This window comes from Haloferax sp. s1 (assembly GCF_058382125.1).
The window spans coordinates 5,435-57,968 of record NZ_JBZRPK010000732.1; the positions used below are offsets into that span (position 1 = coordinate 5,435).

55 protein-coding genes, 1 tRNA gene and 1 pseudogene are annotated in these 52,534 nt (G+C 62.1%); 28 read left to right on the top strand and 29 right to left on the bottom strand.

All coding sequences use genetic code 11. The features are described 5' to 3' along the window. Positions 1-150 precede the first annotated feature (150 nt). Positions 151-630 (top strand): DUF456 family protein, encoded by a 480-nt coding sequence (locus QT222_RS22655; RefSeq protein WP_004060218.1) that lies wholly within the window; start codon positions 151-153, stop codon positions 628-630. Here the strand turns inward: QT222_RS22655 and QT222_RS22660 are convergent. The 4 genes from QT222_RS22660 to QT222_RS22675 form a co-directional block, all read right to left on the bottom strand. Further along, positions 627-1,280, bottom strand: coding sequence for a cyclase family protein (locus QT222_RS22660; RefSeq protein WP_004060217.1), 654 nt, complete (start codon positions 1,278-1,280; stop codon positions 627-629). The two genes, QT222_RS22655 and QT222_RS22660, sit on opposite strands and share 4 nt — an antisense overlap. A gap of 76 nt (positions 1,281-1,356) precedes the next feature. Further along, the gene (locus QT222_RS22665) at positions 1,357-3,069 is read right to left on the bottom strand and encodes a glutamate--tRNA ligase (protein WP_491478456.1); all 1,713 of its coding nucleotides are present in this window, start codon (positions 3,067-3,069) and stop codon (positions 1,357-1,359) included. A 202-nt stretch (positions 3,070-3,271) separates the two neighbouring features. Further along, on the bottom strand, positions 3,272-4,318 hold the full coding sequence (gene idsA3, locus QT222_RS22670) for a geranylfarnesyl diphosphate synthase (protein WP_004060215.1): 1,047 nt from the start codon (positions 4,316-4,318) through the stop codon (positions 3,272-3,274). Beyond that, entirely contained in the window at positions 4,318-5,670 is a 1,353-nt protein-coding gene (locus tag QT222_RS22675; RefSeq protein ID WP_004060214.1) for a ribonuclease J, read from the bottom strand. The genes idsA3 and QT222_RS22675 overlap by 1 nt, the downstream gene beginning before the upstream one ends. 411 nt (positions 5,671-6,081) lie before the next feature. Here QT222_RS22675 and QT222_RS22680 point away from each other — a divergent pair, with 411 nt between their 5' ends. The 3 genes from QT222_RS22680 (at position 6,082) to purF (ending at position 8,256) form a co-directional block, all read left to right on the top strand. Next, positions 6,082-6,312 (top strand): LSM domain-containing protein, encoded by a 231-nt coding sequence (locus QT222_RS22680; RefSeq protein WP_004060213.1) that lies wholly within the window; start codon positions 6,082-6,084, stop codon positions 6,310-6,312. Continuing rightward, complete coding sequence (locus QT222_RS22685) at positions 6,309-6,485, top strand: 50S ribosomal protein L37e (protein ID WP_004042936.1); 177 nt, start codon at positions 6,309-6,311, stop codon at positions 6,483-6,485. Before QT222_RS22680 ends, QT222_RS22685 begins: the two co-directional genes overlap by 4 nt. 292 nt (positions 6,486-6,777) lie before the next feature. Beyond that, positions 6,778-8,256: an amidophosphoribosyltransferase gene (purF, locus tag QT222_RS22690; RefSeq protein WP_004060212.1), complete on the top strand. Its 1,479-nt coding sequence runs from the start codon at positions 6,778-6,780 to the stop codon at positions 8,254-8,256. A gap of 398 nt (positions 8,257-8,654) precedes the next feature. Here purF and QT222_RS22695 read toward each other — a convergent pair whose 3' ends face one another. Then, positions 8,655-9,221 carry a DUF420 domain-containing protein gene (locus QT222_RS22695; protein WP_004060211.1) on the bottom strand — a complete coding sequence of 189 codons (567 nt, stop codon included), beginning with the start codon at positions 9,219-9,221 and terminating at the stop codon, positions 8,655-8,657. 142 nt (positions 9,222-9,363) lie between these two features. Here QT222_RS22695 and QT222_RS22700 point away from each other — a divergent pair. The 4 genes from QT222_RS22700 to QT222_RS22715 all read left to right on the top strand — a co-directional run bounded on the left by QT222_RS22700 (position 9,364) and on the right by QT222_RS22715 (position 12,651). After that, a tRNA-Leu gene (locus QT222_RS22700) sits at positions 9,364-9,448 on the top strand. Between the two features lie 192 nt (positions 9,449-9,640). Beyond that, entirely contained in the window at positions 9,641-10,162 is a 522-nt protein-coding gene (locus tag QT222_RS22705; protein ID WP_491478457.1) for a helix-turn-helix domain-containing protein, read from the top strand. A gap of 35 nt (positions 10,163-10,197) precedes the next feature. After that, positions 10,198-11,391: an alanyl-tRNA editing protein gene (locus tag QT222_RS22710; protein WP_491478458.1), complete on the top strand. Its 1,194-nt coding sequence runs from the start codon at positions 10,198-10,200 to the stop codon at positions 11,389-11,391. A gap of 114 nt (positions 11,392-11,505) precedes the next feature. After that, the gene (locus tag QT222_RS22715; RefSeq protein ID WP_004060207.1) at positions 11,506-12,651 is read left to right on the top strand and encodes an acyl-CoA dehydrogenase family protein; all 1,146 of its coding nucleotides are present in this window, start codon (positions 11,506-11,508) and stop codon (positions 12,649-12,651) included. A 28-nt stretch (positions 12,652-12,679) separates the two neighbouring features. Here the strand turns inward: QT222_RS22715 and QT222_RS22720 are convergent, their stop codons facing one another. Beyond that, complete coding sequence (locus tag QT222_RS22720; RefSeq protein ID WP_491478459.1) at positions 12,680-13,087, bottom strand: hypothetical protein; 408 nt, start codon at positions 13,085-13,087, stop codon at positions 12,680-12,682. Between the two features lie 75 nt (positions 13,088-13,162). On the opposite strand from QT222_RS22720, the gene QT222_RS22725 reads away from it, so the two are divergent. Both QT222_RS22725 and QT222_RS22730 read left to right on the top strand, forming a co-directional pair. Continuing rightward, positions 13,163-13,717 (top strand): HAD family hydrolase, encoded by a 555-nt coding sequence (locus tag QT222_RS22725; RefSeq protein WP_004060205.1) that lies wholly within the window; start codon positions 13,163-13,165, stop codon positions 13,715-13,717. Between the two features lie 195 nt (positions 13,718-13,912). Then, entirely contained in the window at positions 13,913-14,317 is a 405-nt protein-coding gene (locus QT222_RS22730; RefSeq protein WP_049917513.1) for a DUF7969 family protein, read from the top strand. A gap of 21 nt (positions 14,318-14,338) precedes the next feature. On the opposite strand, the gene QT222_RS22735 is transcribed toward QT222_RS22730, so the two are convergent. Both QT222_RS22735 and QT222_RS22740 read right to left on the bottom strand, forming a co-directional pair. Beyond that, entirely contained in the window at positions 14,339-15,799 is a 1,461-nt protein-coding gene (locus QT222_RS22735) for an RtcB family protein (protein ID WP_491478460.1), read from the bottom strand. Positions 15,800-15,917: 118 nt separating this feature from the next. Beyond that, the gene (locus QT222_RS22740; RefSeq protein WP_049917506.1) at positions 15,918-16,328 is read right to left on the bottom strand and encodes an archease; all 411 of its coding nucleotides are present in this window, start codon (positions 16,326-16,328) and stop codon (positions 15,918-15,920) included. 177 nt (positions 16,329-16,505) lie between these two features. Here QT222_RS22740 and QT222_RS22745 point away from each other — a divergent pair, with 177 nt between their 5' ends. The 5 genes from QT222_RS22745 to QT222_RS22765 all read left to right on the top strand — a co-directional run bounded on the left by QT222_RS22745 (position 16,506) and on the right by QT222_RS22765 (position 19,858). Beyond that, the gene (locus tag QT222_RS22745) at positions 16,506-16,982 is read left to right on the top strand and encodes a GNAT family N-acetyltransferase (RefSeq protein ID WP_049917505.1); all 477 of its coding nucleotides are present in this window, start codon (positions 16,506-16,508) and stop codon (positions 16,980-16,982) included. A gap of 112 nt (positions 16,983-17,094) precedes the next feature. Continuing rightward, positions 17,095-18,063, top strand: coding sequence for a sugar phosphate isomerase/epimerase family protein (locus QT222_RS22750; RefSeq protein ID WP_004060200.1), 969 nt, complete (start codon positions 17,095-17,097; stop codon positions 18,061-18,063). 6 nt (positions 18,064-18,069) lie between these two features. Continuing rightward, positions 18,070-18,261: a hypothetical protein gene (locus QT222_RS22755; RefSeq protein WP_137685674.1), complete on the top strand. Its 192-nt coding sequence runs from the start codon at positions 18,070-18,072 to the stop codon at positions 18,259-18,261. Then, positions 18,258-19,427, top strand: coding sequence for a Gfo/Idh/MocA family protein (locus QT222_RS22760; RefSeq protein ID WP_004060199.1), 1,170 nt, complete (start codon positions 18,258-18,260; stop codon positions 19,425-19,427). The genes QT222_RS22755 and QT222_RS22760 overlap by 4 nt, the downstream gene beginning before the upstream one ends. 56 nt (positions 19,428-19,483) lie before the next feature. Further along, on the top strand, positions 19,484-19,858 hold the full coding sequence (locus tag QT222_RS22765) for a hypothetical protein (protein ID WP_491478461.1): 375 nt from the start codon (positions 19,484-19,486) through the stop codon (positions 19,856-19,858). 31 nt (positions 19,859-19,889) lie between these two features. Here the strand turns inward: QT222_RS22765 and QT222_RS22770 are convergent, their stop codons facing one another. Both QT222_RS22770 and QT222_RS22775 read right to left on the bottom strand, forming a co-directional pair. Beyond that, the gene (locus QT222_RS22770) at positions 19,890-20,738 is read right to left on the bottom strand and encodes an eIF2B alpha/beta/delta subunit family protein (protein WP_004060197.1); all 849 of its coding nucleotides are present in this window, start codon (positions 20,736-20,738) and stop codon (positions 19,890-19,892) included. Positions 20,739-20,893: 155 nt separating this feature from the next. Then, positions 20,894-21,175, bottom strand: coding sequence for a DUF5822 domain-containing protein (locus QT222_RS22775; RefSeq protein WP_014732551.1), 282 nt, complete (start codon positions 21,173-21,175; stop codon positions 20,894-20,896). Between the two features lie 148 nt (positions 21,176-21,323). Between QT222_RS22775 and panB the strand changes: the two genes are divergently transcribed. Continuing rightward, positions 21,324-22,133, top strand: coding sequence for a 3-methyl-2-oxobutanoate hydroxymethyltransferase (gene panB, locus QT222_RS22780; protein WP_491478462.1), 810 nt, complete (start codon positions 21,324-21,326; stop codon positions 22,131-22,133). 30 nt (positions 22,134-22,163) lie between these two features. Here the strand turns inward: panB and QT222_RS22785 are convergent, their stop codons facing one another. Next, positions 22,164-22,946, bottom strand: coding sequence for an alpha/beta fold hydrolase (locus QT222_RS22785; protein ID WP_491478463.1), 783 nt, complete (start codon positions 22,944-22,946; stop codon positions 22,164-22,166). A gap of 331 nt (positions 22,947-23,277) precedes the next feature. Here QT222_RS22785 and QT222_RS22790 point away from each other — a divergent pair, with 331 nt between their 5' ends. Both QT222_RS22790 and QT222_RS22795 read left to right on the top strand, forming a co-directional pair. Continuing rightward, positions 23,278-23,526: a DUF7127 family protein gene (locus QT222_RS22790; protein ID WP_014732550.1), complete on the top strand. Its 249-nt coding sequence runs from the start codon at positions 23,278-23,280 to the stop codon at positions 23,524-23,526. Further along, on the top strand, positions 23,527-25,791 hold the full coding sequence (locus QT222_RS22795) for a CDC48 family AAA ATPase (protein WP_491478464.1): 2,265 nt from the start codon (positions 23,527-23,529) through the stop codon (positions 25,789-25,791). A gap of 405 nt (positions 25,792-26,196) precedes the next feature. Here the strand turns inward: QT222_RS22795 and bcp are convergent, their stop codons facing one another. Genes bcp through priS form a run of 3 tightly spaced genes read right to left on the bottom strand, consistent with a single transcriptional unit; the run spans position 26,197 to position 28,784 of the window. After that, positions 26,197-26,655: a thioredoxin-dependent thiol peroxidase gene (bcp, locus tag QT222_RS22800; RefSeq protein ID WP_491478465.1), complete on the bottom strand. Its 459-nt coding sequence runs from the start codon at positions 26,653-26,655 to the stop codon at positions 26,197-26,199. Between the two features lie 36 nt (positions 26,656-26,691). Next, the gene (locus QT222_RS22805; RefSeq protein WP_491478466.1) at positions 26,692-27,630 is read right to left on the bottom strand and encodes a DNA replication protein; all 939 of its coding nucleotides are present in this window, start codon (positions 27,628-27,630) and stop codon (positions 26,692-26,694) included. Continuing rightward, on the bottom strand, positions 27,627-28,784 hold the full coding sequence (gene priS, locus QT222_RS22810) for a DNA primase small subunit PriS (RefSeq protein ID WP_004060189.1): 1,158 nt from the start codon (positions 28,782-28,784) through the stop codon (positions 27,627-27,629). The genes QT222_RS22805 and priS overlap by 4 nt, the downstream gene beginning before the upstream one ends. A gap of 107 nt (positions 28,785-28,891) precedes the next feature. Between priS and QT222_RS22815 the strand changes: the two are divergent. From QT222_RS22815 to QT222_RS22850, 8 genes and pseudogenes are all read left to right on the top strand, one after another. Continuing rightward, positions 28,892-29,041, top strand: a pseudogene (locus QT222_RS22815) (aldo/keto reductase); the annotation flags it as partial. 238 nt (positions 29,042-29,279) lie between these two features. Continuing rightward, positions 29,280-30,815 (top strand): substrate-binding domain-containing protein, encoded by a 1,536-nt coding sequence (locus QT222_RS22820; protein ID WP_491478467.1) that lies wholly within the window; start codon positions 29,280-29,282, stop codon positions 30,813-30,815. Positions 30,816-30,941: 126 nt separating this feature from the next. Continuing rightward, a complete protein-coding gene (locus QT222_RS22825; protein ID WP_491478479.1) occupies positions 30,942-31,889 on the top strand; it encodes a carbohydrate ABC transporter permease in 948 nt (315 codons plus the stop codon). A 1-nt stretch (position 31,890) separates the two neighbouring features. Then, positions 31,891-32,850: a carbohydrate ABC transporter permease gene (locus QT222_RS22830; RefSeq protein WP_004060185.1), complete on the top strand. Its 960-nt coding sequence runs from the start codon at positions 31,891-31,893 to the stop codon at positions 32,848-32,850. 2 nt (positions 32,851-32,852) lie between these two features. Then, positions 32,853-34,040, top strand: coding sequence for an ABC transporter ATP-binding protein (locus QT222_RS22835; protein ID WP_491478468.1), 1,188 nt, complete (start codon positions 32,853-32,855; stop codon positions 34,038-34,040). 157 nt (positions 34,041-34,197) lie between these two features. Continuing rightward, complete coding sequence (locus tag QT222_RS22840) at positions 34,198-34,401, top strand: DUF8005 family protein (protein ID WP_004060183.1); 204 nt, start codon at positions 34,198-34,200, stop codon at positions 34,399-34,401. 119 nt (positions 34,402-34,520) lie between these two features. Beyond that, positions 34,521-35,609: a Gfo/Idh/MocA family protein gene (locus QT222_RS22845; RefSeq protein WP_491478469.1), complete on the top strand. Its 1,089-nt coding sequence runs from the start codon at positions 34,521-34,523 to the stop codon at positions 35,607-35,609. 77 nt (positions 35,610-35,686) lie between these two features. Further along, positions 35,687-36,484 (top strand): DUF8054 domain-containing protein, encoded by a 798-nt coding sequence (locus QT222_RS22850; protein ID WP_004060181.1) that lies wholly within the window; start codon positions 35,687-35,689, stop codon positions 36,482-36,484. A gap of 39 nt (positions 36,485-36,523) precedes the next feature. On the opposite strand, the gene trmB is transcribed toward QT222_RS22850, so the two are convergent. Beyond that, positions 36,524-37,585 (bottom strand): HTH-type sugar sensing transcriptional regulator TrmB, encoded by a 1,062-nt coding sequence (trmB, locus tag QT222_RS22855; protein ID WP_004060180.1) that lies wholly within the window; start codon positions 37,583-37,585, stop codon positions 36,524-36,526. 327 nt (positions 37,586-37,912) lie between these two features. Between trmB and QT222_RS22860 the strand changes: the two genes are divergently transcribed. Continuing rightward, a complete protein-coding gene (locus QT222_RS22860) occupies positions 37,913-38,986 on the top strand; it encodes a mechanosensitive ion channel family protein (protein WP_491478470.1) in 1,074 nt (357 codons plus the stop codon). Positions 38,987-39,003: 17 nt separating this feature from the next. On the opposite strand, the gene QT222_RS22865 is transcribed toward QT222_RS22860, so the two are convergent. The 14 genes from QT222_RS22865 to QT222_RS22930 all read right to left on the bottom strand — a co-directional run bounded on the left by QT222_RS22865 (position 39,004) and on the right by QT222_RS22930 (position 51,743). Beyond that, on the bottom strand, positions 39,004-39,411 hold the full coding sequence (locus tag QT222_RS22865; RefSeq protein WP_004060178.1) for a universal stress protein: 408 nt from the start codon (positions 39,409-39,411) through the stop codon (positions 39,004-39,006). A gap of 116 nt (positions 39,412-39,527) precedes the next feature. After that, on the bottom strand, positions 39,528-40,907 hold the full coding sequence (locus QT222_RS22870; protein ID WP_491478471.1) for a bifunctional metallophosphatase/5'-nucleotidase: 1,380 nt from the start codon (positions 40,905-40,907) through the stop codon (positions 39,528-39,530). Between the two features lie 147 nt (positions 40,908-41,054). Beyond that, the gene (locus tag QT222_RS22875) at positions 41,055-41,261 is read right to left on the bottom strand and encodes a dodecin (protein ID WP_004060176.1); all 207 of its coding nucleotides are present in this window, start codon (positions 41,259-41,261) and stop codon (positions 41,055-41,057) included. A 133-nt stretch (positions 41,262-41,394) separates the two neighbouring features. Next, positions 41,395-42,060, bottom strand: a complete 666-nt coding sequence (locus tag QT222_RS22880) for a DUF2238 domain-containing protein (RefSeq protein ID WP_491478472.1) — start codon at positions 42,058-42,060, stop codon at positions 41,395-41,397. Beyond that, a complete protein-coding gene (locus QT222_RS22885) occupies positions 42,057-42,794 on the bottom strand; it encodes a hypothetical protein (protein WP_491478473.1) in 738 nt (245 codons plus the stop codon). Before QT222_RS22885 ends, QT222_RS22880 begins: the two co-directional genes overlap by 4 nt. 76 nt (positions 42,795-42,870) lie before the next feature. Continuing rightward, a complete protein-coding gene (locus QT222_RS22890; protein WP_014732548.1) occupies positions 42,871-43,215 on the bottom strand; it encodes a DUF7116 family protein in 345 nt (114 codons plus the stop codon). A gap of 87 nt (positions 43,216-43,302) precedes the next feature. Then, positions 43,303-43,551: a DUF5816 domain-containing protein gene (locus QT222_RS22895; protein WP_004060172.1), complete on the bottom strand. Its 249-nt coding sequence runs from the start codon at positions 43,549-43,551 to the stop codon at positions 43,303-43,305. Between the two features lie 39 nt (positions 43,552-43,590). Further along, positions 43,591-43,956, bottom strand: a complete 366-nt coding sequence (locus QT222_RS22900) for a HesB/IscA family protein (protein ID WP_004060171.1) — start codon at positions 43,954-43,956, stop codon at positions 43,591-43,593. An 87-nt stretch (positions 43,957-44,043) separates the two neighbouring features. Next, positions 44,044-45,324: a histidinol dehydrogenase gene (gene hisD, locus QT222_RS22905; RefSeq protein WP_491478480.1), complete on the bottom strand. Its 1,281-nt coding sequence runs from the start codon at positions 45,322-45,324 to the stop codon at positions 44,044-44,046. A 162-nt stretch (positions 45,325-45,486) separates the two neighbouring features. Then, positions 45,487-46,062: a hypothetical protein gene (locus QT222_RS22910; RefSeq protein ID WP_004060169.1), complete on the bottom strand. Its 576-nt coding sequence runs from the start codon at positions 46,060-46,062 to the stop codon at positions 45,487-45,489. A 180-nt stretch (positions 46,063-46,242) separates the two neighbouring features. Continuing rightward, positions 46,243-47,379 (bottom strand): pyridoxal-phosphate-dependent aminotransferase family protein, encoded by a 1,137-nt coding sequence (locus tag QT222_RS22915; protein WP_491478481.1) that lies wholly within the window; start codon positions 47,377-47,379, stop codon positions 46,243-46,245. Between the two features lie 150 nt (positions 47,380-47,529). Next, positions 47,530-50,679 (bottom strand): FAD-binding and (Fe-S)-binding domain-containing protein, encoded by a 3,150-nt coding sequence (locus QT222_RS22920; RefSeq protein ID WP_491478474.1) that lies wholly within the window; start codon positions 50,677-50,679, stop codon positions 47,530-47,532. Between the two features lie 90 nt (positions 50,680-50,769). Then, positions 50,770-51,582, bottom strand: a complete 813-nt coding sequence (locus tag QT222_RS22925) for a hypothetical protein (RefSeq protein WP_004060166.1) — start codon at positions 51,580-51,582, stop codon at positions 50,770-50,772. Positions 51,583-51,587: 5 nt separating this feature from the next. Next, positions 51,588-51,743: an NADPH-dependent FMN reductase family protein gene (locus QT222_RS22930; protein WP_004060165.1), complete on the bottom strand. Its 156-nt coding sequence runs from the start codon at positions 51,741-51,743 to the stop codon at positions 51,588-51,590. A 141-nt stretch (positions 51,744-51,884) separates the two neighbouring features. Here QT222_RS22930 and thiE point away from each other — a divergent pair. Next, the coding region (gene thiE / locus QT222_RS22935) for a thiamine phosphate synthase (protein ID WP_491478475.1) at positions 51,885-52,534 on the top strand (650 nt) is incomplete at its 3' end.

Here is a 52,534-nt window from a genome sequence, read left to right on the forward strand (position 1 = left end):
GACACTGGAAGCCGAATAGAGCGGACACTGGAAGCCGAATAGAGCGGACACTGGAAGCCGAATAGAGCGGACACTGGAGGCCGAATAGAGCGAACACAGGAACGGCTGGCTCCCCGCTGGGATGATTATCCTGCACGCCGAACGCCCGGCATGGACGTGTTCCTCTGGGTCGCAGTCGCCCTCCTGGTCCTCGGCGTCGTCGGAAGCGTGCTTCCGCTCCTCCCCGGTGCCCTCCTTTCGGTTATCGGTGTTCTCGTTTACTGGTGGTCCACCGGCTACTCGGACCCCGGTCTCCTTGGACTCGTCGGCCTCCTCCTCGTTGGACTCGCTGCACTCGCTGCTGACTATGGGGCTGGCTTCGTCGCCGCCCGCGTCGGGGGTGCATCGAACCGAACATCGCTCCTCGCCGGTCTCGTTGGGTTCGTCCTCCTGTTCCTGCTCGGCCCGCTCGGCATCTTCATCGGGGTCGCTGGAACCGTCTTTCTCGTCGAATACTACGAACACGAAGACGCAGAAGAGAGCGGTCGTCGCGCTCTCTACGCGACAGTCGGCGTCCTCGCGTCCTCAGTCGTGCAGGTGCTCTTGACGTTCTCGATGCTCGTCGGATTCGCCCTCGTCGTCCTGCTCTAGCCCCCGTTCAGGCTCAACTGGCTTCCGACCTCCGCGACGACCCGAGCGGGCGCGCCGTCGGCATCCACGCGGAGCGGCATGACGAACAGGTCGAACGTCCGGTCTACGGGAAGTGCATCCAATCCACAGAGATTCTCCACGATGAGTAATTCCGCCCCGAGGAGTGCGTGATGGACTGGTACATCGTCCCCACCTGTTAGGTCCGGGCTGAGTGCGTCGATACCGACCGCGAGTCCTCGGTCGGCGCACACTTGCGCCGTCTCGGGAGCGAGCGCCGGATGGTCGACCATGCGGTCTGTCCCCCACTCGGCTTCCCATCCAGTTCGGAATATCAGACAGTCGACGCCCGGTTCGAGGCGGTCCGGAATCGCGCCGGGCGCGACGAGTTCGTTCGCGCCGATATCGCGGCAATCGACGAGTCGGGTAGTAAACCGAAGGTCGTCAACCGAGTACGAGTCGAGCGTCGCGCCGTCCGGTTCGGTGTGCGCCGGGGCATCGACGTGCGTCCCCGCGTGGCTTCCGAGTTCGAGACGTGAGACGCGGTAGCCGTCCGTGTCGAAATCGGCGTGCGATTCGACCGAGACGGATGGGTCGCCGGGGTACGTCGGCATCCCCGATTCGACGCGGCGAGTGAGGTCTACGAGGGTCACGAGTGGTGCTACGACGGCCGTCGGTAAAACGAGTGTTTGTGTCGGACTGCGCGAGAGGGTCGAACGGGACGGCGGCTTACTTGTGCGCGAAGTAGACGACCGTCTCGTCGTCGCCGCGGTCGTCCACGCGCACGAAGCCGACGCGCTCGAACTGGACGAGTTCGTCCACGCGCACGTCACCGAAGTCGGGTTCCGCGACGCCAGCCACGTCGCCGTCCATGGTGCGCATGCGGACCTGCACGCCCTCGGTCGGCACCCAGTGAATCACGTCGACTTCACCCTCGCGGACCACATCGAGGTCGTCGTCGGTGTAGACGAGGGTGTCGTCCTCGCGGCGGACACAGCCGAAGCCTTTCAGCCAGATGCGGTCGCCTTCGGCGGGGATGTCACCGGATTCGAGGTGGACGCTGTCGTCGACGGGGATGTCGCGGGTGCCGCGGTCTTCGAAGCTCGGATGAAGCGGCGGGCGCGCGGTGGCCGGTCCACCGTCGACGCTGAATGCCGCCCCGGCCCGGGCGGGGAAGTAGGGGTCCGTGTGGTCGGCGGCGGGGTCGCGGTTGTTGGCGTAGACGGTGGACATCGAGAGGTCGACGTTGGAGGTGGACGTGCCGAGTCCGACCATCGCGTCGACGATGGCCTGTCCGCGGATGCCACGGCGGCGGAGACTCTTGATTGTCGGCGCGCGCGGGTCGTCCCAGTCGTCGAGTTCGCCCGCGTCGATGCGTTCCTTGATGCTCGACGTGGACATCTTCACGTCGTAGGCGTCGACCTGGACGTGACCCCAGTGGACGACTTCGGGGTAGTCCCAGCCGAAGTAGTCGTAGACGAACTGCTGGCGCTTCGCGGAGTCCTGAAGGTCGATGCCGCGGATGATGTGGGTAACACCCGTGAGGTGGTCGTCGACGCCGGACTGGAAGTCGAGCATCGGCCACGCGCGGTAGTCTTCGGCTTCTTCGCGCGGGTGCGGCGTGTCTATCATACGGAAAGCGACCCAGTCGCGCAGGGCGGGGTTCTTGTGCTCGATGTCGGTCTTGACGCGGAGAACCATCTCGCCGGACGAGTAGTCGCCATCGACCATGGCTTCGAACTCGTCCAGCGTCGTTTCTTTGTCCTTGTCGCGGTGGGGACACGGCTTGCCGTTGTTCTTCAGGTTCGAGAAGTCCTCGCCGGAACACGAGCAGGTGTACGCGCCGCCCATCTCGATGAGTTCGCGAGCGTGGTCGTAGTAGGTCTCCACGCGGTCGGAGGCGCGAATCACGTCGTCAGGCTCGAAGCCGAGATACTCGATATCTTCGAGGATGGCGTCGTAGGCCGTCAGGTCGGGTCGCTTCGTCTCCGGGTCGGTGTCGTCGAAGCGGACGATAAAGGAGCCATCGTACATCTCCTTGTACGTCCCGATGACTGCGGGCATTCGGGCGTGGCCGAGGTGCCACGGGCCGTTGGGATTCGGAGCCGCGCGCATGCGGACTTCGTCGTAGGCCTCCACGTTCGGGAGGTCGGGAAGCAGCGACTCGTCTTCCTCTTCTTCGGCTTCCATCTCGGCGAGTTCCTCGGGCGCGAGCTCTTCGAGTCGGTCGCGCTTTTCTTCGGTGGAGAGTTGGTTGACCTCCGCGACGACGGGTCCGATGAGTCCCGGAATCTCACCGCCGTGTTGTCGGAAGTCGGGGTTTTCGCCCATCAGCGGGCCCATGATGGCACCTACGTCGGCGTCGCTTTCGTGTTTGACCGCATTGAGGAGGGCGTGTTTCTCCGCCTCTCGCTCGATGCGCTCTCGAAGGTCGTCGTCCATTACCGTCCGATTCCGCGGCGCGCGTAAAAACAGGCCCGGATTGCGGGAAGGGTAATTCTCGCGCGGGCAGGGGTACGATACTTGCTAGCATTCCTGTGTAGATATGGGTTGCGGCGACGACGATACAACTCGTGGCGAGTTGACAACGCAAAGAAGACGTGATGGTCGGAGACGGCTGGCGAGCGGCGAGCGCGATGCGCCGTCAGTATCCGCGGGTGATGAGGTAGTCCGCGATGTCACGGAGCAGGTCGCGGGCCTCGTTGTCGGGAAGGACGTCGAGGCGCGCTTTCGCCTGTTCGGTGAGGTCTTCGGCCATGTCGCGGGCGTAGTCGATGCTGCCTGCCTCGTCGAGTTCGGCGACGGCGGCTTCGACAGCGTCCTCGGTGAGTTCTTCCGCCGTCTCGACATCGACGAGATTGTCCACGTCGATACCCTGTTGACGGGCGTGCAGGGAGATAATCGTCTCCTTGTTCTCGACGAGGTCCGACCCGCGCTGTTTGCCCAGTTTTTCCGACGGGACCGTCAGGTCGAGCACGTCGTCTTGAATCTGGAACGCGCTGCCGGATTCCATACCGTACTGGTAGAGCGCCTCGACAACATCATCGTCAGCACCCATGATAACCGCCGGGACGGCGGCCGCAGTTCCGTAGAGGACTGCAGTCTTGAGTTCGACCATCTGAAGGTACTCATCCGGGGGCACCTCTGTGCGACGCTCGAACTCGATGTCGAGGGCCTGTCCCTCACAAATCTGGGTGCAGGTGGTGGCGAGGCGTCGAACGGCTTCGAGGCTGTTCGCCGGGTCTGCTCCCGTCTTCGTCAGCAGTTCGAACGCTTTGGCGTACAGCGTGTCTCCGGCGAGAATCGCTGTTTCCGTGTCGTACTCCTTGTGGACCGCCGGGACGCCGCGTCGGAGGTCGTCGTCGTCCATGATGTCGTCGTGGATGAGTGTGAACGACTGGATGACCTCGATGCTCCCGGCGGCAATCATCACGTCGATGGGGTCGCCTGCGAGCGTCGGGAACGAGCGGTAATCCTCCGACATCGGCTCGACATCCGCGAGGGCTTCGGCAGTCAGGAGGGACACAGTCGGGCGGAGGCGCTTGCCACCGGCCTGTATGAGGTACCGCGAGGCCTCATAGAGCCGCGCTGGCTCGGCCATCGGTACATCTTCGTCGAGTGCGTCGTTGATGAGTTCGCGTCGCTGGCGAATCGCCTCGAGTACTCGCTGTTCCGTCGCGTCCGGGCTCATCACTCCACCAGTTGAATCATGTTACCGTTCCGCGTCACGTGGAGGTCACGACCGAGGGCGTAGCCCTGCGACTCACAGAGGTCCACATACGGAGCGAAGCCCTTCAGGTTCTGGTGAGCCGGGATGACGTGCTGGGGCTGGAGCGCCTGAAGCATCTCGTAGTGGCCCTCCTCACGAAGGTGACCGGAAACGTGGATGTCGTCGTAGATGCGTGCACCCTGCATGCGCAGGAGACGTTCGGACTGGTAGCGCTGTCCCTCGTTGGTCGGCTCCGGGATGACCCGTGCCGAGAAGATAACCTTGTCACCGTCGTCAAGCTCGTACGGGGTCTCGCCGCGACCCATGCGGGTGAGCATCGCGCGTGGCTCGCCCTGGTGGCCCGTGACGATGGGCAGGTAGTTCTCCTTGCCCTCCTTCATGATTCGCTTGAAGGTGCGGTCGACGGACTTGCGGTGGCCGTACATCCCAAGGTCGTCCGGCAGGTCGACGAAGCCGAGACGCTCGGCGGTACCGGAGTACTTCTCCATCGAGCGGCCGAGGAGAACCGGCTGACGACCGATGTCCTTGGCAAACTCGACGAGCGAGGAGACACGCGAGATGTGCGAGGAGAACGTCGTGGCGACGATACCGCCGTCGTAGTCCTCGACGGAGGTCATAACGTCCTTGAGGTGACGACGTGCGACGGACTCGGAGGGCGTACGGCCCTTCCGGCCGGCGTTCGTACAGTCTTCGATGTACGCGAGGACGCCGTTGCCCTCTCGGCCAATCTCACGGAAGCGCTTCATGTCGATGGGGTCTTCGAGGACCGGCGAGTGGTCCATACGCTTGTCAAGCCCGTAGACGATTGCGCCTTCCGGCGTGTGGACGACCGGGTTGATGGCGTCGATGATGGAGTGAGTGACGTGGACGAACTCGAGTTCGACCTGTCCGGAGTCCCCGATGGACATCGTCTCTCCGGCTTCCATCTTGACGAGGTCGTTGTTGACGTTGAATTTGTTCTCGCCTTCGATCTGCTGTTTCACCAGTTCGATGGTGAAAGGCGTCGCAACGACGGGCGCGTCGTAGCGGTGGGCGAGCTTGGAGATTGCCCCGATGTGGTCGAGGTGGCCGTGCGTGGGGACGATGGCCTTTACGTCTCCTTCGAGGTCGCTCATGACACGGTCGTCCGGGATGGCGCCCATGTCGATGAGGTCGAGGCTGTGCATCTTTTCGGTCTCGACGTTGTCGTGGATGAGGACCTGCGACAGGTTGAGACCCATGTCGAAGACGACAACGTCGTCTCCGGCACGGACGGCCGTCATCTGACGGCCGACTTCTTCGTATCCGCCTATGGTTGCAATTTCGATTTCCATGGTTTGTCTCGATAGTTCCGAGCATCGAAAGCCACTGGGTGGCGAGGGTGCTCACGGAAAGACGGGCGTCTGGGGGCCACCGGCCCCGGCGTCTTGCAGCTCGTCGGTCGATTGACCCCGCGTGCGAGACGGCCCGAATCGCGTGGATTGGGCACGTCCGCACTTACCCGCGGGTTTCTGGTACTGGAATCTACTCACGGGGGTACTAAAAACTACGTGGGTTCACTGCGCCCGCACGCCCGCCCGCCGTGGTGAGCGCACACACGAGTGGCCAGTCAGGCGCTTTCGTCGAGATACGAGCGGCCAATCGGTCGATTCCGCCGAAATATCACGTTCACTGAGGATGAAAAATAGGAATATCGGTTCGGTCGGTCCGGCACCTTTAAGATAACTACGAGACGGATTTGAAACATGAGCGGCCGACCCCTCGACGTCCTCGAAGCGTCACTCGACGAACCGGTGACGGTTCTCCTCAAGGACGGAAATGCATACTTCGGCGTCCTCGCTGGTTACGACCAGCACATGAACGTCGTACTCGAAGAAGCGCTAGATGAAGACTCCGTGCCCGGGGATATCGAACTCGAGCAAGTCCAAGACACAACCATTATACGCGGCGATAACGTCGTGACCATCAAAGCATGACGGGTGCAGGAACCCCTAGCCAAGGAAAGAAGAACAAGACGACGCACGTCAAGTGCCGTCGCTGCGGTGAGAAGTCCTACCACGTGAAGAAGAAGGTCTGCTCGTCCTGCGGCTTCGGTAAGTCGAAGAAGCGTCGCAGCTACGCCTGGCAGTCGAAGTCGGGCGACAACTAACGGAAACGACTCTGGACGGTCCCCGACCGTCACTCTGTCTTCTATCTCGCCGCTCGGCGGCGAGAATGACACTGCGTTCCTGACACCCGTTCAGGTTTCAATTCTGTGCTATTAGCTATCACTAGCCATTACTTTCTCCGCTCGATTTCTGTGGACTCACGGAATCAATAGTCTAAAACATGTGCAAACACACCAATTGCCAATACACAATCTTGTATATTATTCGGTTCTAGACCCCGTTGTTACTGCATAAGGACGGGTTTTTTACCTCCTCGACTCTCTACCGTCTTCTATGGCAACTGGGCGGGACGACTCCCACCACATTAGCGGACCGACCGAGAAGTGCGGTGTCGTCGGCGTCGCACTCGGCGGTCGAGACGCTGCACGACCCCTGTACTACTCGCTGTACGCCCTCCAACACCGCGGACAAGAGTCTGCGGGTATCGTCACCCACGATGGGTTCCAACAACACAGCCACGTCCAGATGGGTCTCGTCGGCGACGCCTTCGATGCGGACGATTTAGATGGGTTAAACGGCTCGGCCGGTATCGGCCACGTCCGCTACCCAACCGCCGGCGACGTTTCGAAATCGTGTGCGCAACCGTTCGCCGTCTCGTTCAAATCGGGGTCGCTCGGCCTCGCACACAACGGAAATCTCGTCAACGCCGACGAACTCCGAGACGAACTGGAGAACGTCGGTCACGCCTTTACCTCAACGGGCGACACCGAGGTCATCGCCCACGACCTCGCGCGCAACCTTCTCGAAGAAGACCTCGTCCGCGCAGTCAAGCGAACGATGGAGCGAATCCACGGCTCGTACGCGCTCACGATTATGCACGATGAGACGGTCCTCGGCGTGCGCGACCCCGAAGGAAATCGCCCGCTCTGTATCGGCAAAGTCGACGACGGCTACGTTCTCGCTTCCGAGTCCGCCGCCATCGACACCCTCGACGGCGAACTCGTCCGCGACGTTCGGCCCGGTGAACTCATCGTCCTCGAACCCGACGGCACCGGGTTCGATTCGTATCAACTGGTCGAACGCGACAACACGGCCCACTGCTTCTTCGAACACGTCTACTTCGCCCGCCCTGACTCCGTGATGAACGACACGCTCGTCTACGAGGTGCGCCGCGGACTCGGGCGCAAACTCTGGGAAGAAGGCGGCGTCGATACCGATGTCGTCATGCCTGTTCCTGATTCCGGGCGCGCGTTCGCCTCCGGGTACGCCGAAGCAGCGCAGGAAGACGGTGCCACCGTCGAGTTCGCCGAGGGACTGATGAAGAATCGATACGTCGGCCGGACGTTCATCATGCCGACACAGGACGAGCGCGAACGCGCCGTCCGGCTGAAACTCAACCCGATAAAGAGCACCGTCGAAGGTAAGTCTGTAACGCTCATCGACGACAGTATCGTCCGCGGTACCACCTCCACGCAACTCGTGCAACTGCTCCGCGATGCGGGCGCGGCCGAAGTTCACATGCGAATCGGTGCGCCGCCCATCGTCGCCCCCTGTTACATGGGTATCAACATGGCTACGCGAGAGGAACTCATCGCCTCGGACAAGTCGGTCGAGGACGTGCGCGACACAATCGACGCCGACAGTCTCGGCTACCTCTCTATCGACGCTATCGCGGAGGTTCTCGAGAAGTCCCGCGCCGACCTTTGTCTCGGTTGTGTCACCGGCGAGTACCCCTACGACATCGACGGCGAGGAGACCGACCGCGACGTGACTCGCCCTGCTGTCGACGCTGATGCGCCGTTGAGCGACTAACGGCCACTGCTTGGACGCTCAACGTTCGTGCGTGAACACCGCCTCTCCCGCTTCCGTCGGAAGTTGTTACAATCTCAGTGCTGCCGCGTCTTATCACAATCTCGAACAGTCACTGAAAAACCCGATAACATAATCAACGGGGGATTTCTTTTACCCGGCGTTCGTAGTTTAACGCGTACTTCGACTCGCTGAGTACCGGGTAGCGAGATGGAGTACGGAGTGCGATACTGAAAGACGGGGTGGCTGTGTATTTGCGGGAATGCCCGCCCACCTCGTCTCTGCGACCTGCCGGTCGAGACACGTACTACTACCCGTCTGAGGGACCGCGGTTGCGAGCGAACATCGCAGTGAGGTCCAGACGGGGAACTCCCTTATCCCGTTTTGTCCCCTCCAGCGCCTTAGTAGATGACGTAGAGAAGCGCGTATACGACGTTTCCGAGGACGAACGACACGAGCCACAGCGACGCGGCGATGCGACCGAATCGGGCGTGTTGTGTCCCGAAAACCTCCGAGATGGGTCGCGTCAGCGCCAGCAGCATGGCGTAGTAGACGACCGGAACACAGACGACGGCGAGGAGGATGTGAATCGCCAGCGTCGGGAGATAGATGAACTGATAGACGACTTCCGGCCCTTGGGCCGGGAACGGCGTCGTCCCTTTGACCACGACCTTGTAGAGATAGAGGACGAGGAACGTCGCAAACAGGAGAAACGAAGCGAGCATCATGCGCTGGTGTTTCTCGACCTCGCCGCGTTTGATGAACCGAACACCGGCGACGATAGTCACGATTGCGGCGGTGCTGATGACGGCGTTCGCGTGTGGAATCGCGTCGAACACGGCGTCGGGTGCGGTCGGAATCGCCGCGCGTGGAATCGCCCCGAGCACCGCGCCGAAGACGAGTGCGAGCGAGACGACCGAGAGGAAGGCGGTCAGGCCGCGGACGTGGTCGCGTGCACGAAACTCCATAGGCGTATTGGAGGGCCGTAACGCCAAAATCGTTCTGTCCACGCCCGCTCCACGACGCCTGCAAACGCCCGACATTGTCGAATCGAAAGGAAAGTCATTTAAATTACCGCGGGGTAACGAAGAATGCAGCAAGACACAGCGAGCGTGGGTAGCCAAGCCAGGCCAACGGCGCAGCGTTGAGGGCGCTGTCCTGTAGAGGTCCGCCGGTTCAAATCCGGTCCCACGCATCGCAAGATGCAGGTGATTTCCTACATGGACATCACCCACGCACAATCCTTCCGAACACTACACCCCTGAGAGATTCCTCTCGGTGGGTTTCTACACCGTACCTACACCGCACCGACAGCGACCGCGCTGTCTTCTTTTGCAAACCGACTCCGTGCCGCGAGTTTAAAAGGGTAGAACGAGTAACACGCGCCATGGCCAAGTACTCGACAAATCGGGGCGGTGGTGGCTCCGACGGAGACAGTTGCGAACTCTGCGGTCGAACGACGGCGAAACTCCGCCGTGCGAACGTGGCCGGTGCCGACCTCCTTGTCTGTCCGGACTGCGCACCGCACGGGGAGAACCGCTACACCGACCAAAAGCGCGAATCGACCGACAGCACCCGCGACGACTCCGAACGAAGTCGCCGCAAGCGCGCCGCACAGCGCACGGCCAAGATGTACGATAGCGCCAAAGGCGACTCGAAACACTGGGAAGAAGAAGGGACGAACTACGAGAAAGACCGGCTCCCGTATCTCGTCTCCGGATACGGCGGTGCCGTCGAATCCGCTCGCCAAGACGCCGGGCTTCAACTGTCCGAACTCGCCGAGGAACTCGACCTCGAAGAGAAACAACTCCTCGCTATCGAACAGGGTCGGGCGACGCGTGCGAACATCGGTGGCTCTGTCATCCGCGCGCTCGAGGAGCGCCTCGACGTGTCCCTCGTCGACGAGTAGCACGATTTTTCTCTCTTGGGCGTCTCGACGCCCACATGTCACTCTCTCTCGCACCCGAATCGCCCGAGGTCCGGGCGTTCGAGTCGACCGTGGCGAGCATCGACGGCCGGTCGGTCGTTCTCGACGAGACGTACTTCTATCCCGAAGGCGGCGGCCAGCCTGCCGACCGCGGCGTCCTCGGCGGTGTCGAGGTCGAACACGTCCGGTCCGAAGGCGAGACCGTCGTCCACGACCTCGCCGCCGCGCCCGAATTCGCGGTCGGCGACGAGGTGACTGGCGTCGTTGACGACGATTTCCGAACCTACTGTATGCGGGCGCACACTGCGAGTCACGTCCTCTACGGCGCGGGCCGCCATATCTTCGACGACCTCGGTTACGGTGGCTTCGACATCTCCGCGGAGAAAGTTCGCGTCGACTTCGAGACGACGACCGAAGTGGACGACGATGCACTCGTCGAGTTAGAACGGCTGGTCAACCGCGCAGTCTGGGACGCTCGCGAGGTTTCGTGGGACGAGATTCCCGTCCCCGAAGCCCGCTCCCGTGATGAAATCGCGTTCAACGTCAAGACCGAGGAGGGCGTCTTCGCCGACGCTGACGAGGTTCGCGTCGTCACTATCGAGGGCTGGGACTGGGGTGCCTGCGGAGGTACGCACGTCTCGAACACTATCGAAATCGGCCCGGTCGAAGTGCTCGGCCGGTCGAATCCCGGCGAGGGACTCACCCGCGTCGAGTTCGCGGTCGGCCCTTCGGCGGTCGACCACCGCGCCGAAGTACAGACTGCAGCCTACGAAGCGGCCCGCGCACTCGGGACGAATCTGGAATCACTCGGAGAGACGGCGGTCGACGTGGTCGCCGCAAGAGACGAACTCGAATCCGAACTCGCAGACCTGAAAACAGAGGTTCTGGGCGCACGACTCGCGAGCTTCGAGACGGTCGAACGCGACGGTGTGACGTGGAAACTCGGCTCAGTCTCGGGATTCGGCGCGAACGAAGTCGGCGAGGCAGCAAAGGAGGCTTGCGACGAGTCCGAAGCGGACGTGTTCGTCGCCGTCGACGAGTCGAACGCACCGTTCCTCGTCGTTGCCAGCGCCGGTGACCTCGCAGCCGGTGCTGTCGTTTCCGACGTGACGGCCGAATTCGGCGGCGGCGGTGGTGGTGGACCGACGTTCGCACAGGGAGGCGGCCTCGGCGCGTCCGCCGAGGAGGTGTTGGCGTACCTCCGCGAGTGAGTCGGCCGCTCTCTCCCTCCGTTTTTCAGCCGACGCGCCGCAAACTGGTCGGTCCGCTGACGGGCGCGCCGACATTTCAATCATCTTTTTCAATGACGGTCCGTACTGACGAGCATGGAAACCGTAGGGTCTGCCACGGGTCTGACCGACGAGCAACGGGCTATCCGCGACGTGGTCCACGAGTTCGCAGTCGAGGAGATTCGCCCAACTGCGCGCGAGGCCGACGAGACGGAGACGTTCCCCGAAGACGTGTGGGACGGCCTCGCAGAACTCGACCTGACCGGACTAACCGTCCCCGAAGAGTACGGTGGCTTCGGTGCCGACCGAGCGACCTACGCGGTGGTCAACGAGGAAGTCGCCTACGGCCAACTCGCCGTCGCGACCGCCCTCTCGGTCCACTGCCTCGCCACGGAGTGTATCGCCGAGTTCGCCACCGACGAACAGAAAGAAGAGTGGCTGCCGAAGATGGCCCGCGGCCGACCCGTTGGGATGTTCGGTCTTTCCGAACCCGAGGCTGGTTCGAACCCCGCACAGATGTCGACCGTCGCCCGCCGCGAGGGCGACGAGTACGTCATCAACGGGAAGAAACAGTGGATAACCAACGGCCAGCGCGGCGGCGTCTGTATCCTCTTCGCCAAGACGGACCCCGACGACCCGTCGTCGGTCACGCAGTTCCTCGTCCCCAAAGAAGCCGGCTACGAAGTCGGCAAGAAAGAAGAGAAACTCGGTCTCCGCGCATCCGATACGACGGCGCTCATCTTCGACGACGTGCGCATCCCGGCCGAGAACCGACTCACTGAGGAAGGAAAAGGCCTCTCGGCCGCCTTCCGCATCCTGACCGGCGGTCGTATCGGTATTGCCTCGCAGGCCGTGGGCCTCGCGCAGGCCGCCCTCGACGACGCCATCGACTACGCCAACGAGCGCGAGCAGTTCGACAAGCCCATCTCGAAGATTCAGGCGATTCGCCACAAGATTGCGGACATGGGAACGCAGGTCCACGCCTCGCGCATGCTCGTCCGCGAAGCCGCCCGCGTCGCCGACGCCGGCGACGACCCGCGAACCGCCGCGTCGATAGCGAAGTACTTCGCCAGCGAGGCCGCGGTCGACGTGACCAACGAAGCCGTGCAGGTCCACGGTGGCTACGGCTACACGACGGACTTCGACGTAGAGCGGTACTACCGCGATTCGAAGATTACGACTATCTACGAGGGAACGAGCGAGATTCAAAAAGAGATTATCGCGCGGTCGCTCCTCGACTGAGTTCGCGCGCTTTTTCCACGCAGCCTTTCTACGCGGTCGATTTCACTCGTTTTCGACGGCGGTAGAGTCCAATCGCAGCGACAGCGGTGAGAAACAGACAGCCCGCGAGCGTCACCCACGTGCCGGGTCCCGCGATGAACGTCCCCTGCAACGACTGGATGAACCAGCCGACTGCGAGTGCTCCGACTGCTCCGACGACGAGTTCGCCGCGCCGATAGCGATAACCAGCTAGCGACAGCGCCGAGAGAAGCAGGACGGTTGGTACGAGGACGAGCCCGTGTGGAAGTTCGAGGCCGCTTCCCATTCCAGAGTGGTAGATACTGATGACGGGTCCCTCGTGCGCGGGACTGACCCGAACCCACGGCAGGAGGACGCCGGCCACGACGACGAGCGAGGGAGCGACTGGAGCGATACGCTCCGGGACTGAGGGGGACACACAGGACGGTGTTCTGTGCGACAGCATAGGCCTTCTCCCAAAGCGTCTTTTCACTCCGGTCCCGTACTGCGGTCAATGGCGCTCCCCGACCTCTCGGATTTCGATGCCGTCGTCTACGACCTCGACGGGACGCTCGTGAACCTCCGCGTCGACTGGGCTGCAGCCGCTCAAGACGCCGCGCTCGTCTTGCAAGACGCGGGCGTCGAAGCGGACTCGATGGACCTCTGGCGGATGCTCGATGTCGCCGACGAGGCCGGCGTCCGCGACGAACTAGAACGAGAACTTTCGGCACACGAGCGACAGGGAGCGTGGACTTCCGACCGGCTCCCGCTCGCCGACCACCTTACCGCCGACGGCGTTCCGTCGGGTGTCTGTTCGCTCAACGCCGAAGACGCCTGTCGCGTCGCACTCGATGTTCACGACCTCACCCACCACGTTGACGCACTCGTCGGTCGCGACACTGTGGCGACGCAAAAACCGGCCCCCGAGCCACTCCTCGAGACGCTCGGTCGGATGGACGTTGACCCCGGCGCCGCGGTGTTCATCGGCGACTCGGCTCGAGACAAGAAGACTGCGGAGCGCGCCGATATCGCGTTCAGATACGTCGATGGCGGTCCATCAGGAGTCTGAACGTCACTTCTGTTGCGGACAGGCGGCACTCGGCACGACCGCTCCGCGAGACGCCGTGCCGCACACCCGCGTCACGCCTCGCGGCGATACTTAGCGCACGGGGATACTGGCCGCGGAATCGTATATGAACATTTGCGGACCGGCGTCTTTCGTTCCGCCGAGGCCGTTAAGCCCGACGGGTTCTACTTCCTCGACATGGGATACCCGGTCTCGTACTACTGTCCGCACTGCGGCGCGGTCGTCGAACTCGAACGCGACGGCTACCTCGCCGACAAGTCAGTAACGCCCTATCCGCTCGAAGGGTGGGTGTACGCTGACCCGGACGAGGACTTCGAGGACGCCGAAGGAATCCACTTCGTCTGCGGCGAAAGCGACGCGCCTGACCTGACGTGGACCGACGTGGTGAGCGAGGCGGACGACGTGGAGAACCCGGGATTGGCGTCGCCATGCGGCCGCGACTTCTATCTCTCGTTCGTAAAGTACGAACACGGCCGCGAAGTGGAGTCCGTTCCCGAAAGCGACTACGTCGTCATCGGCGGACAGGGACCATCGAGTCCGCGAGGGCCGGATACTGGCCCGCGCGGGCCGGGTCGGTTCTGAGAATTCGGGAGTCTCGGACGGTTAGCCCTTGATGTTGCAGACGGGGAACGTCCGAACCACTTTGTCGCCGATGCCTAACTCGTCGGAGACGCGAACGACTTCGTCAACGTCCTTGTAGACGCCGGGTGCTTCCTCGGCCACCGTCGCGCCCGATTGCGCCTTGACGAAGATTTTCTGTTGCTCGCGGAGTTCTTCCTGAACCGTCTCGCCCCAGTACTCCTGTTTCGCTTTCGTCCGGCTCATTAAGCGGCCTGCGCCGTGGGCGGTCGAACCGAGCGTGAGGTCCAGCGACGACTCGCCGCCGCGGAGGATGTAACTTCCCGCGCCCATGCTGCCGGGGATGATGACCGGCTGCCCCACGTCGGCGTACGCCGGTGGGAGTTCGGGTCGGCCCGCGGGGAACGCTCTGGTCGCGCCCTTGCGGTGGACGTAGAGTTCTCGGTCCTCGCCGTCAACGGTGTGGACTTCCTTCTTGGCGATGTTGTGTGCCACGTCGTAGAGGAGTCGCATCTCCATGTCGCGCCAGTCGCGGTCGAACACGTCGGCGAACACCTCGCGCGTGCGGTGCATGACGAGTTGCCGGTTCACCCACGCGAAGTTGATGGCGGCGCACATCGCGCCGTAGTACTCTTCGGCGAGTTGCGACCTCGCGGGTGCGGCGGCGAGTTCCTTGTCCGGTAGCTCTTCGAGGAGGTCCGCGTGTTCCTTCTCGATTCGCCGGAGGTAGTCCGTACAGGTCTGGTGGCCGAGACCGCGAGAGCCACAGTGAATGAGGACGACGATTTGGTCGGCTTCGAGACCGAACGATTCGGCCACGTCCTCGCGGTACACGTCGGTGACGCGCTGCACTTCGAGGAAGTGGTTCCCGGAGCCGAGGCTTCCGATTTGGTTGCGTCCGCGGTCTTTGGCCTTCTGCGAGACGTATTCGGGTCGTGCGTCGTCACGGGACCCCTCGTCTTCGCAGTGTGCAAGGTCGTCTTCGGTCGCATAGCCCGCGTCGAGCGCCCACTCCATCCCACGGGCGAGGATATCGTCGATAGTCTCCGCGTCGCCCGTGACGACACCACCACCGCCGAGACCGGACGGAATCGCCTCGAAGAGGGCGTCGACCAGTTCCGCTTCCTTGCCCTTGAGGTCCTCGTAGGTGAGGTTCGTCGTCATCATGCGGACGCCGCAGTTGATGTCGTAGCCGACAGCACCCGGCGAGATACAGCCATCTGTGGCGTCGGTCGCGCCGACGCCGCCGACAGGGAAGCCGTAGCCCTGGTGGCCGTCGGGCATGCAGATAGCGTGGTTGGTGATGCCCGGCAGGTGCGTCGCGTTCCGCAACTGCTCGAGCGTCTTGTCCTGTCCGATCTGTTCGAGCAACGCTTCGGAGGCGAGCACCCGTGCGGGGGCGTTCATCTCGCCCTCCTGTGGAATCTCCCAGACGTGCTCACGAACTCGTCGCAGTTCGATATCGCCGAACTCGCGTGTAGTCATGTATGAATAATCGAGACGGCGACTCAATAGGATTCCGTCACGCGTCCGCACAAGAAAACGTCTTCACGACACCAAGGTCTGCCCGTCTACCATTTATCCGACTGTCAGTATCGTCGGTTCACACGTCGAAAACGACGTACGCTTCCCACCCGTTTCCGGTCTCCTCGAGTCGCATCTCGGAGTACGTGACGGCCTTCACGTCGCGGGCGTCCACGTCGGCAAAGGGGATTCCCCGTGCCGAGGCGTCGACAATCCACTCGTCGTCTGTCTGACGCACTGTCGCCTCGTGGGCGGCCGGGAGGACGCCGCGCACGTCGCGTTCGTAGATGAGTTGGTCGAGGTAGTCAAACAGCAGCGCTTCTCGACTCTCCGCCCGAACGGAAAACGAAAATCGGTCGCCTGTCTCGGCTAACTCGTCGCACATCGCGGCAGTGAGACCGTCGGCGACGGCGGCGAAGACGTTGCCGAGGGTCGACCCGTGGGCTTCGACTGCCACGTCGGCAGTGTGTTCGCGAAGTGTGTAGCACATACTGAACACAGGGGCACCGCCTACCCTCGTCCTTTCGGTCAGTCGTCGTCCCTGCGCCTCTCAAGAACCCGTCACTTCCCAGGTCTGTTGCCGGCTCTTGACACATTCCACCAGTGGTATCTATGAGGTATACTGACGGACGGTGGAGTTATATTCTCGCTCCGGTAACCTCGGAATGTGAGCGTCAACGTGGAGATGCGGGTCGACGCCCCCGGACAGAAGGAGTACGCCGAGGAGGCGTGGGACCTGAAAGAGCAAATTCGGGTCGATGAGGGTCTCCTGAAGCAACGACGAGGGTTCTTCATGGACGCCTACCGACGGTCGACGACGTATCTCCTCTTCGAAAACGACACGCTCGTCGCCTTCGCCTCGACACGACGTGACGGCTACATTCTCTTTCTCGCCGTCTCCCCCGACGCCCGCGGGAAGGGATACGCGAAGCGACTCGTCGCGGAAGTTGCCAAGGAGCATCCCGTCGTGACCTGTCACGCCCGCACGACGAATCAGAATGCCCTCGACTTCTACGAGAACATCGGTTTTACCGTCCGCCGCCGCATCGAGAACTACTACGAAGACGGCGGCTCCGCGTTCTATCTCCGACTCGGCGAGGAAGCGAGTCTCAGAGAGCGCCTCTCCGAATTTCTCCTTCGGTAGCTCACCACTTCGACCGGCTGCGCGCGTCGATTACCAGTGAATTACCAGTGAGCCACGAGGCTCTTTGCCCGCATCCTTAATTTTTATTCAGTTCGTAGTAATATGCTCGTGTATGTACATCGGTGTGCTCACTGTCCCACTCGGAAACGAATCTCTCGCCGACGCGCTCGACTATCTGTCGGGTATCGGCGTCGAAGGCGTCGAACTCGGCGTCGGCGGATGGCCCGGCGAAGACCACGTCGACCGAGCGGCCGTCCTCGGTGACGACGAGAGACAGGCTGCCCTGCTCGCCGCCGTCGAGGAGCGCGAGATGCAAATCAGCGCGCTAGCGACTCACAACAACCCGCTGCATCCCGACGAAGAAACAGCCGCCGAGGCGGACGAAGAACTCCGCGAGGCAATCGAACTCGCCAGTGTCCTCGACGTAAACACCGTCACGTGTTTCTCCGGCCTCCCGGCAGGCGGCCCGAACGACGAAGTGCCGAACTGGATTACGGCCCCGTGGCCGACCGAGCACGCCGACGCCCACGAGTACCAGTGGGACGTCGCCATCGACTACTGGTCCGACCTCGCCGAATTCGCCGACGACCACGGCGTCGACATGGCCATCGAGATGCACCCGAACATGCTCGTCTACGAACCGACGGGCATGATGCGTCTGCGCGAGGCGACCAACGAACGCATCGGTGCGAACTTCGACCCTTCGCACCTCTATTGGCAGGATATCGACGTAACCGAAGCGATTCGCTTCCTCGGCGACCACGACGCTATCCACCACTTCCACGCGAAGGACACGAAAGTGTACGACCACCACGCGAAGGTCAAGGGTGTCCTCGACACCACCTCCTACACCGACACCGCCGCCCGCTCGTGGCTCTTCCGCTCGATTGGCTACGGCCACGACGAAGGCCACTGGAAGGACGTGGTCTCGACGCTTCGAATGGTCGGCTACGAGGGCGCGCTCTCTATCGAACACGAAGACGCGCTCACCTCCTCGAACGAGGGACTGGAGAAGGCCGTCGACGTGCTCTCGCGCGCCGTCTTCGAAACGCAACCCGGCGAGGCCTACTGGGCGGAGTGATTCTCGATGAGTAACACCGATTCTACGACCGAACCCCTCAAAATCGGCGTCCTCGGCTACCGATTCAGGCCCACCTTTTTCCGGTTCGGGGCCGCTTCGTGGCCTGCTCACCGGAAAAATCTGGACCAAAAAGTGCCACGAGACTCGGCCTTCGGCCTCGCTCGCGGTACTGAATCGGCTGGTGGGGTGACACAATGACTGAATCCCTCAAAATCGGCGTCCTCGGCTACCGATTCATGGGTAAGGCGCACGCGAACGCCCTCGCACGCCTGCCGATGTTCTTCCCCGACGCGCCGGACGTAGAGCGCTCCGTCATCGTCGGTCGCGACGAGGAAGCCCTCGCCGATGCCGCCGACCGCTTCGGCTTCGAGTCGACGGCGACGGACTGGCGCGACGTGGTCGGCGATGTGGACGTGTTCTACAACCTCGGGCCGAACCATCTCCACGCCGAACCGTCCATCGCGGCCCTCGAAGCCGGTGCACACGTCTTCTGTGAGAAACCGCTCGCCCCGACGCTCGAAGAAGCCGAAGAGATGCGCGACGCCGCCCGCGACGCCGACGGCGTGGCCGGATGCGCGTTCAACTACCGGTTCGTCCCGGCGATTCAGTACGCGAAGGGTCTCATCGAGGACGGCGAACTCGGTGAGATTCACCACGTCCGCGGACGCTACCTACAGGATTGGCTCGTCGACCCCGAAGCACCGTGGGCGTGGCGCATGGACAAAGACCTCGCCGGGTCCGGCGCGCTCGGCGACCTCGGTGCGCACACTATCGACCTCGTGCGCTTCCTCGTCGGGGATTCGGATGTCGCGGGCGACATTACACGCGTCTCCGGCCACCTCCAGACGTTCGTCGACGAGCGACCGGTGCCCGGCACGGACGAGTACAAACCCGTCACGGTCGACGACGCCTACACGGCACAGGCCGAGTTCGAAAACGGCGCAGTCGGCTCGTTCGAAGCCTCTCGATTCGCCGACGGCCACAAGAACGACCACACCATCGAGATTCACGGCTCCGAGGGGAGTCTGACGTTCTCGCTCGAACGCCTCAACGAACTGGAGGTAAAGACGGGCGACGCCCGCGGCTACGAGACCGTGCTCGTCACCGACGAGTCGGACCCCTACGTAGGAAACTGGTGGCCACCGGGCCACGTCATCGGCTGGGAACACACCTTCGTCCACGAGAACTACGAGTTCCTCACCGCCGTCGCAGAGCGGGCCGCTGCGGGCAGTCGGACGCAGTCCGGCGAGGCGGCCGAAGGTGGCGAGTTCCACCCATCGTTCGAGGACGCCTACGAGGTCCAAGAAGTGCTCGACGCCATCGAGCGGTCCGACGAGACCGGCGAGTGGGTCAGCCTCGAATAGGCTGAGATGAAACTAGGCCGACAGGATTTTTCACACGCTCTACCGACACGTAGTTGATGGTCCTCAGCCAGCCGCTCATCTTCGGCCTATTGGCCTTCGGTGCGGTCGTCAGCGTCGGCGCTGGCGTCGTGATTCGCCGTCTGGATGTTCATTCGGTTTCTCGACTGCAACTCGGCGTCGCGGGACTCATCGCTGGGACGCTCTTTCCGCTTGCCACGCTCGGCTCGGCCTACTTTCGCGTCGTTCCCGGTCCACTTTGGGACAACCTCGTGGTGAACGCGGTCGTCGTTTCGCTCCCGATTGGCGCGCTGTTCGGATTCCTCGGCTTCCCAGCGGGCACCTCGGCGAAAGCGCGTGCCGCCGCCTCGATTGGATTCGGCGCAGGCTGTGTCGTGCTGCTCGTCGGCGCACTCTTCGTTGGCCAACTCTGAAACCCGCGACGGTGAAAATGAGAACCGCGAATCAGAACGTCAGCACGCCCTCGTCGGTGATGACCTCGTCGATGAGGTCGACCGGCGTGGCGTCGTAGGCGGGGTTCTCCAACTCGATGCCTTCGACGGGTTCGAGCATTACTTCGGAGGGCGAGCGAATCTCGTTTTCGAAGCGGAAGCCGTCGTCGACGACTTTCGCACCGGAGCCGACGACAGTAACGGGGACGCCAACTTCGTTTGCGGCGGCGACGAGTGGGAACGTTCCGACGCGGTTGTACAGCGTGTCCTCGACGATGCAGTCCATCCCGATGATGACGCGGTCGCACTTGGGAAGGAACAGTCCGGATGCACTGTCGACCAGCAGGTGCGGTTCGACGCCGTCGACATCGGCGAGTTCGCGTGCGAACTTGCGCCCGAGGTACCGTGGGCGGGCCTCGGTGAGGTAGGCGGTGAGTTCAGCGCCGTCGGCGACGGCGATTTCGACGGCTTCCATCACCGTCGACGAGTAGTCGTGCGTGAGGAACGTGTCTCCGTCTTCGATTGTCTTGGCCGCCTCTTGCGCCGCGCGGCGCTTGCCCGTCTCGACGTTCTCGACGACGCGGTTGATTGTTTTGTGGGTGAGTTCCCGCGCTTCATCGAGGCTGTCCGTCTCACCCTGGACGCTCTGGAGAACGTCCTGCAAGGCGTTGTAGAGCGATGCATGCGATGGGTTTGCGCGCTTGAGTGCGCCGATGTTCCGTTCGAGGTCGCGCTCGAACTCCTCGACGGTCGCGTAGTCGCGCTCGGTCAACTCTGCGAGCGACTGCGTGGCCTTGACGGCGACGACCGAGGAGCTGTGCGTCTGCATCTCACGAATCTCCTCGATGGTCTCGTCTATCATACGCGAACGTCGCCGTATCGTGTGAAAGAGTTTCCGGCACTCACCGCCGGAGTGTCAGGTATCTGCTGGGGTCGTTAGGTATCTGCTGGGGTCGTTAGGTATCTGCTGGGGTCGTTAGGTCTTTCTGGAAGTCGTCAGGTTCGGAGTCGGGGGTATCAGTCTTCGGTGCTAGTCTCGGCTTTGGTTTCAGGGTCACTTCCGCCGTCGCCCGCGTCGGTTCGCTTGGCGTAGATGAACAGGGCGATGGAGGTCACGAACCAGATGACTGCACCAACACGAATCGCGAATTCGGCGCGCGCACCCCACGTCTGTAGCCCAGCGTTCAACGAGAGGAGCGCAACGATGGGCGACCCGACGAGAATCGTCGTCACGAAGGTCATCTGCATGACCCATCCGTAATCGACACCCTCCGGATTCGTCCGCTCGACTAGTTGCACGGGTAGAGCTATCACGGCGGGGGCTAATGTGTGCCGGTTCCGGTCGGAATTTCGCGTTGTTTACGACCCGAATCAGTCGATACGCCGGGACGGTTACACCCCGGACCGCAAGGGTGACGCTCATAACCCGGACGTGCGAACGGCCTGCATGGTCACGGTACGTGCCCTTCGGTCGAAGGCTGGAAACGAGCCAATCACGATGCTTACGGCATACGATGCGTCGACGGCGCACATCGTCGACGACGTAGGTATCGACATCATTCTCGTCGGCGACAGCATGGGCAATACGGAACTCGGCTACGAGTCGACGCTGCCGGTGACAGTCGAAGAGATGCAGAGTCGAACCGGTGCGGTGGCGCGTGCAACCGACGATGCCCTCGTCGTCGCCGATATGCCCTTCCTCTCGTTCGGCGTGGACGAGGCATCGAGTATCGAGCACTGCGGACGAATGTTGAAGGAGGCCAACGCGGACGCGGTCAAACTCGAAAGCGGGCCGCACACCGTCGAGTTGACTGAGCAACTCGTTCAACTCGGCATCCCCGTGATGGCGCACCTCGGTCTCACGCCGCAGCGTGTCAAACAACTCGGCTACAGCAGACAGGGAACCAACCGGGATGCCGCCCGTGAAATCCTCGAACTTGCGGAGGCGCACGCCGATGCTGGCGCGTTTTCGCTCGTCCTCGAACACGTTCCCGCGAACGTCGCAAAGCAGGTCACGGAGGCAATCGACATTCCGACCATCGGCATCGGCGCGGGACCGGATTGCGACGGACAGGTCCTCGTCGTCGACGACGTCATCGGTATGAGCGACCGCGTGCCGCCCTTTGCAACCCAGTTCGGCGACGTGAAATCGGAGATGGAGAAGGCCGTCGGCGCGTACAAGGAGGCCGTCGAAGACGGCGAGTTCCCCGCCAAAGAACACAGTCACGTCGAAGACGACCTCGACGAGTTGTACTGAGAACTGACGGCAAGCCGGAATTTTTACCTCCTATTCGAGTCGGCGGTCGAGAAACGAGGTCACCGCGTCGTTGAACGCCGTCGGTTGCTCTAACATGGCGAGATGAGCGGCGTCTTCGACGGTTCCGAACTGGCAATCCGGAAGCTCGGCGGCGAGATATTCGTGGTATGACGGCGGTGTCAGGCGGTCGTGCTCGCCGACGAGTGCCAGCGTCGGAACGGTAATCTGGTCGAGGTCGTCGCGAACATCGAAGGTGTGACACGAGCGGAAGTCGCGTCGAGTGACGACCTGTCCCGCATCGTACATCGCTTCTTTCGACCCTTCGCGGAACCGCTCATCGTCCGTGTGTAGTAGTTTGTCTCCGCTGTGGAGAAACGAGATGGCGCGGTCGAAGTCGTTGTCGAGCCACGTCAGGAGATCATCGAGCACGGAGAGTTTAGCCCCAGTTCCGGTGAGAACCAGTGCATCGAGGTCGAGGTCGCGTTCGAGCGCAAGCGTCATCGCAACGGCACCGCCGAGGGAGTTCCCGACGAGGACGCTCGCCCCAGTTGCTTCGGCTACGGCGACCACGTCGTCGACGTAGGCAGAGAGCGTCTCGTAGCCGGGGGCGGCGTCAACATCGTCGCTGTCGCCGTGCCCGCTCAGGTCGAGCGCGGCAACCGGATAGTCGCTGGCGATGCGGAACTGTCCGCGCCAGACGGCGTGTGAGCCGCCGCTTCCGTGAATACACAGCACTGTCGGTCCTGTCCCGCCAGCGTCACGGTGTCGATATGCTATCGTCCGTCCGTGGTGGTCCACCGTAGCCGCGTCCATGGTGGAATCTGGACGCCGCGAGCGAATAAACCCCTACGCCGTGTCGGCCCGCCTTTGCTGCGCCGTGACCGTTCGTTTTCTCCGCTGTGTCTATCTCTCTTCGGACGCACCGATTCGACCCTACAACGGACGCTCACCCCGTGTTCTCCCCGGTTCGTACAATAACCGGGATTGTAGCCACTAGATTGACGTTCCTCCGGTGTGAACTATACTGTGAGGTGTGACGAGTGTGAACCGCAATTCAACCAAAGTTCGGTAATACGCCACCGTCACCCGATTCACCGAAACAAGATTTAAATATACAAAGAGCTAACCTTAGGTTAGACTCACTATGAGCATGCAACAGTTCACCGGTGGAAACGAGCGTTTCATCCGCCGGTACGAATACGAAGACAGCTGGGTCATCGCGGCCGACGTCGCTCTCTCGGAAGACGAGATCGACGTCGATATCGTCGGCTCGACGGCCATCGTCGTGGCCAACACCGACGACCACGTGACCGAGACGGAGTTCGAACTCCCTGGCAGCGATGCCGATGTAGAGGTTCGAAACGGCGTGCTCACCATCACCATCCACAAATAAATGAAACTCATCGTCAAACCGCTCAAACAGAAGGACGCCGGCCGTGGACTCGCCGCAATCGACCGAGCCGCTGCCTCCGAACTCGACCTCGAAGGCGGCGACTTCATCCGCATCGAGGGGCCGAACGAGGGCACCGCAATCGCGCGCGTCTGGCCGGGCTACCCCGAAGACCAGGGAACGGGTATCATCCGCATCGATGGCCGTCTCCGCCAGCAGGCTGGCGTCGGTATCGACGACCGCGTCAACGTGGAGAAAGCAGACGTGAAACCCGCCAGTCGCGTCACCATCGCTCTCCCCCAGAACCTCCGTATCGGCGGAAACATCGGGACGTACATCCGCGATAAGCTCTCGGGGCAACCTGTCACGCAGGGTCAGAGTATCCAACTGCCGCTCGGCTTCGGTTTCATGAGCGCGTCGAGCCAGTCGGTGCCCATCAAGATTGCCTCGACTAATCCGGAGGGAACGGTCGTCGTCACCGACAACACTGAGTTCCAGGTGAGCCAGAAACCCGCCGAGCAGATTACAGAGACCGCGGCAGGTGACGGAAGCGGTCCATCCGTAACCTACGAAGACATCGGTGGTCTCGACAAGGAACTCGAACAGGTCCGAGAGATGATTGAACTGCCGATGCGTCACCCGGAACTGTTCAAGCGCCTCGGCATCGAGCCGCCGAAAGGTGTCCTCCTGCACGGCCCGCCGGGTACCGGAAAGACGCTCATCGCGAAGGCCGTCGCCAACGAAATCGACGCGTCCTTCCACACTATCTCCGGGCCGGAGATTATGTCGAAGTACTACGGAGAGTCCGAAGAACAACTCCGTGAAGTCTTCGAGGAAGCGACCGAGAACTCGCCAGCAATCGTCTTCATCGACGAACTCGACTCCATCGCGCCAAAGCGGGGTGAGGCCGGTGGCGACGTGGAACGCCGCGTCGTGGCCCAACTGCTCTCGCTGATGGACGGACTGGACGAACGTGGCGAAGTCGTCGTCATCGGTGCGACCAACCGCGTCGACGCCATCGACACGGCACTCCGTCGTGGTGGCCGGTTCGACCGCGAAATCGAAATCGGTGTTCCGGACCGCGACGGCCGCAAGGAGATTCTGCAGGTCCACACGCGGAACATGCCGCTTACGGACGACATCGACCTCGATGCCTACGCCGACAGCACCCACGGGTTCGTCGGTGCCGACCTCGAATCCCTCGCCAAGGAGTCGGCGATGCACGCACTGCGCCGCATCCGCCCGCAACTCGACCTCGAGGCCGAGGAAATCGACGCCGAAGTACTGGAGACGCTTCGCGTCACCGAGGACGACTTCAAACAGGCGCTCAAGGGTATCGAACCCTCGGCACTCCGCGAGGTGTTCGTCGAGGTCCCCGACGTTACGTGGAAAGATGTCGGCGGACTCGGAGATACCAAAGAACGCCTCCGCGAAACCATCCAGTGGCCCCTCGAATACCCCGAGGTGTTCCAGGCGATGGACATGGACGCCGCCAAGGGCGTCTTGATGTACGGTCCACCGGGGACGGGGAAGACCCTTCTCGCCAAGGCCGTCGCCAACGAGGCGGAGTCGAACTTCATCTCAATCAAGGGGCCGGAACTCCTGAACAAGTTCGTCGGCGAGTCCGAAAAGGGCGTCCGCGAAGTGTTCAAGAAAGCCCGCGAGAACGCTCCGACTGTGGTGTTCTTCGACGAAATCGACTCCATCGCGGCCGAACGCGGCAGTGATACGACGAGTTCGGGTGTCACAGAACGCGTCGTCTCGCAACTCCTGACGGAGTTGGACGGTCTCGAAGCACTCGAAGACGTGGTCGTTATCGCCACGACGAACCGGCCGGACCTCATCGACGCGGCGCTCTTGCGCCCCGGTCGGCTGGACCGCCACGTCCACGTCCCCGTGCCGGACGAGGAGGCCCGTCGCGCCATCCTCGACGTGCACACGCGCGAGAAGCCGTTGGCCGACGATGTCGACCTCGACAAAATCGCGTCCAAAACCGAGGGGTACGTCGGTGCCGACCTCGAAGCCCTCGCCCGCGAGGCATCGATGAACGCCTCCCGCGAGTTCATCCAGAGTGTGAACAAAGAGGAAATCGACGAGAGCATCGGCAACGTCCGCGTAACGATGGAACACTTCGAAAACGCCCTCGACGAAATCGGCCCGAGCGTCACCGACGACGTGCGCCGCCGCTACGAGGAAATCGAAGAACGCTTCCAAAAGAGCGAGGTCGAACGCGACCGCGATACCGGCGTCGGGCGGACCTTCCAGTAAACGGGCTGTAACCCGTCTCTAACCGACTTCGTTCATTTCGACTCGCTGCTGTTTTTTGGCACATCTTTCGACTGCTGAAGCCACTTTTGACTCCACAATCGATACGTTCTTATCACTCTTGTCCGCTATGTAGGAATACGCAGTTCTCGGGATACGAAATTATCAACTAGTTCTACGTTCATTTCACCGGAAATCCGGTGTGCCCCTCCTCGTTTGTAAAGATAGTACTCGGCATTCGGTAGTCGGTTCTGCGTCTCGTGAGACCGCTCGAGTCTACAGAAACACGAGGCGGTCCACAGGGTACTCTCGGAATCTACAGACGACGTCGTTGACGAAGAACTACTGGTGTCTACAGGCGGCGCAATTTACGAAACGTTGCCGACAAATCGCCGACCCTTCCGAGACTCAGGCGTCGATATCGTCGAGAATCGCTTCGGCGTGGCCCTCGGGCGAGACGCCCTCGTAGACCTGTTCGATAGCGCCGTCGGGGCCGACGATGTACGTGTTCCGGAAGACACCGTCGAACGTGTTTCCGAACATGTTCTTTTCACCGTACGAATCGTACTTCGTCGAGATGCTCCCGTCCTCGTCCGAGAGGAGGGTAAACGGCAGGTCGTACTTCTCCGCGAACGAGTCGAGGTCCGAAACGGGGTCGTCGCTGATGCCGATGACGGATACGTCGCGGACTTCGAACTCGTCCCACGCATCCCGGAAGCCGCAGGCTTCGGTGGTACAGCCCGGTGTGTCCGCTCGCGGGTAGAAGTAGACGACGACGTGTTCGCCGTGGAAGTCCGAAAGCGAGACGGTGTCGCCGTGCTGGTCAGACAGTTCGAAGTCGGGAGCCTCGTCGCCAATTTCGAGCATTGCTCCCAGTTCAAGCGGCGCAAAGAAGGGTCTTTCTCACTCGAGTTTTTCCGCGGCACCGCGCTCGACAAGTGGGTCGACGTTGGCGGCGGGGAGCGTCACCACGTCCTCGTTGGCGAGGTCGTATTCGCGTTCGTCGACGCCGAGAATAGTTCCCACGTCGGCGGTGATTCGGACTGTCTCGCGTTCGTCGGCGAGACCCGAAAGTGGGTCGTCTTCGGTGGAGTCCGTACCGCTGCCACTCGTTGGGTCGTCGCCACCAACGACGGCCGCCGCTTCGTCGGTAGGACGGTCCGTTGCGGAGGCGTCGGCACCGTCAGCTGAGGACTGGGATGTCGAGTCGCTCGTACCGGTTCCCATCGCGTCGGCGAGTACGTCGCCGGCGTCTGCTGCAGGTGAGACAGCGTCGGTAGTCGACCCGGCCGTCTCCGGGTCCGGTTCGTCCGGCGGAAAAGCTGGCTCCGAGTCGGGTGCCTGTGCGGTGTCCGACGATGGCATTGGGTTTGCTGCCGAGTCGGGACCTGTCCCCGTCGGCTCCGAAGTCGACACGTCAGTCGCCGACACCTCGGTCGGTGCGGAATCAGCAGCCGCAACGTCTTCGAGTGCCGAGAGGACGATTCCGCGATTTTCCTCGATTCGAGCGACCAAATCGTCGAACAGTTGCTGTTCTTCGTGAGTCAGGCCGGCCGTCTCGGATGACATGCCGGCGGCAGCGAAACTTGCGGCCTTGACGACCTTGCCGACGCGGCGTTCGTAGATAGACGTTACCACCTCTTCTGCGGTCTCGATTTCGTCGGTGAGGCGCCGGATTTCGGGAGAATAAGGGGTTCCGAGCTGTTCGGCTTTCTGCTGTCGCTTCGCTTTCTGTTGGGCAATATACTCCGCAACGTCCTCGTAGAACGACTCGCGGAGTTGCTGTAAGCTATCTTTCTGTCGCTCCGTCCGAAGCACACTCCTGAGGTCGTCTACGTTCATTCTGTCACCTTCTCAGCTCGACCGCGGGTCATGAGAAACACCCCGAGGCTTTCGCGTACCGACTGCACACCGGATGTGAGTGTAAAGGTATCGCCATCGAACGTCACCTCACCGGGGTCGGTGACTTTGATGGAAACCTCACTTCCGCGGAAGCGGTCCGGAACGGCGTCGACCAGCGGGTCGAACGCCTCGATTTCGTCGCGAGCGAGGGGTTCGACGACGAGTCCCGAACCACCGTGGAGGCTCTTCGGGAGTCGAATCAGCCGCTTCGTGTCGGTCGTCACGGGTTCGTCTATCGGTGACGTTTCGTCTTCGACGGTCTCCCGAGCGAGTGATTCGACCAGTGTTCGAACGCCGGGACCACCGGCTTCGACGTTCCCCTCGCGGATGGCGTCCGGATTATTCCGGAACGCGCCGAGGATGGTCTTCGCTCGACCGTCGCCGATGCCGTCGAGTTCCTTCAGCCGTTCGAGCGCTGCCTCCTCTTCCATGTCCATCAGGCCGTCGACGAAGTCGAGGAGTCTGCGGTGCGTGCGGCGGCCCCACCCGCCTTCGGCTCGGAGGACCCGCTGTGTCGTCGTGCCGTGCTGTCGAGTCTCGATGAGCGCGTCGAAGTCGAGGTCGATGGCGCGGATGTAATCGACGACTTCGCGGCGCGCCTCGCTGTCGAGACCGCGGATAGACTCGTCGCGCACGTGGACGTGGTATCCGCGGCCGCCCGAGAAGACCGCTTGCATCTCGTCGAAGTCGAAATCGTCTTCGAGAAGGTCGAGGAGGTCCAAAAGTGCCTGCTTGCCCGCTTCGAGCATGTCGGCGTAACCGGTCGTCTCGGGGTCGACACCGGGGAGGTGGTCGGCGTCGATATCGAATACGAGGTCGGCTTCTCGCCAACCTTTGTCGTCCATCGTCGCCGCGCCGGGGTCGGCAAACCGGGCCGACGAGAAGTAGACGTGCCGGGGCGCACTGCGGGCGAGGTAGTCCGAGAGCTCACCCAAATCGAGTAACGACTGGTGTCGGTGCATTCGTGTTCCGCCAGCCGACCACGGGATGACGCCCCACTCCCGCTCGTCGGGGGCGGGTGGGAGCGGAACGTCGGTACTCCGGTAGTAGTCACCGAAGCGACCTTCGAGATACTCGCGTGTGCGCCCATCCATACACCCCGGATTCCGGAGGCGGGGCTAAAGCGATTACGTCTCTGCGCGCCCGTGGGCGACTCTCTCACCGTGCGCACGTTTTGTTGTTTGCTAGCTAACACCTAGACATGTCTGAGATGTCGTACACACGGCTCTGAACGACCGGTCTAGAAGTCTCACGACTTTGTCTCGGCTGTATGAACTTCGGGTCCGGCGCGGACTGGATGATGAACGACCGTGAGGCGAGTCTCGAACTCCTCGACGAGAACCTCGGTGCACTCGAAATCGACCTGACCGACGACGAGATGGCACGTATCGAAGCGCCGAAGACGCCGCAGGGCCGGTGCCGGGTAAAGACTAATACATTATAGGACAAACATATTCAATAATAATTATAAATCGGTGGATTGACTGAAGTCCGGACTGCCGGTAATATTGACAAGTAATTTACTACAACAGCGGTAGTGGCCAGCACCAAAACTATAAATAATCATTGATTGTAGATTACAAACTGTAATGGTTGATATTGACTCTCACACGAGTAAGCGAACTGGCGTCTCTCGCCGCAGTTTCGTAAAGGCTGCCGGCGCATCGGGCGTCGCCGTCGGACTCGCCGGTTGTATTAGCACAGATGGAGGGGGTGGAAACGGTGGTGGTGGAGCGGACACTGATACGCCGATTAACACTGAAGCACCCACAGAAGACATCACGGTCCAGTGGGCCGCCGACACTCGCGTCGGAAACGCAAAGGAGGAAGTATTTCAAGCGCTCCGGGATGCCGGTCTCCCGGAAAACATCACCGTCGAAATCATCGCCGGGTCGCAGGTGACGGACAACCGTCAGGCGCAGTACCAGCAGTGGCTCGGTGGTGACCGTTCGGAACCAACGCTTCTCATGATGGACAGTGGGTGGACGATTCCGTTTATCGCCCGCAACCTCCTACAGAATTTCTCGAAGTCGCTCCCGAGTGAGATGGTGTCAACCATCGAAGATGAATACTTCCAGGCCAGCGTCTCGACGGCGAAAGGGACAGACGGCGACCTCTACGGGCAACCGCTCTTCCCGGACTTCCCGACGATGCAGTATCGCAAGGACCTGCTCCGGAATGCGGGCTACACTGACGCCGATTTCGAGACGTGGGCGACCGAATCCATGTCTTGGGCGGAATTCTCGAAGGTTACGAAGGAAGCACTCGACGCCAACGATGTCAAGCACGGCTACACGTTCCAGGCAAACGTCTACGAGGGTCTGTCGTGCTGTGACTTCAACGAGTTCATGACCTCGTACGGCGGCGCGTACTTCGGCGGCCGAGACAACCTCTTCGGCCCCGTCGGCGACCGTCCCATCACAGTCGAAGAAGAACCCGTACTCGACGCCATTCGAATGGTCCGCACGCTCATCCACGGCGAGGATGACGAGCACTCGCTCGACGGTATCACGGGCAAGGTTTCGCCCGAAGCCGTTCTCCAGTGGACCGAAGAACCGTCGCGCAAACCGTTCACCGGTGGCGACGCCGTCATGCACCGCAACTGGCCGTACTCCATCGTCATCAACGGTGCCGAGCCGTCGGCAGAAAACGACCAGACCGGATTCGGTGAAGACCTCGGTGTCATGCCGATTCCGTACGGCATCACACCCGAGAACGCCAAGTACGAGGGTACTGGTGGCCCGGTCGCAGCCCTCGGTGGCTGGCACATGACGATGAACCCGAACGCCACGGACAAGAAAAAGCAGGCAGCAGTGCAGGTGCTGAAGACGATGCAAGACGAGCAGTTCCAGCTCGACCTCTTCGAGATTATCGGCTGGATTCCGCCCCGACCGTCGCTTCTCGACTCCGAGCAAGCGAAACAGGTGCCTATCATCGGTCGCTACCTCGACGCCCTAAAGGTCGCCGGAGAAAACGCCATTCCGCGTCCAGTTACCGTCGTCTGGCCTCAGCAGTCCGGGAAAATCGCTCAGGAGGTCAACAACGCGATGGCCCGGGAGAAGACGCCCGAGCAGGCGATGTCCGACCTCGCCTCACAGCTGGAACAAACCGAGCAGAATGCGTAGAGCAACGTCTTTACCGCGACGCACTAAAAATATACGTTAACATTTGCCATGGCAACAGAACAACAATCTGGGGAGGCGCTTTCCGAGACCCAGCGAAGCGGCCCGTATTCGTCGGTCGTCAACTGGATGGAGACGCTCTCGGAGACGCAGTTCGCGTACCTGCTTCTCGCACCCGCACTCATCCTGTTAGGGGTAATTGCGGTCTACCCGCTCGTGTCGACGTTCAGCATGTCGCTTTTCGCCGACCAGCTAACGGGGGCCGCACGACTTGGTGAGTTCGTCGGGTTGCAGAACTACGTCGACCTGTTTACTGGCGCGCGAGACTTTGCGCTCCCATCGGCCTTCCTCCCGACATTCACGACAGAATTCCCGTTCGTAACAGACATTTATTCGAGCGCGCTGATGGTGACGCTCATCTTCACCGTGTTCAGCGTGCTCTTCGAAACGCTCATCGGCTTCGGTCAGGCGCTCATTTTGGACCAGGACTTCCGCGGTCGGAGATGGGTCCGCGTTGCTATCATCATCCCGTGGGCTGTGCCCATCGTCATTCAGGGGATGATTTGGTTCCTGATGTTCCAGCCGAACATCGGGTTCCTCGTCGGCACGAGCGACAATCCGGCCATCATGAACCAACTCGGTCTCATCGGAACGACACCGCTGCGCGACACCGCAGACGCGTTGTTCCTCATCATCGTGGCTGACGTGTGGAAGACTTCGGCGTTCATGGCGCTTCTCATCCTCGCCGGGATGCAGAGCATCGACCGCTCGCTGTACGACGTGGCGAAGGTCGCTGGCGCGTCGCGTTGGCAGCAGTTCAAGCTCATCACCTTCCCGCTCATCCTGCCGACGGTATTGGTTGCGATGCTGTTCCGCACCATCGACGCGATGCGAGTTTACGGTATCATCGAGACGATGGCGGGATGTCAGACCGTCCCGTCGTTGTCGTGTCTCGTCGTCACCACGTTCAACGCACCGCTGTACGGGACCTCGGCGACAGTGGCGTTCGTCACCGCCGGTATCATCGCCATCGTGGTCTCCGTATACATCGTGAACTTCGCCAGTGAGGGAATCTAACATGCCCGACGAAAACCCGGAAATCGGTCTCGGCGCCGAAGACGCAGAGATAAAACGAGGACCGCTCGGTCGGTGGGTCAACACGGCTATCAAAAACCCCGACAGAGTCTACCGCGCGATGTTCTACGTCGCAACGGTGTTCTTCCTCGTCACGACACTCTTCCCGTTCTACTGGCTCCTCGTCTTGGCGCTCACACCGAATCGCCTCATCACCGACATGGGACTGGCCCCGAAGGGGTTCAACCCCGAGGTGTTCATCACGATGTTCGAACGGGTACCGTTCCACTGGTACATGTTCAATAGCTTCGTGCTCGGTATCACGACGACCGTACTCGTGTTGCTCATCGCAAGCCTCGCGGGCTACGTCTTCGGACGCCTCCGCTTCCCCGGGAAGAGCCTACTGATGCTCGGCATTCTCGCCATCTCGTACTTCCCGCCAGCGGCGTTCCTCCTCCCGCTTTTCGAACTGTTCACCGGAAACACCGCCATTAGCATCGGCACGGTAACCATCTCGACGCCGGACCTGTTCAACACGCCGGCACCGATGGTGTTCCCGTTCAGCGCGTTGTTCCTGCCGCTTTCCATCTTCATCCTTACAACCTTCTACGGGCAGATTCCCGACGGGTTGGAAGATGCGGCGCGGGTTGAAGGAACGACTCGTCTCGGGGCGCTTTTCCGCGTCATCGTGCCGCTTTCGGCACCTGGCGTGGCTACTGCGGGAGTACTCACGTTCATCTCGGTGTACAACGAGTTCTTCTTCTCGTTCTTGATGAACAACGGTGAAGCCTCCTCGTGGGCACCTATCGTCGCTGGTATTCTGAAATATCAGGGCCAGTTCGACACCCCGTTCAACCTGATGGCCGCCGCCTCCATCGTGGGGGTCTTACCCGTGGCCATCCTTGTCATAATTGCGCAGGAACGTATCGTGAGTGGACTGACTGCAGGAGCACTGAAGGAGTAACTATGGGAGACGTTAAACTCGAACACGTAAGCAAGCACTACGGCGACGTAACGGCGGTCGACGACATGAACCTCGAAATCGAGGATGGTGAATTCATCTGCCTCGTCGGTCCGTCGGGGTGTGGGAAGTCGACGACGATGGAGATGATTGCCGGGTTGACCATCCCCTCGGAAGGGAAGGTCTTCATCGGCGACCGCGAGGTCACGAATCTCCCACCGAAGGACCGCGGAGTGGCGATGGTGTTCCAGAACATCGCGCTGTTCCCGCACATGAACGTATACGACAACATCTCCTTCGGACTTCGACTCCGCAACTACGACAAAGAGGAGATTCAACACCGCGTCGAACGCGCCGCGGATGTCGTCCAACTCGAAGGAATGCTCGAACGCATGCCCGACGAGATGTCCGGCGGTCAGCGCCAGCGCGTCGCTATCGCCCGCGCAATCGTCCGAAACCCCGGCGTGTTCCTCATGGACGAACCGCTCGCGAACCTCGACGCGAAACTTCGCGTCCACATGCGGACCGAACTCCAGCGCCTGCACAAGGAACTGGACACGACCATCATCTACGTCACACACGACCAGGCGGAGGCGATGACGATGTCTGACCGCATCGCAGTTATCGATTCGGGACAACTCCAGCAGATTGACCCACCGCTGGTCTGCTACAACGAACCCGAGAACCTGTTCGTCGCCGGGTTCATCGGGTCGCCCTCGATGAACTTCCTCGACGGTGAAGTCACCGAATACGGATTCGAATCGACGTACATCAGCGTCGAGTTCGACCCCGCGAAGCTGGGGGTCGAGGTCGGAACCGACGTGACGATGGGTATCCGCCCCGAGGACGTGTACCTCCTCGAAGACCAGGGCCTCGTGTCGAACCCCAGCCACCAAATCGACGCGATGACGGACGTGTTGGAGCCGATGGGCGACGAAATCTTCGTCTACCTGAAGCTCTCCGAGGAGGCTCACGCCGACCTCGAAGACACAACCGGCGTCATCAACGACCAACTGCTGATGAGCGTCGCTCCCGACGCGGACATCGAAGATGACGAGGACGTCACGGTCGTCCTCGACCGTTCGCGGGTCCACCTCTTCGATACGGAGACTGGAAAGGCAATCAGCCACGGCATCGAAAGCGGTATCCAGGCAAGCGGCGCGCCCGGCACGGAGGCCGAAAGCGACGACTGAGTCTGGATTCGACCATCCGCCGTCGACCACGTAACACCTCCAAGCCTCACGATACGCCACCTACCACACAACACCTTTCGAACGACCAACCACCTACCGAACACGCACAACACCTTTCGAACGACCAACCACCTTCCAAACCCCACACTCACACACCATGGTTACCGAAATCGGCTTGTTCTACCTCGTCGGGATGACGGTTCTGTTCTTCTTCTGGGCGTACGGAATCGTCTCGTTCGTTCTCGACCTGAAGAACAAGTTCATCCCAAAAGGGCGGCAGTACCTCCGCGGACGGCGACGCCTTAAGGAAGAACAGAAACGCGAAAAAGAGCGTCAGGAACGCGAGGAGCAACTCTACTAAGACGAGACACTCCCACTGGCCGCCAACGACGGCCACGATTCCTGCCGCCTCTTGTCGGTTCTGGTAAATCAGGCCAAAGAACGTGAAACTTAACACCAGTAGTAGTTAATAATTATCTCATGAGTACAGCGTCATCGGCCCGGGTCGGTATCATCGGACTCGGAAACATCGGACACCACCACGCAGACCGGTTAGTCGACCTCGGTGCGACCCTCGTCGGCGGTCTCGACATTCAGGCGGACGCGCGCCGTCGGTTCGCAGAGAAGTACGACGTGAACACCTACGAGGAGAAAGAAGAACTGTTCGCGGAGGTCGACGCCGTCGTCATCACGACACCGAATCGCTTCCACGAGGAGTACGCCGTCGCCGCACTCGATGCGGGACTCGACGTCTTACTCGAAAAGCCGCTCGCACACTCGCTGGAGTCTGCCGAGCGCATCGCCGCCGCTTCTGAACGGGCGGACGGCTTCTGTATGGTCGGGTTCAACAACCGCTTTGCCAACCCGGTCGACGTTATCCGTCACCACCGCGCGACTGGCCGTTTCGGCGACATCACCCACGTGGAAGCCAACCACGCCCGACGACGCGGTATCCCCGGTCGCGGTTCGTGGTTCACCCCGAAGGACATCGCCGGTGGCGGTTCGCTTATCGACATCGGTGTCCACGCAATCGACCTCGCGCTCTACTTCCTCGACTTCCCTGAAGTCGTCGAAGTCTCCGGTATCACTCGCTCCGAGTTCGGTGACCGCGACGACTACACCTTCGTCGAGATGTGGGGCGACGACGTCGGGCCGGAAGGCTTCGACGTGGACGACTCCGCCAGCGCGTTCATCCGCACTGACGAGGGCACGACCATCTCCCTCGAAGTCGCGTGGGCGACGAATCGCCCGACCAACGACGAGTTCTTCCTCCGCGGTACTGAGGGCGGCGTCCGGTTCGACCGCGCGAGTCACGAACTCCAGTTCTACGAGGGCGGCGTCGGCGGCGGAAACCACCTTTCGACCGCCGATATCGACACGCAAGCCAACGACACCCACAAGACCGAACAGCAGGTCTTCCTCGACGCAGTCGCGGCGGGCGAACATCCCGGTCGAAACACGGTCGAACAGGGCCTTGCCGTCCAGCGCGTCATCGACGCCATCTATCGTTCGTCCGAGGAGGGTCAATCGGTCCGCCTCGATACGCTCGAAACGCCGCCCGTGAACTAACCTCTACACAGCGCCACCATCCCGAAAACAGCGCTTCCTCCCAAACAGCGAAACACACCCACCCCAATTCTTCCAGTATGTCCGTCTTCGACGCACTCAGGCGACCAGAACACACCGGCGAGAATCGATGTCTCCCGTGTACCGCGGTCAACGCAGTTCTCGTCGTCCTCGTCGGTCTGGCGCTTGGCGTCCTATGGCCCCCCATCGGGGCCGTCGTCATCGCCGTCGGAACACTACTCGTCTACCTGCGCGGCTACGTCGTCCCCGGAACCCCCTCGTTCGCGCCGAAGCTCGTCTCGGCGGTCGGTCTCGACGGCATCTTCGGCCACAGGGAGGACGACGCCGCCGCACGCCAGTCTGACTCGCTCGACGCCAACGTCGACCCCGACGTGATGCTCTCGACGCTCCTGAACGCCGGTGTTCTCGTGGAAGAACCCGACGGACTGTTCCTGACCGACGAGGCCCGCGAGGAGTGGGAATCAGCGATGGCGACGCTCCGAACGGCCTCGGACGAAGAATTGGCCGACGCCGTTGCGAGTGCGGTTCCGTTCGAAGCGACGGTGACGCCCGATTTTGGTGGCCTCGCAATCGAGGGGCCGGCCATGTCGGTGTGGCTCTCGCGCCCGCAAGCAATCGCTGACGTGGCGACGCTCGACACCGTCGTCGAACGCGATGTCGACCCGATGGTCGCACTCGCCGCGACCGAACCGATGCGGATGTTCACCGAAGTGTGTCCCGAGTGCGGCGGCGTCGTCGAAGAGACGACGACGCGCAACTGTTGCGGCGGGACGGCAGGTCTCCACGACTCACCGGAACACGAGATACTCGGCTGTGTGGACTGCGGTGCGGTCGTCTACGAGTTCCGCGAAGAATAGTGAGTGGTTCGCCGTTTCCGCCAGTGTCGAGTTCCCGAGTTAGGCGAACTGGTCGCGGTCCGGAACTTCGTCGCGGCCGAGCAGAATCTCCTGTCCTTCTACGTCTTCGAGCGCGGCGACGAGGCCGCCGACTTCGACGACGCCTTCGTCAGTCTCGATGTGAAGCGACGCGACTTCTTCTGTGTCCTCGAAGGCCGTCTCGATGACGCGGCCCTCGACGACGATGGCATCGCCCGTTTCCACGTCGCGGCCGGAGATGGAAGCGTAGAAGTCACCTTCGATTTCGCGGATGTCCTTGACGGCGCGGCGAATCGAGGCGTAGCGGCGCGGGAAGGGACGGCGCTTGCCGTTCGCGACGATGGTTTCGGCGGTACTCCAGAGGACGGTCCCGAAGAAGCCGCTCACGAGGAAGCCGAGCGCGGAGCGGTTGAAGATGACGCCGTAGCGGTCGCGGTCGTCGCGGAGCGCGTCCTGCGTCGCGTAGATTGAGTACTCGCCGTCGGCAACCGCGAGGACGGGCGAGGTGATACCGCGGCGGGCGCGGGCGATGGTCGCCACGTCGAGGTAGTTGAACTCGTCCGGGTCGGGTGCGCGGGAGGCGGGCGTAATCAGGAGGTCGATGCTGACGCCGCTGTCGATGGCCGCCGCGAGGTCGTCGCGGAAGCGACGGAGCAGGTCCGGCGTCAAAGAGAGCACGAGTTCGTACTCGGCCGCCTCGATAATCTCCTCGATGTAGCGCAGGATGGTCGACCGCGACTTGACGAGCGAGACTGCCTCGGTGTCTCGGGCGGGGGCGGTGTAGCGCGCTTCCAGTTCCTCGATGAGTTCCTCCAGCGAGGTCTTGACGTTCGAGAAGGCGTCGTCCGGGTCGACCGCGACGATTTTCATGGGGCGCGACTCGCGGAGTTCGACGAGTCCGCGGTCGGAGAGGCTTCGAACCGTGTCGTACACCCGAGGTTGCGGGATACTGGTTCGGTCGGCGATTTCGCTCGCCGTCAACTGTCCGTGTTCGAGGACGGCAAGGTACGCGTCGATTTCGTACTCGCCGAGGTTGAAGCGCTCACCGACTCGCTCCATGGTGAGTCGCAGTTCGTCAGCCATGGTCGTGACGTGTACGTCATCACCTAAAACATTTACTGAAAACCGAGTAGCACAGAATTCCGAAAATAGGTGGTATAGTTGGAGACGCGTGGAAGCGGTAGCCGGAGCCACGCCGAGCAGAATTCGTCTCTATATACCGCTTACATATCCCCGGAGTATCTGGTAGTTCCGGTTTGCGCTTGCGGAGTCGCTCGACGAGGCCGTCGCATCCGTGGTCTAGTCTCTGTGTGGCAACTTCCTGTTCGGAGTACCAATACGTAGCCGTTCACTGCGACCTGAATTCCCGCAGTGGCAACCCTTTTTTCGACCCTTCCCGTTGCGATTTCCATGGACGGAGTCGAGGGGGTCGTCAGCATGCGGGATGTTGTCACCGGGACGTTGCTGGCCGACGGGACACATCCCGTTTTCGTCGCGCTTCAGTCCGGGGCGATGAAACCGCCGGACTTCGTCCCCGAGTATCTGGTGTTCCCCGGATGGCAACTCGTCTTGGCCGCTCTCGTTCTCGGATTGTCAGTCGGTCTCTCGAAGTACGTCGTTCGCCTACTCGGTCGGCCGGTCGCCCGACACTTCCGCCGCCAGAGCGTCGCACAGACGATTCTCAGATTCGTCCGCCTATCCATTATCCTCACGGGTGGCGGCGTCGCCGCGGGTATTCTCGGTTTCGAACTGGGCAACATCGTCCTCTCGGTGACGGTGTTTTCTGCCGTTCTCGGTATCGTGCTCGCTCCCATCGTCGGGAGCATCATCAACGGCGTATTCGTCCTCGCGGACCAGCCCTACGAAATCGGCGACATGATCGAACTCGACAACGGGACCCGCGGGTTCGTCGAGGAAATCAACCTGCGCTACACGAAGGTGTTCACCCTCGACAACACCTTTCTGGTCATGCCGAATTCGAACATCCGCGAGCGCGACGTTACCAACTACTCCGCCGAAGACGAGCGGACGCGCCTGACGCTCGACGTGCTCGTCACCTACGAATCCGATATCGCGGCCGCCCGCGACCTCGTCGAACGCGCCGCCCGCGACTGCGAGGCAGTTATCGAAGGCGGTCCGGACATCCGCATCGGGAGCGCCCGGTATCCGGCGAAGCCAACCGCGTATATCGAATCGTACGCGGATAACGGCGTCCTCCTGCGACTCCGCTACTGGGCGCTGAAACCGTACAAGATGCTCAAGATTCAGTCCGAGGTCCAGACGAGGTTGTGGTCTCACCTCGAAGACTCCGACGCGAACGTCGAGTTCGCGTACCCGCACACGCACCTCGTCTTCGACGACACGAGCGGGGCAGTTCGGGTCTCCGGTGGCGACGGTCCCGAAGACCACCGTCACACGGTTGCGTCGCCACCGACTGGACGGACCGACTCGGTAGAAGCAGCGGATGACGAAGCAGACGAGTAACTTGATTCGAGCGATACTCAGGAGTCGGCGCGGACAGTGATAACCGTACAGTCGAGTTTCTCGCGGAGGTACACGTCGATATCGGGGTCGTCGAGGAACCGACGGAGCATCTTTCGCCATCGACTCGCCTGTTTCGACCCGATGACGACGATGTCCGCTTCTTCGGCGGCCACCTCTTCGAGAATCGTCTCCTCGACGAGGAACCCGTGGCGGACGACGTATCGGGCGCGGACGAGCGGGCCGAACTCGCGTTCGACCGCCCGCTTGAGTTCCGTCCGCGTCACGCCGCGGTTCGACTGGTAGAGGTCGACGTGCAGCACCGTCAACTCGGCGTCGCGCTCTCTCGCAACTCGAATCGCCTCTTCGAGTGTCGCCCGGGAGTGCTTCGAGAGCGGATACCGGACCGGCACTACGACCCGTGTCATACTCGGGACCCACTCGCTACGCGTGCGTGAACCTTTCCTTCGCGGATGGGTTCGCCTCGGTCACTGTCTCTGTCTTGGATGAAGTCGCTGCCGTTGCGGTGGGACCACAGCACGAGTCAGTCCTCTGTGTGGGCGCTCGACCGACGTTCGATTCGGCCTTCGATTTCGGCGTCGAAGCCGACTTCGCGGGCGTACCGCGCCACCGCGTCGTGTTGAATCTCGAACTCGCCGGCGCGGTGCGCCCGCGTGAGCGCCGAGAATTCGACGGAACTGTGAAGCAGATAGTCACTCGTCGCAACCGTGTAGAGCGCCTCGGAGTCGATTGGGTCGCCGTCGACGAAGGCTTCGACGACTTCGTCCCGGTCGTCGTCCCAGACGATTCGCGCGCCGCTTATCTGGGCGTGCCACCACTCGGGTTCGCCGAAGCCCATCGCGGACCCACGGGCATCGTTGAACACGTCCAGAAGTTCCTCGCCGGTCACTTCGGCGACCACGAGGTGTTCTTCGAAGGGGACGAGACTCACGATATCGGCGTGGGTCACGTCGGGTCCGACGGGTGGACCCGAGCGAATGCCGCCGCTATTCTGGAGTCCCACGTCGGCCCCGGTGGCCCACCGGTAGGCGTCCGCAATGGCGTTTCCGACGCGACACTCGCCCGCGGCGACGGTCTCTTCGGTACGGTCCATCGGTTGGTCGATTCTGCAGAGCACTTCGTCGAGACCGGCGGCGTCGACGCGCCCGTGAAGTGCCTCGACGAGCGATTCGTCGCCCCGGTACTCGGACGTTCTGTGTCGAACCGTCTCGATTCGTTCGTCGTCGAGTCGGACTTCCCAGACGACGTGGCCGTTGGCTCCGGGTCGGACAATAGGAACGCCGTCGACGACATCGTCTCGTTCGGCGTGGACGTGCCCACCGAGAACGAGGTCGACATCGCAGCGGCGGGCGAGTTCGTCGTCGCCGCTGCCGAGGTGCGAGAGCGCGACGACCGCATCCGCGCCCTCTTCGCGGAGTGCAGCGATGGCGTCGGCGGCCGCTTCGTAGGGGTCGGTGAACGTGAGGTCGACCGCTTCGGGGTTGGTCGACTCCGTCGCGGGGTCGGTGACGCCAAAGAACCCGAGCGTCAGTCCGCCGACCGCTGCGGTGGCCCACGGGACGGTCCCTTCGGCGGCACCGAACCGGTCGGCGGTTTCGTCGTAGACGTTGCTCGTAACCCACGTGGGACGACTCGCGGAGACGAGTTCGCGGGTCCGAGTAGGACCGTAATCGAAGTCGTGGTTGCCGAACGTCTCGAAGTCGGCGTCGACGGCGTGATAAAAGTCGAGCGCCTGCCCACCGCGTTCGATGAGTGACAGAACGCCCGGTGAGGTGTTGTCGCCACTGCCGACGACGAGCGTGTGGTCGTCGTCGAGGGCGGAGACGCACCCGGCGAGCCGACCAGCACGCAGGGGGTCGTCGAAGACGTTCTCGATATCGGAGTAGTGGAGGAGACGAGGCATTCGCTTCTCGAATGTGGGGGTCTGAGTGGACAAGAAGCCGTCGGGACAACACGACGGAGAGGGGTTGATGCGGACGGAAGAACGGGTCGGGACGGTGGTGGGTGCACCACCCCGACTCGCCTCACTCCGCCGCAGTGTGACGCTCGTCTATTCTTCTGCTTCGAGTTCGAACGCGACGATAACCTCGGCTTGGTACTCTCGTGTCTCGACGGACGCGACTTCGACGCCGAGTTCTTCCACTTCGACCCAGTGGACGCCGGCGAGCGTCTCCTCCGCTCGGTCGATGGCGTCGTCGACTGCCGCGTCGAAACTCTCGTTACTCCGACCGATGAGGGTGATTTTCTTAAACACCATCTCGGCTGACCATTCGTCGTACTATCACAAATAATCGTCCCCAATCTCACGATACAGCATCGCGGTTCCGGTACACCGTAGACGAGCGTCTATAAACACTCGACTACGAGGTCAGCAGCTCGGAAGACGGAAATCACCCTTCGCGGGTGGCCTTCTCAAGTCGTTGTTGAAGCGCCCCGACCACATCAGTAAGGTGAGCCGTTCCCCAGATGGCGACGACGACGCCGCCGATAGCGTCGAACACGAGGTCCAAGAGTGTGTCTTCGAGTCCGTACTGCGTCAGGACGGACCCTGCTCCGGTGAGCGCGGCGACCCCCGAGATGGCGAATTCGATGACTTCCCAGAAGACTCCGAACGCGAGGACGAAAAGCAGGATAAAGACGAACATAAATCTGGGCGGGAGGTAGATGGCAGTCGTGTGTTCGTCGACCGCGCGGACGGTCGCGTAGCCAGCGGCGGCGACAACAGAAGACGACAGTGCGTGCGTGAAGTGGTCCCACCACCAGATGCCTGCGTAGAAACTCGTCTCCGTGCCGGGAACGCCAACGGTCCCGAGGGCGTGGAAAAACGCCGCGGAGGATATCCAAAGCGTCAGGCCCGCATCCATGGGAATGCGGTAGTCGCGTTCGAGTAGTGCTGGGAGGTACGTCACACCGAGGCTGACCGAGGCGTTGACGACGATACCGAAGTTTGGCCGGTCAAGGCCGATGAAGATGAGACCGATGAGAATTATCTGCATGGCTCGTGAGAGCTGTTGCTGTCGCCGTTCGTCGATGTGGAGCCTCGTTCGAACCTTCACGGCAGGTCACCGTCCTCCAGTTCCAGGGCTTCACTCAGTTCTTCTCTCCTCGTCACTTGGCTCCCATCCGACTCTTGGGTCTCCCCGACTTCTGCGACTTCGTTGGGGAGGCGTTCTCGCGACCCCGCCCGGCGGCGGAAGTAGTGCTCGAACAGTAATCCGGCGACGAGCCCGGCGACCGTGGCGGCGACGAAATCCCACATCAGACCTGTCTCGATGACATCGTCGCTCCGCCCGTTGAACAGCAATTCCGTTCCGAGATAGATATCTGAGAGCCACTGTACGACCGCCCAGACGCCCGCCGCGGCCATCGTGGCGATGACGACGAAGACGATAGCAAACGAGTAGTTCATCCGGACGGGTGTGAACACGTCCAACTCGACCGCGACGATGAGTGCGACCGCGGCGACCGCGAGATAGGTCGAAACGCGGCCCGTGAACATCACGCCGCCGATGGTCTGGCCTCGAACGAGAACCCGGGCGACGAGCGGAAACGAAGCCAGCGCGATGACTTCCCACGGAAGCATCGCCTGTGGCTCACGAAACGCAACGGCGGGGACGACGGTCAGGACGGCGACACCCGCGGCGAAGCCGCCCCACACGAGGTCGCCGCCGGTGACGACACTCCCGATAGCGACCGCTGTGAGAAAGCCGACGAACAGCCACGCGAGCGCTGCATTGAGTCGTCTGCTACGGACGAATCGACGGAGCCCCGTCTGCGTGGTCCGTGTCATGCCCGTCCGTTAGCGACGGGCTGAGAAAACGTTTGGGCGCGTGTCTGTGATTATAAGCTGTGCAGGCCGACCCGAGTCACGTGTTCGTGCCCCGGACGACCTCGTAGTCGTCACCTCCGTTGTCGGAGACGCCGATAATTGCCCATTCGTACGGAAGGTCGATACCGCGAAGTCGCTCTCGAAGCGCGCTAATGTGGTCGTCCCACGTCACGAAACAGCGGAGCCGGTACTGTGTCTCGGTTCCGCCGTCTGTAAACGCCGGACGGCAATTGGTCGCTTCGCGCGAACTCAGTGCGGTCACTTGGACCGTACGCCACTTGCGTTCAGCCAGCATATCGGGACCGTCGCCCGAGACGGTGTAGCCGAGCTGACCGAATATCGACCGAGCCTCCTGAACAGGAGGCATCGAAGCCTGGGCCATGCAGGTCAACGTACACCCGCACCTGTGATAAAGATTGTCACGATATACCGTACCAATGACTGCGAATGTGTTGCTTTTGCGGCGATACTATTCGTGGGCGGCGTCCCACTCGTCTGGTTTCCGGACGTTTCCACACTCGTTGCATTCGACGCGACCCATCGTGTCCATCGCGGTGTCGAACGAATCGCAGTTCCCACAGCGGTAGCCCCATCGGGACTCGGCGCTATCGGTCGAGTACACGACGTAGAACGGGCCTTTCGACCCGCGGTCGAATTCGTTGCTCGCGACGAACACAGTTTTCCCACCCGGTACAGTCTGTGACTGGAGTTGGGTCATAGCACCCGGTTGGGAAGCAGGTGGCTTAAGAAATTGGACCTATGTGCGGAAGGATTCGCCACAGCCGCAACTGCTCGATGCGTTCGGGTTCTCGACGTTGAAACCTGCCCCTTGCAGGCCGCCCTCGTAGTCGAGCGTCGCGCCGCCGATGTAGTTCATACTCGCCGGGTCGACGAACACGCGGAGGCCGTGTTGTTCGACGACGGTGTCGTCGTCTTCCGGTTCGCCATCGAACCGCATCCCATACGACAAACCGGCGCAGCCGCCCTGCTGGACGAACAGGCGGAGACCAGCCACGTCGGTGTCCATCGACTCTCCTTCGAGGAGCGAGATGGCTTCGTCCGCGGCCTCGGGCGTAACCGTGACGGCCGCCTCGTCGCTGCCAGTCGCGGATTCGGTACTCATACTACCCGTTATACTGTGGGAACGGTTAACTGTGCCGCCGGGTGAAAAAAGCTGCTGCCGCGACGACGGTCGTGCCGTTTCCGACCCTTACTCCTCGAACCGTTCGCGGACGCTCTGTGCGTGCGCGTCGAGTCCTTCCGCTTCGGCGAGCGTCGTAACCGTCTCTGAGAGGCCCGAAAGCGCCTCCTGGTCGAGTCGCTGGACAGTTGTCGAGCGGACGAAGTGGTCCACCGAGAGTCCGCCCTGTTGCTTCGCACCGGCACCAGTCGGTAGCACGTGGTTCGTTCCGGAGGCGTAGTCGCCCGCGGCGACTGGGGTGTACGGACCGAGGAAGACGCTTCCGGCCGAGTCGATACGGTCGAGGAGAGCTTCGTCATCGTCGGCCTGAATCGACAGGTGCTCTGCGGCGTACTCTTCGGCGAAGAGCACCGCTTCGGACATCGAGCGGGCGACGAGCACGCCCGAAGCGTCGTTCTCCAGCGCTGCCTCGATGGTCTCGGTGCGTTCGCGCTCTGCGGCCTGTCGCTCGACCTCCTCGACGATTTCTGTGGCGAGGTCGGCGTCGTCGGTGACGGCGACCACGGAAGCGTTCGGGTCGTGTTCGGCCTGTGCGACGAGGTCGGCCGCGACGAATCGCACCTCTGCGGTCTCGTCGGCGACGACGAGTACCTCGGAGGGACCGGCGAGGAAGTCGATGTCAACGTCGCCGCGAACCTCGGCCTTCGCAGCCGTAACCCACTTGTTGCCCGGGCCGACGACCTTCTGGACGGCCTTCACGGTCTCCGTGCCGTAGGCGAGAGCGGCGATGCCTTGTGCGCCACCAACAGAGTACACCGCGTCAGCACCCGCGACGTGCATTGCAGCGAGGGTGACGGGGTTCATCGTGTCGGCGGGCGGCGTGGCGACCGCGACGTGCTCGACGCCCGCGACTTTGGCGGGGATGACACCCATGAGAACGCTGGACGGGTAGGCTGCGGTACCGCCGGGTGCGTAGACGCCGACGCGGTCAAGGGGGCGGTAGCGTCGCCCGAGTTCGCGCGTGCCGGAAGCGCCGAAGTCCTCGCGCCAGTCTTCGGGGACCTGTCGCTCGTGGAATTCGCGGATGTTCGCCGCCGCCGTCTCGATAGCTTCGCGCACGTCGTCGTCGATTTCGTCGTAGGCGCGTTCGGCCGCGTCGCTCACGTCGATGTTGCCGACTTCGACGTCGTCGAACTCGCGGGAGTAGTCCCGGAGCGCAACGTCGCCCTCCCTGCGGACTCGTTCGACGATGTCGCGTACGTCGGAGCGAACGTCGCCGACGCCGGCGTCTCGTTCGAAGAAGGCGCGGCGAGCGTCGGGGCCGAGGTCGGCCAGTTCGCGAACCTCGATGTTCATACCCGGGCTTTAGCGTCGGCGCGAAAAGTCGTTGCGGAAGCGGTGGGCCACTTTTCGGCGCTCAAACGTCGCTCGCGTCTGCAACCAAATCTCGGATGATGCCCGCAATCAAATATCGGATGACGACCGCAACCAAATCTCGGATGATGCCCGCAATCAGATAACGTCCCGGCGCTCCGAGTATGTAAGCGTCTGCTCGTCGGTTTCGATGGTCGTCTGAATCGTAATCCATCCGTCAGCTTGCTGCACCGCAAACGCCTCCGAGAGCGAGAGTTTGACGCGCCTCGTCGTCGAGTAGGACTCACCAGCAGGCAGGTTTCCGACCTCCTCGCTTCCGCGCCAAATTTCGTCGTCCGCATCGGTGCTGTTGCCGACGAAGATACGACTGTAGACGGTAACGCCGGTGGCGTCTGCGTCCTGTTGATTGACCAGCGTACTCGTCACGTCGCGGCACGTCTGTCCGCACTTCTCGATTTCGTCTATCTGGAATACGAACGGCGGTTCTGGAGTTGACTCGCCCGATGTGGGCGCATCTTCCGTCGAATCACTTTTCTCGTCTTCGCTTGGTGTCGGAGACGACATCTGCGTCGGTGTTGGCGTCTGCGTGGGGAAGTCACTACTGGATGCGTCTTTGTCCCCCGACTCGGGACCGAACCCGGTACCGAGTGCGATACCGACCCCACCGACTGCGAGTACAACGACCAATACAACAACCACGCTGCGTCGCTTCATTGTATGTATTGACGTTCCAGAACATCATGAAGTAGTGAATTAGTTCACGCCATTTTAGCCCAATTTCTCTGATACTCGTTTGTCTCGCTTCGGTTTGGCAGTGGCTAACCCGAAATTGGACCGGGGCAGTCTGTGCCACCCCGTGAGTACTGCGGCCCCACCGTCGCGGTTGGTCAAACCCTACTCGGCAAGTTCGTCGTGCATTGCCGCGAACCCGGCGTCCGCGTCTACATCGGCACCCTGCGCCTCCAGCGCCTCGCCGAGGGCTGTTATGAGGAACGAAACGTTCTCGGGCTGGGCGGAGTAGCCCATACAGCCGATACGGAAGATGTCGCCCGCGAGCGCGCCGAGACCGCCGGCGATTTCGAGGTCGTACTGTTCGAGGACGTAGTCGATTGCCTCACCTGCGTGGACCCCGTCGGGGACGAGTACCGCGTTGAGACTCGGCAGCCAGTACTCGTCTTCGGGATTCAGCCCGAGACCCATCGCTTCGACGGCCGCTTTCAGTGCGCCCGCGACGCGGCGGTGGCGGTCCCACCGGTTTTCGATACCCTCCTCGGCGACCAACCTGAGCGCCTCGCGAATCGCGTAGACGTTGGTGATGGGCGCAGTATGGTGGTACGACCGGTCGTCGCCCCAGTAGCCTTCGAGTAGCGAGAGGTCGAGATACCACGAGCGTGGTGGGTCCTCACGCGACAGAACCTTGTCCATCGCGCGGTCGTTGAGCGTGAGCGGACTCGCACCCGGCGGACAGGAGAGACACTTCTGCGGCCCAGCGTAGGCGACGTCGATACCCCAGTCGTCGACTTCGAGTTCGACGCCGCCGAGCGAAGTCACACAGTCCGCGATGACGAGGGCGTCGTGGTCGTGAGCGATGCCCGTCAGTTCGGGGACGCTCGGTTGCTTGACGCCGGTCGACGTTTCGGCGTGGACGAACCCGAACACGTCCGGTTGGTATTCGTCGAAGGCCGCCTGCACGTCGGCGGAGTCGAGCGGTTCGCCCCACGGCGCGTCGACGTGGACGACGTTGCCGCCGGCGCGTTCGGCCATCGACTCCATGCGACCGCCGAAATATCCGTTCGTGGGGACGAGCACCGTATCACCCGGTTCGACGAGGTTGCCGATGGCTGCCTCCATCGACGCCGACCCGGTCCCGGACACCGGTATCGTCCACTGGTTATCGGTGCGGAACGTGTAGCGCATGAGGTCCTGCACCTCGTTCATGATGTCGATGAACGACGGGTCGAGATGGCCGACGAGCGGCGTCGACATCGCTCGGAGGACGCGCGGGTGGGCGTCGCTCGGTCCGGGACCCATCAGGGTTCGATTCGGCGGGGTGAGTTCGCCGACATCGGGTGCGTCTGTCATGGTCTTGTGTGACGTGCCACGTAGTGGACCAAAAGAAATGTGATTGCGGAAGGACGTTCGGAGAGCGGTCGGTCTTGTGACTAGAGCCGGTAGAGCGTCTTAGCCGGCCAACGCCTCTGCGACCTTCTCTATCGGGTGGGCTGGCCGGTGCACTCCCTCACGCTCCCGGTCGGCGAGTTGCGACCGACACGATGCACCGGGTGCGACGACGGTGTCGCCGTCGCTCTCGTCTACTTTCTCGAACAGGATGCGGCCGATTGCCTTCGAGAGGTCGTAGTGTTCGGATTCGTAGCCGAAGCTTCCAGCCATTCCGCAGCACCCCGAATCGAGCGGGTCCACGTCGTAGCCGACGCGCCGGAGGACGCCCACGGCGTGGTGGTCCTTGTTCAGCGCCTTCTGGTTGCAGTGGCCGTGGTACGTCAGCGACCCGAGGTCGCCGCCGTCGGCGACGGCGGTTCCGGCGGTTCCCACAGACCCCAAACCGGTCGATTCGCGGCCGCGAATGGGGAGTTCCTCGTCGAGTCGGTACACGTCGATGAACTCCATGACGCCGTAGGCTGCCGCTCCGACCGGGGCGACGGCCTCGTTCGGCAGGAGGTCGTCGTACTCGTCTTGGAACATCACCACGTCGGACGGCTCGGTGAAGACCACGGACCAGCCGTCTTCGACGAATGGACGGAGCGCCTCGACGTTGTGTCCCGCGCGCTTCCGCGCGAGGTCGAGAAATCCGCCGGAGTAGGCGGCTCGCCCGCTCGGATGGACGTTCTCGGCGAGTCGGACGTGGACGCCCGCCGCCTCCAGTGTCCGCACCGCGGCTTTGCCGATTTCGGGCGTGACGTAGTTCGTGTACGTGTCCGGGAACAGGAGGACGCGATGTGTCGCCTCGGCCTGCGAGACGGTGGCTTCGCGGAATTTCATCCACTGTTCGAGCGTGTTGCTGGTGAACGACGGTAGTTCTCGGTCGGACGCGATGCCGACGAGGCGGTCCATCGCGTCCCGCGCACCCGGCAGTTCAGCGGCCCAGTTCGAAACGGGTGCCAGTACGCTCCCGAGTCGTGCAAACCGGTCGATGTTGGCGAATAGTCGTTCCCGAATCGACGCGCCTGCTTCGGCGTGATGCTTGTGTTTCACCTCGGCTTTGAGTTTCGCGAGGTCGACGCCGGTCGGACAGTCGTTCTTGCATCCCTTACACCCGATACAGAGGCCGAGAATCTCCTCTTGGAACCGTTCGGTGTAGAGTTCTTCTTCGGGAAGGTCGCCGCTGATGGCCGCCCGCAACATGTTCGCCCTGCCGCGAGTCGTCTCCGTCTCGTCCTTGGATGCCCGGTACGTCGGGCACATCGTCTCCGACCCGGTCTGGCGACACGTTCCACAGCCGTTGCACAGCTCCACGAGGTGCGAGAAGCCGCCTTCGTCCTCGAAATCGAGCGTCGTCGCCGGTTCGAGCGAGGCGTACGACGCGCCGTACCGCAGGTTCTCGCGCATGTCGGTCGGGTCATCGCTGCGGTAGACGACCTTCCCCGGATTCATGCGCCAGTCGGGGTCGAACGCCGATTTTACCTGCTTGAACGCGTCCCAGAGCGCCGGGCCGTACATCTTCGGATTCCACTCGGTTCTGGCGAGACCGTCGCCGTGCTCGCCGGAGAACGCCCCGTGGTGTTCCAATACGAGGTCGGTCACGTCGTCGGTTATCGACCGCATCGTCTCGATGCCGTCTCGGTCTTTCAGGTTCAGAATGGGTCGAATGTGAAGCGTCCCGGCCCCGGCGTGGGCGAAGTACGCCGCCGATGTTCCGTGGTCCGCCAGTACATCCTCGAACGACTGCACGTACTCCGCGAGTTCTTCCGGCGGAACGCTCGCGTCCTCGATGAAGGGGTACGGCTTCGGGTCGCCCTGCAAGGACATGAGCAGCGGAATCGCCGCCTTCCGGAGTTTCCAGAGGTTCGCCTGCGCCTCGTCGGTGTAGGCTTCGATGGCGTCGAACGCCCTGCCGTCGTCCGCTTCCGCTTTCGACTTCGCCTCCGCTTTCGACTCCGCCTCCGCCTCCAACTCCGACCGCAGGAAGTGGTCGTTGGCCGCCTGAATCACCGCCTCGAAGTCGTCGTGGAGTTCGGAATCGAACTCCAGCATCAGCGTCGCAGCCGTCCCGTCGGGAATCCCCTCGACGTACTGGGCGTATTCGCTCGACTCGGCGGCCATCCTGAACACCTCGTCGTCCATGAGTTCGACGGCGCTCGCGTCGAAGTCGAGCGCGTCGGGAACCGCCGTCATCGCGTCGAGGAGGTCGTCGTAGGCGTAGAGCACGAGTGCCGTCTCTTCGGGCACCGTCACGAGCGACACGGTGGCTTCGACGACGACGCCGAGTGTGCCCTCCGCGCCGACGAACAGTTTCGAGAGGTTGACGACCGTTTCACCGTCGTCGTTCTCGAAGACGACTTTGTGGAGGTTGTAGCCGGAGACACAGCGCTTGAGCTCGGGATACCGCTGTTCGATTTCGGTTTCGTTCTCTTCGACCAGTCGGACTACGGTCCGATAGATTTCGGCCTCGCGGTCGTCTTTCGCCACGATGTCGTCCCACTCGTCGCTTCCGACGACCACGTCGCGGGTGTGCACGAGCGACCCATCGGCGAGTACGACGCGCAACTCCTCGGTGTAGGCGTCGGTGATGCCGTAGCGGACCGAGTGTGCCCCGGTCGAGTTGTTGCCGATGCCACCGCCGATTGTCGCTCGATTCGAGGACGCGGGGTCGGGTGCGAACTTCAGGCCGTGTGCCGAGAGACGGTCGTCGAGGTCGTCCTGAACCACGCCGGGTTGAACCGTCGCCCGTCGATTCTCGGGGTCGACCGCGACGATATCGTCCATATACTTCGAGAAGTCGAGGACGACACAGCCGGGACCGACTGTCTGCCCCGCCAGCGACGACCCCGCCCCGCGCGGAAGAATCGGAACGTCGTGCGCCGCGGCGATTTCGACCGCCGCCCGAACGTCGTCGGGGTCGCGGGGGATGACCACTCCCGCCGGACGGGCGCGGTAAATCGACCCGTCTGTGGCGTACAAGACCTGCGTGTACTCGTCGAATCGAACCTCGCCCTCGACGGCGTCGCGCAAGTCGGACGCCAACTCGGCGTGGGCCGCTACGTCGGATACCTCGTAGTCACGTGACTCCTGAAATCGCCGGAAGTCGCTCAAGTCCCCTTCGTCAACCGCCGTCGTGGCGCGATTCGGCCACGAAGAGTCGTCGCCAACCATTATCATATATAATTGTTTAGAATAGCAAAAGTGTGTGTGCGAGCCGCCATCTTTGCCACCAGAAGGGAGAGATGGCAATTCCTCGCCGAGTTACTGCGGCGGGTTCCGCGGATAGTTCCCCGCGCCCGTCTGGAGTTCGCCGTCGACGACGACCCAGCCCTGTCGGTCAGCAGGGATATCGTAGGCGTGGATTCGGTCGCTGTACTCGTTGTAGTTCCACCCGCCGACCCACCACGAGTTTGTTCCGTAGAGTTCGACGTTCACGGAGACGTTGGTCGTCTCCGGACCGTCGTACTGCAGGAACAGCATCGTGTCGTACGAGTAGCACCGCGTCTCGTCGTCTTCGCGGGGCCACTCGCACGGGACTCGCTGCGAGTTAGCACGCGGGTGGAAGAGCGGTTCAGCTCCCTCGGGAGACCGCGTGTCGATAGAGCGGTTTACCGTCGCGTCGGCGTTGAGGTCTACCGCATCGTGTTCGACGCGGAGCGTATCGGAGTCGTTTCGGCTGTACTCGCGTTCGGGAATCTGCTCCCAGCGGACGAGTCGGTCGTTCTCTACGACTGCTCGGTGGTAGGTCGGTTCGGCGGGTATCTCGTCCGCTCGAACCCGAAGCATCGGGCCGTACTGCGTCTCTACCACGTCGTAGGTCCACGTTTCGGGGACGAGATACTCCCGCGATTCGACGGTATCGCCGATTGGAGACGAGTTGTTAGCGACAGGAAGTGGGACGAGAATCGTCACGTTGGAAATCTGCTCGTCCGCCGAGATACGGACGCTGTAGTCGTACTGACTCCCGTAGGAGTCGAGAAACGAGAGTCGGCCAAACGCCCAGAGACCGCCGCCGATAGCGGCGACGACGAGCAGGACGACGACGACAACGATGCCCAGTGTGCGGCGTTTCATCGGACTCACCCACTGGTCTCTGTCGAAGCGTCGTCCCCACCGTCGTCGACTGAGATTGTCACCGTCTCGTGCCCGCCCGCTTCGAGCAGCGTCGCGATTCGGTCGGCTATCTTCGCAGTCCGTCCCTCTCGTGTACCGTAGGCAATCAGGAGTGAATCCATCTGTTCCCACCATCTTCCTATTCGTTCGCTTACAGCATAACCCTGAAGACAGGCTCTCAAACCGCGGGAAACGGAGCCGAATCGTGGATGCCCCAGTAGGAACTATTTTGGGGACCTGCGAACCACTACCGAATACAACTAATGAATACCCCGATAGACACCTACCTCGTCACGCAGTCTGACCTCTCCAACGGTCGGACGACGCTCGACGTGGTGCAGGCCGCAGTTGATGGGGGCGTCGATGTTGTCCAGCTCCGCGAGAAGCACGCAAGCGCCCGCGAGCGATACGAAACCGGGTGTGAAGTTCGGGACGTGACGGCCGATGCGGGCGTCTCGCTCGTCGTCAACGACCGAGTCGATATCGCCGCTGCAATCGACGCCGACGGCGTCCACCTCGGCGACGACGACGTTCCCGTCTCCGTCGCGCGCGAGCAACTCGGCGCAGACACCATCATCGGTCGGTCGGTTTCGACCGTCGCAGGCGCGAAGGCCGCCGAAGAAGCGGGTGCGGACTACCTCGGCGTGGGTGCCGTCTTTTCGACGACAACGAAGCAGACTGACCCCGACCAGTCCGAAATCGGCGTCAAGCGAGTTTCCGCGGTCGCCGACGCCGTCTCGATTCCGCTCGTCGGCATTGGCGGCATCACGCCGTCGAACGCCGCCGATGTCGTCGCCGCTGGAGCCGATGGCGTCGCTGTCGTCTCCGCCATCACCGCCGCAGGCGATCCAGAAAGCCCAGCACGTCGGCATGCGACCCGCGGCGCCGGACGGAGGGGCCCCCGAGGATCAGG

Bases quoted from the DNA above. Each gene is read 5' to 3' on its own strand.
- QT222_RS22885 (WP_491478473.1), bottom strand. From the start codon at position 42,794: ATGACACGGACCACGCAGACGGGGCTCCGTCGATTCGTCCGTAGCAGA.
- trmB (WP_004060180.1), bottom strand. From the start codon at position 37,585: ATGGCTGACGAACTGCGACTCACCATGGAGCGAGTCGGTGAGCGCTTC.
- QT222_RS22920 (WP_491478474.1), bottom strand. From the start codon at position 50,679: ATGGTTGGCGACGACTCTTCGTGGCCGAATCGCGCCACGACGGCGGTT.
- QT222_RS22820 (WP_491478467.1), top strand. From the start codon at position 29,280: ATGGTTGATATTGACTCTCACACGAGTAAGCGAACTGGCGTCTCTCGC.
- bcp (WP_491478465.1), bottom strand. From the start codon at position 26,655: ATGCTCGAAATTGGCGACGAGGCTCCCGACTTCGAACTGTCTGACCAG.
- QT222_RS22665 (WP_491478456.1), bottom strand. From the start codon at position 3,069: ATGGACGACGACCTTCGAGAGCGCATCGAGCGAGAGGCGGAGAAACAC.
- QT222_RS22930 (WP_004060165.1), bottom strand. From the start codon at position 51,743: ATGGATTCACTCCTGATTGCCTACGGTACACGAGAGGGACGGACTGCG.
- QT222_RS22725 (WP_004060205.1), top strand. From the start codon at position 13,163: ATGGCGCTCCCCGACCTCTCGGATTTCGATGCCGTCGTCTACGACCTC.
- QT222_RS22710 (WP_491478458.1), top strand. From the start codon at position 10,198: ATGTCACTCTCTCTCGCACCCGAATCGCCCGAGGTCCGGGCGTTCGAG.
- QT222_RS22755 (WP_137685674.1), top strand. From the start codon at position 18,070: ATGAGTAACACCGATTCTACGACCGAACCCCTCAAAATCGGCGTCCTC.
- QT222_RS22825 (WP_491478479.1), top strand. From the start codon at position 30,942: ATGGAGACGCTCTCGGAGACGCAGTTCGCGTACCTGCTTCTCGCACCC.
- QT222_RS22850 (WP_004060181.1), top strand. From the start codon at position 35,687: ATGTCCGTCTTCGACGCACTCAGGCGACCAGAACACACCGGCGAGAAT.
- QT222_RS22860 (WP_491478470.1), top strand. From the start codon at position 37,913: ATGGACGGAGTCGAGGGGGTCGTCAGCATGCGGGATGTTGTCACCGGG.
- QT222_RS22870 (WP_491478471.1), bottom strand. From the start codon at position 40,907: ATGCCTCGTCTCCTCCACTACTCCGATATCGAGAACGTCTTCGACGAC.
- QT222_RS22675 (WP_004060214.1), bottom strand. From the start codon at position 5,670: ATGGAAATCGAAATTGCAACCATAGGCGGATACGAAGAAGTCGGCCGT.
- QT222_RS22845 (WP_491478469.1), top strand. From the start codon at position 34,521: ATGAGTACAGCGTCATCGGCCCGGGTCGGTATCATCGGACTCGGAAAC.
- QT222_RS22875 (WP_004060176.1), bottom strand. From the start codon at position 41,261: ATGGTGTTTAAGAAAATCACCCTCATCGGTCGGAGTAACGAGAGTTTC.
- QT222_RS22740 (WP_049917506.1), bottom strand. From the start codon at position 16,328: ATGTGCTACACACTTCGCGAACACACTGCCGACGTGGCAGTCGAAGCC.
- QT222_RS22730 (WP_049917513.1), top strand. From the start codon at position 13,913: ATGGGATACCCGGTCTCGTACTACTGTCCGCACTGCGGCGCGGTCGTC.
- QT222_RS22685 (WP_004042936.1), top strand. From the start codon at position 6,309: ATGACGGGTGCAGGAACCCCTAGCCAAGGAAAGAAGAACAAGACGACG.
- QT222_RS22695 (WP_004060211.1), bottom strand. From the start codon at position 9,221: ATGGAGTTTCGTGCACGCGACCACGTCCGCGGCCTGACCGCCTTCCTC.
- QT222_RS22735 (WP_491478460.1), bottom strand. From the start codon at position 15,799: ATGACTACACGCGAGTTCGGCGATATCGAACTGCGACGAGTTCGTGAG.
- QT222_RS22770 (WP_004060197.1), bottom strand. From the start codon at position 20,738: ATGATAGACGAGACCATCGAGGAGATTCGTGAGATGCAGACGCACAGC.
- idsA3 (WP_004060215.1), bottom strand. From the start codon at position 4,318: ATGAGCCCGGACGCGACGGAACAGCGAGTACTCGAGGCGATTCGCCAG.
- QT222_RS22830 (WP_004060185.1), top strand. From the start codon at position 31,891: ATGCCCGACGAAAACCCGGAAATCGGTCTCGGCGCCGAAGACGCAGAG.
- QT222_RS22910 (WP_004060169.1), bottom strand. From the start codon at position 46,062: ATGAAGCGACGCAGCGTGGTTGTTGTATTGGTCGTTGTACTCGCAGTC.
- QT222_RS22795 (WP_491478464.1), top strand. From the start codon at position 23,527: ATGAAACTCATCGTCAAACCGCTCAAACAGAAGGACGCCGGCCGTGGA.
- QT222_RS22865 (WP_004060178.1), bottom strand. From the start codon at position 39,411: ATGACACGGGTCGTAGTGCCGGTCCGGTATCCGCTCTCGAAGCACTCC.
- QT222_RS22805 (WP_491478466.1), bottom strand. From the start codon at position 27,630: ATGAACGTAGACGACCTCAGGAGTGTGCTTCGGACGGAGCGACAGAAA.
- QT222_RS22890 (WP_014732548.1), bottom strand. From the start codon at position 43,215: ATGGCCCAGGCTTCGATGCCTCCTGTTCAGGAGGCTCGGTCGATATTC.
- QT222_RS22680 (WP_004060213.1), top strand. From the start codon at position 6,082: ATGAGCGGCCGACCCCTCGACGTCCTCGAAGCGTCACTCGACGAACCG.
- purF (WP_004060212.1), top strand. From the start codon at position 6,778: ATGGCAACTGGGCGGGACGACTCCCACCACATTAGCGGACCGACCGAG.
- QT222_RS22790 (WP_014732550.1), top strand. From the start codon at position 23,278: ATGAGCATGCAACAGTTCACCGGTGGAAACGAGCGTTTCATCCGCCGG.
- QT222_RS22765 (WP_491478461.1), top strand. From the start codon at position 19,484: ATGGTCCTCAGCCAGCCGCTCATCTTCGGCCTATTGGCCTTCGGTGCG.
- QT222_RS22835 (WP_491478468.1), top strand. From the start codon at position 32,853: ATGGGAGACGTTAAACTCGAACACGTAAGCAAGCACTACGGCGACGTA.
- QT222_RS22840 (WP_004060183.1), top strand. From the start codon at position 34,198: ATGGTTACCGAAATCGGCTTGTTCTACCTCGTCGGGATGACGGTTCTG.
- QT222_RS22705 (WP_491478457.1), top strand. From the start codon at position 9,641: ATGGCCAAGTACTCGACAAATCGGGGCGGTGGTGGCTCCGACGGAGAC.
- QT222_RS22925 (WP_004060166.1), bottom strand. From the start codon at position 51,582: ATGAAACGCCGCACACTGGGCATCGTTGTCGTCGTCGTCCTGCTCGTC.
- QT222_RS22785 (WP_491478463.1), bottom strand. From the start codon at position 22,946: ATGGACGCGGCTACGGTGGACCACCACGGACGGACGATAGCATATCGA.
- QT222_RS22760 (WP_004060199.1), top strand. From the start codon at position 18,258: ATGACTGAATCCCTCAAAATCGGCGTCCTCGGCTACCGATTCATGGGT.
- QT222_RS22750 (WP_004060200.1), top strand. From the start codon at position 17,095: ATGTACATCGGTGTGCTCACTGTCCCACTCGGAAACGAATCTCTCGCC.
- priS (WP_004060189.1), bottom strand. From the start codon at position 28,784: ATGGATGGGCGCACACGCGAGTATCTCGAAGGTCGCTTCGGTGACTAC.
- QT222_RS22895 (WP_004060172.1), bottom strand. From the start codon at position 43,551: ATGACCCAACTCCAGTCACAGACTGTACCGGGTGGGAAAACTGTGTTC.
- QT222_RS22915 (WP_491478481.1), bottom strand. From the start codon at position 47,379: ATGGGTCCCGGACCGAGCGACGCCCACCCGCGCGTCCTCCGAGCGATG.
- QT222_RS22715 (WP_004060207.1), top strand. From the start codon at position 11,506: ATGGAAACCGTAGGGTCTGCCACGGGTCTGACCGACGAGCAACGGGCT.
- QT222_RS22900 (WP_004060171.1), bottom strand. From the start codon at position 43,956: ATGAGTACCGAATCCGCGACTGGCAGCGACGAGGCGGCCGTCACGGTT.
- QT222_RS22655 (WP_004060218.1), top strand. From the start codon at position 151: ATGGACGTGTTCCTCTGGGTCGCAGTCGCCCTCCTGGTCCTCGGCGTC.
- panB (WP_491478462.1), top strand. From the start codon at position 21,324: ATGGTCACGGTACGTGCCCTTCGGTCGAAGGCTGGAAACGAGCCAATC.